At 66.4% G+C, this 57,671-nt stretch carries 42 protein-coding genes (2 of these 42 only partly in view); 18 read left to right on the top strand and 24 right to left on the bottom strand.

What is annotated here, in order from left to right:
• Together FHS47_RS15625 and FHS47_RS15620 are read right to left on the bottom strand one after the other, a co-directional pair.
• Positions 1–94, bottom strand: the start of a protein-coding gene (locus FHS47_RS15625) for a L,D-transpeptidase (RefSeq protein ID WP_167029912.1). It extends 944 nt beyond the left edge of the window; the window shows 94 of its 1,038 coding nt (coding positions 1–94); the start codon lies at positions 92–94; its stop codon lies beyond the left edge, outside the window.
• An 87-nt stretch (positions 95–181) separates the two neighbouring features.
• Positions 182–1,399 (bottom strand): NAD(P)/FAD-dependent oxidoreductase, encoded by a 1,218-nt coding sequence (locus FHS47_RS15620; protein ID WP_208382059.1) that lies wholly within the window; start codon positions 1,397–1,399, stop codon positions 182–184.
• Between the two features lie 95 nt (positions 1,400–1,494).
• Between FHS47_RS15620 and FHS47_RS15615 the strand changes: the two genes are divergently transcribed.
• Together FHS47_RS15615 and FHS47_RS15610 are read left to right on the top strand one after the other, a co-directional pair.
• Positions 1,495–2,154 (top strand): glutathione S-transferase family protein, encoded by a 660-nt coding sequence (locus tag FHS47_RS15615; RefSeq protein ID WP_167029908.1) that lies wholly within the window; start codon positions 1,495–1,497, stop codon positions 2,152–2,154.
• A gap of 16 nt (positions 2,155–2,170) precedes the next feature.
• A complete protein-coding gene (locus FHS47_RS15610; protein WP_167029906.1) occupies positions 2,171–2,881 on the top strand; it encodes a DUF899 family protein in 711 nt (236 codons plus the stop codon).
• Between the two features lie 15 nt (positions 2,882–2,896).
• Here FHS47_RS15610 and FHS47_RS19615 read toward each other — a convergent pair whose 3' ends face one another.
• The 4 genes from FHS47_RS19615 to FHS47_RS15595 form a co-directional block, all read right to left on the bottom strand.
• On the bottom strand, positions 2,897–3,739 hold the full coding sequence (locus FHS47_RS19615; RefSeq protein ID WP_343203532.1) for a methyl-accepting chemotaxis protein: 843 nt from the start codon (positions 3,737–3,739) through the stop codon (positions 2,897–2,899).
• The gene (locus FHS47_RS19610; RefSeq protein WP_208382057.1) at positions 3,712–4,461 is read right to left on the bottom strand and encodes a Tar ligand binding domain-containing protein; all 750 of its coding nucleotides are present in this window, start codon (positions 4,459–4,461) and stop codon (positions 3,712–3,714) included. Before FHS47_RS19610 ends, FHS47_RS19615 begins: the two co-directional genes overlap by 28 nt.
• Before the next feature lie 119 nt (positions 4,462–4,580).
• Positions 4,581–4,847 carry a DksA/TraR family C4-type zinc finger protein gene (locus tag FHS47_RS15600; RefSeq protein WP_167029904.1) on the bottom strand — a complete coding sequence of 89 codons (267 nt, stop codon included), beginning with the start codon at positions 4,845–4,847 and terminating at the stop codon, positions 4,581–4,583.
• Between the two features lie 76 nt (positions 4,848–4,923).
• Entirely contained in the window at positions 4,924–6,384 is a 1,461-nt protein-coding gene (locus FHS47_RS15595) for an alpha-L-fucosidase (protein WP_208382056.1), read from the bottom strand.
• A 149-nt stretch (positions 6,385–6,533) separates the two neighbouring features.
• Here FHS47_RS15595 and FHS47_RS15590 point away from each other — a divergent pair, with 149 nt between their 5' ends.
• Positions 6,534–8,087, top strand: a complete 1,554-nt coding sequence (locus FHS47_RS15590; protein ID WP_167029902.1) for a DHA2 family efflux MFS transporter permease subunit — start codon at positions 6,534–6,536, stop codon at positions 8,085–8,087.
• A gap of 3 nt (positions 8,088–8,090) precedes the next feature.
• Here the strand turns inward: FHS47_RS15590 and FHS47_RS15585 are convergent, their stop codons facing one another.
• The 4 genes from FHS47_RS15585 to FHS47_RS15570 all read right to left on the bottom strand — a co-directional run bounded on the left by FHS47_RS15585 (position 8,091) and on the right by FHS47_RS15570 (position 13,805).
• Positions 8,091–8,939: a copper resistance protein B gene (locus tag FHS47_RS15585; RefSeq protein WP_208382055.1), complete on the bottom strand. Its 849-nt coding sequence runs from the start codon at positions 8,937–8,939 to the stop codon at positions 8,091–8,093.
• Positions 8,936–10,624 carry a copper resistance system multicopper oxidase gene (locus FHS47_RS15580; protein ID WP_167029898.1) on the bottom strand — a complete coding sequence of 563 codons (1,689 nt, stop codon included), beginning with the start codon at positions 10,622–10,624 and terminating at the stop codon, positions 8,936–8,938. The genes FHS47_RS15585 and FHS47_RS15580 overlap by 4 nt, the downstream gene beginning before the upstream one ends.
• A gap of 109 nt (positions 10,625–10,733) precedes the next feature.
• The gene (locus FHS47_RS15575; protein WP_167029896.1) at positions 10,734–12,698 is read right to left on the bottom strand and encodes a S8 family serine peptidase; all 1,965 of its coding nucleotides are present in this window, start codon (positions 12,696–12,698) and stop codon (positions 10,734–10,736) included.
• A 141-nt stretch (positions 12,699–12,839) separates the two neighbouring features.
• Complete coding sequence (locus FHS47_RS15570; protein ID WP_167029894.1) at positions 12,840–13,805, bottom strand: fimbrial protein; 966 nt, start codon at positions 13,803–13,805, stop codon at positions 12,840–12,842.
• A gap of 134 nt (positions 13,806–13,939) precedes the next feature.
• Between FHS47_RS15570 and ligD the strand changes: the two genes are divergently transcribed.
• From ligD to FHS47_RS15550, 4 genes are all read left to right on the top strand, one after another.
• Entirely contained in the window at positions 13,940–16,507 is a 2,568-nt protein-coding gene (ligD, locus tag FHS47_RS15565; protein WP_167029891.1) for a DNA ligase D, read from the top strand.
• Between the two features lie 71 nt (positions 16,508–16,578).
• The gene (locus tag FHS47_RS15560) at positions 16,579–17,508 is read left to right on the top strand and encodes an acyltransferase (protein ID WP_167029889.1); all 930 of its coding nucleotides are present in this window, start codon (positions 16,579–16,581) and stop codon (positions 17,506–17,508) included.
• Between the two features lie 467 nt (positions 17,509–17,975).
• Positions 17,976–21,437, top strand: a complete 3,462-nt coding sequence (locus FHS47_RS15555) for a YadA-like family protein (protein ID WP_167029887.1) — start codon at positions 17,976–17,978, stop codon at positions 21,435–21,437.
• Between the two features lie 38 nt (positions 21,438–21,475).
• Positions 21,476–22,288 carry an OmpA family protein gene (locus FHS47_RS15550; RefSeq protein ID WP_167029884.1) on the top strand — a complete coding sequence of 271 codons (813 nt, stop codon included), beginning with the start codon at positions 21,476–21,478 and terminating at the stop codon, positions 22,286–22,288.
• Between the two features lie 34 nt (positions 22,289–22,322).
• On the opposite strand, the gene bla is transcribed toward FHS47_RS15550, so the two are convergent.
• From bla to FHS47_RS15530, 4 genes are all read right to left on the bottom strand, one after another.
• On the bottom strand, positions 22,323–23,114 hold the full coding sequence (gene bla / locus FHS47_RS15545) for a subclass B3 metallo-beta-lactamase (protein ID WP_167029882.1): 792 nt from the start codon (positions 23,112–23,114) through the stop codon (positions 22,323–22,325).
• Positions 23,115–23,183: 69 nt separating this feature from the next.
• A complete protein-coding gene (locus FHS47_RS15540; RefSeq protein WP_167029879.1) occupies positions 23,184–24,275 on the bottom strand; it encodes a PepSY-associated TM helix domain-containing protein in 1,092 nt (363 codons plus the stop codon).
• Position 24,276: 1 nt separating this feature from the next.
• The gene (locus tag FHS47_RS15535; RefSeq protein ID WP_167029877.1) at positions 24,277–26,487 is read right to left on the bottom strand and encodes a TonB-dependent siderophore receptor; all 2,211 of its coding nucleotides are present in this window, start codon (positions 26,485–26,487) and stop codon (positions 24,277–24,279) included.
• 94 nt (positions 26,488–26,581) lie between these two features.
• Positions 26,582–27,229, bottom strand: a complete 648-nt coding sequence (locus tag FHS47_RS15530; protein ID WP_208382054.1) for an HD domain-containing protein — start codon at positions 27,227–27,229, stop codon at positions 26,582–26,584.
• A 99-nt stretch (positions 27,230–27,328) separates the two neighbouring features.
• Here FHS47_RS15530 and FHS47_RS15525 point away from each other — a divergent pair, with 99 nt between their 5' ends.
• Both FHS47_RS15525 and FHS47_RS15520 read left to right on the top strand, forming a co-directional pair.
• Positions 27,329–28,303 (top strand): helix-turn-helix domain-containing protein, encoded by a 975-nt coding sequence (locus FHS47_RS15525; RefSeq protein WP_167029875.1) that lies wholly within the window; start codon positions 27,329–27,331, stop codon positions 28,301–28,303.
• A 68-nt stretch (positions 28,304–28,371) separates the two neighbouring features.
• On the top strand, positions 28,372–28,869 hold the full coding sequence (locus FHS47_RS15520; protein ID WP_167029872.1) for a DUF1269 domain-containing protein: 498 nt from the start codon (positions 28,372–28,374) through the stop codon (positions 28,867–28,869).
• A 12-nt stretch (positions 28,870–28,881) separates the two neighbouring features.
• Here the strand turns inward: FHS47_RS15520 and FHS47_RS15515 are convergent, their stop codons facing one another.
• Complete coding sequence (locus FHS47_RS15515; protein WP_167029868.1) at positions 28,882–29,502, bottom strand: response regulator transcription factor; 621 nt, start codon at positions 29,500–29,502, stop codon at positions 28,882–28,884.
• Positions 29,503–29,600: 98 nt separating this feature from the next.
• Here FHS47_RS15515 and FHS47_RS15510 point away from each other — a divergent pair, with 98 nt between their 5' ends.
• Together FHS47_RS15510 and FHS47_RS15505 are read left to right on the top strand one after the other, a co-directional pair.
• Complete coding sequence (locus FHS47_RS15510) at positions 29,601–30,428, top strand: DUF72 domain-containing protein (RefSeq protein WP_167029864.1); 828 nt, start codon at positions 29,601–29,603, stop codon at positions 30,426–30,428.
• A gap of 28 nt (positions 30,429–30,456) precedes the next feature.
• Positions 30,457–31,104 (top strand): DUF6348 family protein, encoded by a 648-nt coding sequence (locus FHS47_RS15505; RefSeq protein ID WP_167029861.1) that lies wholly within the window; start codon positions 30,457–30,459, stop codon positions 31,102–31,104.
• Between the two features lie 116 nt (positions 31,105–31,220).
• Here the strand turns inward: FHS47_RS15505 and FHS47_RS15500 are convergent, their stop codons facing one another.
• Positions 31,221–31,640, bottom strand: coding sequence for a putative toxin-antitoxin system toxin component, PIN family (locus tag FHS47_RS15500; protein WP_167029858.1), 420 nt, complete (start codon positions 31,638–31,640; stop codon positions 31,221–31,223).
• Positions 31,641–31,644: 4 nt separating this feature from the next.
• Positions 31,645–32,640, bottom strand: coding sequence for an LLM class flavin-dependent oxidoreductase (locus FHS47_RS15495; RefSeq protein WP_167029855.1), 996 nt, complete (start codon positions 32,638–32,640; stop codon positions 31,645–31,647).
• Positions 32,641–32,807: 167 nt separating this feature from the next.
• Between FHS47_RS15495 and FHS47_RS15490 the strand changes: the two genes are divergently transcribed.
• Positions 32,808–33,509, top strand: coding sequence for a pirin family protein (locus FHS47_RS15490; protein WP_167029852.1), 702 nt, complete (start codon positions 32,808–32,810; stop codon positions 33,507–33,509).
• A gap of 35 nt (positions 33,510–33,544) precedes the next feature.
• The gene (locus FHS47_RS15485; protein ID WP_167029849.1) at positions 33,545–34,978 is read left to right on the top strand and encodes a nicotinate phosphoribosyltransferase; all 1,434 of its coding nucleotides are present in this window, start codon (positions 33,545–33,547) and stop codon (positions 34,976–34,978) included.
• A 109-nt stretch (positions 34,979–35,087) separates the two neighbouring features.
• On the opposite strand, the gene FHS47_RS15480 is transcribed toward FHS47_RS15485, so the two are convergent.
• Entirely contained in the window at positions 35,088–37,034 is a 1,947-nt protein-coding gene (locus FHS47_RS15480; protein WP_167029846.1) for an alkaline phosphatase family protein, read from the bottom strand.
• A 183-nt stretch (positions 37,035–37,217) separates the two neighbouring features.
• On the opposite strand from FHS47_RS15480, the gene mprF reads away from it, so the two are divergent.
• From mprF to FHS47_RS15465, 3 genes are all read left to right on the top strand, one after another.
• On the top strand, positions 37,218–39,848 hold the full coding sequence (mprF, locus tag FHS47_RS15475) for a bifunctional lysylphosphatidylglycerol flippase/synthetase MprF (protein WP_208382053.1): 2,631 nt from the start codon (positions 37,218–37,220) through the stop codon (positions 39,846–39,848).
• A gap of 29 nt (positions 39,849–39,877) precedes the next feature.
• On the top strand, positions 39,878–40,651 hold the full coding sequence (locus FHS47_RS15470; protein ID WP_208382052.1) for an AcvB/VirJ family lysyl-phosphatidylglycerol hydrolase: 774 nt from the start codon (positions 39,878–39,880) through the stop codon (positions 40,649–40,651).
• A gap of 125 nt (positions 40,652–40,776) precedes the next feature.
• Positions 40,777–40,953 (top strand): hypothetical protein, encoded by a 177-nt coding sequence (locus FHS47_RS15465; protein ID WP_167029840.1) that lies wholly within the window; start codon positions 40,777–40,779, stop codon positions 40,951–40,953.
• Between the two features lie 323 nt (positions 40,954–41,276).
• Here FHS47_RS15465 and FHS47_RS15460 read toward each other — a convergent pair whose 3' ends face one another.
• From FHS47_RS15460 to FHS47_RS15450, 3 genes are all read right to left on the bottom strand, one after another.
• Entirely contained in the window at positions 41,277–42,707 is a 1,431-nt protein-coding gene (locus FHS47_RS15460; protein WP_167029837.1) for an alpha/beta hydrolase, read from the bottom strand.
• A 172-nt stretch (positions 42,708–42,879) separates the two neighbouring features.
• On the bottom strand, positions 42,880–43,653 hold the full coding sequence (locus FHS47_RS15455) for a transporter (RefSeq protein ID WP_167029834.1): 774 nt from the start codon (positions 43,651–43,653) through the stop codon (positions 42,880–42,882).
• 228 nt (positions 43,654–43,881) lie between these two features.
• Positions 43,882–46,086: a glycoside hydrolase family 3 C-terminal domain-containing protein gene (locus FHS47_RS15450; protein WP_167029831.1), complete on the bottom strand. Its 2,205-nt coding sequence runs from the start codon at positions 46,084–46,086 to the stop codon at positions 43,882–43,884.
• Positions 46,087–46,235: 149 nt separating this feature from the next.
• On the opposite strand from FHS47_RS15450, the gene FHS47_RS15445 reads away from it, so the two are divergent.
• Complete coding sequence (locus FHS47_RS15445; RefSeq protein WP_167029828.1) at positions 46,236–50,519, top strand: DEAD/DEAH box helicase; 4,284 nt, start codon at positions 46,236–46,238, stop codon at positions 50,517–50,519.
• A gap of 139 nt (positions 50,520–50,658) precedes the next feature.
• On the opposite strand, the gene FHS47_RS15440 is transcribed toward FHS47_RS15445, so the two are convergent.
• From FHS47_RS15440 to glk, 3 genes are all read right to left on the bottom strand, one after another.
• Positions 50,659–52,935, bottom strand: coding sequence for a family 20 glycosylhydrolase (locus tag FHS47_RS15440; RefSeq protein ID WP_167029825.1), 2,277 nt, complete (start codon positions 52,933–52,935; stop codon positions 50,659–50,661).
• Positions 52,936–53,090: 155 nt separating this feature from the next.
• Complete coding sequence (locus tag FHS47_RS15435) at positions 53,091–55,823, bottom strand: TonB-dependent receptor (protein ID WP_167029822.1); 2,733 nt, start codon at positions 55,821–55,823, stop codon at positions 53,091–53,093.
• Between the two features lie 85 nt (positions 55,824–55,908).
• A complete protein-coding gene (gene glk, locus FHS47_RS15430; RefSeq protein WP_167029819.1) occupies positions 55,909–56,934 on the bottom strand; it encodes a glucokinase in 1,026 nt (341 codons plus the stop codon).
• 347 nt (positions 56,935–57,281) lie between these two features.
• On the opposite strand from glk, the gene FHS47_RS15425 reads away from it, so the two are divergent.
• Positions 57,282–57,671, top strand: the start of a protein-coding gene (locus FHS47_RS15425; protein ID WP_167029816.1) for a sugar MFS transporter. 900 nt of this gene lie beyond the right edge of the window; only the first 390 of its 1,290 coding nucleotides appear in the window; it begins with the start codon at positions 57,282–57,284; its stop codon lies beyond the right edge, outside the window.

The raw sequence follows: 57,671 nt of genomic DNA, 5'->3' as shown, positions 1-57,671 counted from the left end.
AGACCTTCGCGCCCCAGACGGGCATGCTCGCGGCGGCCGGCATGGCCAGCGCCATGGATACGGATAATGCGATGCCGATGCACAGGCGTTTCATGAGCGCTCCTTTTCGCCGATGCAGAGAGGTTAGCGGCCGGATGTTCGCTTGCGCCAGGACACGATAGCCGTCGTTTGGTCGATATTCCTACGGAATGACGGCATCCACATCGGCACGTTCCCGGCCGGCGACTGCATCGGACGGCAGAAGCAGCTCTCCGGTAAGAATGCTGGACATGGGACGGCGGGCACCGGGCAGGCGTGCCACGGGATCGAACAGCAAGTCGCGGCACCAGCCGAGCGCCGCGTGATCGGACTGGAACAACGGCGTCAGCCATCGGCTCATGCGCTGATACATGCGTACATGACGATGGCGCACGCGAACATAGGTGTCCAGGGCTTCGTCCAGGTTCTGCCGCGCGACCAGCGCATCCGATAGGGCCATGGCGTCGAGCAGGGCCATGTTCACGCCCTGGCCGAGCTGGGGGCTCATGGCGTGCGCCGCATCCCCGACCACCACCATGCGTCCATGCCGCGGACGCGCAAGCACGACGTCGCGATATCGCGCCTTGTGCAGTGCCTCCGCACGGTCCAGATGCGCCACGTGTGCTTCGAGTTCCGGCCAGATTGTCGCGACCTGCATCTTCAGGGCCGCCACGCCCGCATCGTCGAAGCGGCTCACCGTCTCGCCCGGAAGGCTGTAGTAGAAGGTCACCCAGCGCCCGTCATGACCAGGACGGGTGCCGACCGGAAGCATGCCGATCATCGAGCGCGTGCCGGCATAGCGTTGCAGCAGGTGCGTGGGCGACGGCCAGTCGTCGATGCGCAGGAGGCACCAGACCGCGCCCCAGGGGTAGAGGCGTTCGCGCCGCACCTGCGTGCCGCAGGCGGCGCGCAACGCCGAATGGGCACCGTCGGCCGCCACCACGAGGTCGAACGGTCCATGGCTCTCGCCTTGGGCGTCGGTGAGGGTATGCGTGCGGTCGTCGTAATCGACGATCTTCGTGCCTGTCCGCACCTGCGCGGCGCCAGCGTGAGCAGTGCGGAGCATCTCGAACAACGCACCCCGCGTCATGCCGACGCCATGGCATCCGGGCCGCCGGTCGGCGTAGCGCATCGCCATCACCCGCCGGCCGCGCAACGTGGTGCCGTGCAATTCGTCGATGCGCTGGCCGATGGCCGCCGCGCGGCCGGCGAGCCCCATGCGAGCGAGCACGCCGAGCCCCGTCGGCTGGAGCAGGAAGCCTGCGCCAACCGGCCCCAGGGTGGGGCTTCGTTCGAAGACGGTGACGTCGTGACCCTGCTCGGACAGAAGGATGGCCGTGGCCTGCCCGGCCGTTCCGTAGCCCACGATCGCGACCTTCATTCGCCTTTCCCCCGGATGACGCCCGATCATAGCGTGTCGATTTCCGGAGTACTCGTTCGACGCATGGTCAGGCCCTCCACGAACCGGTGACAGCGATGCCCCTGAAACTCTATGCCCATCCCTTCTCGTCCTACTGCCAGAAGGCGCTGATCGCGCTCTACGAAAACGGCACGCCGTTCGAGTGGAAAATGCTTTCGCCGGAGCATCCCGAGATTTACGCGGAGTTCGCCGAGCTTTGGCCGCTGAAACGGTTCCCGGTGCTGGTCGACGGAAAGCGGACCATCACCGAGGCCACCTGTATCGTCGAATACCTGGACCTCTACCACCCGGGCCCCACGCCGATGCTCCCGCGGGACCCGAAGGAAGCCCTGGAAGTCCGCGGCATGGATCGCTTCTTCGACAACTACATCTCCACGCCTCAGCAGAAGATCGTGTTCAACGCGATACGTCCCGAAGGCCTGCGCGATCCGCATGGCGTAGGCGAAGCGCGGGAAATGCTGGAGCTCGCCTATGCCTGGCTCGACAGGCACATGGAGGACCGCGAATGGGCAGCGCTGGACCGCTTCACCCTGGCCGACTGCGGCGCCGCGCCCTTTCTGTTCTATGCCGACTGGACGCATGCGATCGACGCGCGCTTCCGCCACCTGCACGCGTACCGCCGGCGACTGCTTGCCTGGCCTTCGTTCGCACGCGCCGTCGACGAAGCCCGCCCCTACCGTTCGTTCTTCCCCCTCGGCGCCCCCGATCGCGACTGACCGCAGGAGACATGCCATGACGAGCCCTTCCCTTGTACCAGCCGCCGAACTGGCGGCCCGCAGCACGCTTCGCATGCCGAACGAGAGCACCGCATACCGCGAGGCCCGTACCGCCCTTCTAGCGGAAGAAATCGAGCTTCGCCGCCACATCGAGCGCGTGGCCGCGATGCGCCGAGCCCTTCCGCCCGGCGGCGAAGTGCGCGGCGACTATCGCTTCGTCGGTGTCGACGGCCCCGTGGATTTCGCCGGCCTGTTCGGCGACCAGCCCAGCCTGGTCACCTACAGCTGGATGTTCGGACCGCAGCGCGACCGCCCCTGTCCCATGTGCACCTCGTTGCTGAGCGCGTGGGATGGCGAGGCCCGCGACATCGAGCAGAACACGGCGCTGGCGGTGATCTCCCGCTCGCCCATCGAACGCATGGTCGCGTTCGCGAGAGAACGCGGCTGGCGACACCTGAAGCTGTACTCGGATGCGAACGGCAACTTCAGCCGCGATTACTTCGCCATCGGCGAGAACGGCGGGGACGAGCCCGCCTTCAACGTGTTCACGCGGCGCGACGGCACGATCCGGCACTTCTGGTCCGGCGAGATGGACGGCAACACCATGGACCCGGGCCAGGATCCCCGCGGCGCGCCCGACCTGATGCCCCTGTGGACGGTCATCGACTGCCTTCCGCAGGGACGCTCGCCCGACTGGTATCCGAGCCTCGACTACCCGAAGGGCTGAGCGTCCCCGCCCGACTCATTGATCGGCGAGGGTGAAGTAGGCCACCTCCCGGCGCAGGATGCCGGCGCTCTCGCGCATGGCACGGCTGGCGGCCGCGGCATGTTCGACGAGGGCGGCATTTTCGCGCGCGGCGTCGTCGATGCCGCGGATGGCGTCATCGACGCGCGCGATGCCGTCGGTCTGGCTGCTCGTGGCGTCAGCGAGCGACGCGACTGTCGTCGCCAGCACACCCACGCGTTCGCCGATGCCGGTGAGCACTTCGCCCGCGCGGTTGACCGAGGCCACACCCGCCTGCACGGCCTCGTCGCTCGCGCCGATCAGCCCGCGGATGTCGCGCGCGGCGGTGCCGCAACGCTGCGCCAGTTCGCGCACTTCATGCGCCACCACGGCGAAGCCGCGACCGTGCTCCCCGGCGCGCGCCGCCTCGACGGCAGCGTTGAGCGCCAGCAGATTCGTCTGGAACGCCACCTGATCGACGAGGTCGAGCATCTCGGTCGTGCGCTGGCTCGTTTCCTGGATCGCGCGCATGTTGCCGATCGCATCGGTGGCCACGCGTCGGCCTTCGTCCGTCATCGCACGCGCTTCGCGCACGGCGCCGTTCGCGGCGGCCGCCCGGTCGAGGCCACCGGCGACGGCGTCGGCCATATCGCGCATGGACAACGTGGTGCGCTCCACGTGGGCGGCCTGCAAGCGCGTGCGCTCGCTGAGCGCATCGTTGCCGCGCGCCAGACCCGCGGCAGCTTCGGCCACGTGGTCCGCGCGGTCGCGCACCTGGACCACGACGTTGCCGAGCTGCGCGTCCATCTCCGCGAGCGACGCGAGCAGACGGCCTATCTCATCCTCGCGGCCAACATCGATACGGGACCCGAGGCGGCCGCCGGCGATGGCCGCCGCGACGTCCGCGGCTGACGCAGGCGGCGGCCCAACGACCGGATGATCGCGATATCGATGGCGCTCGCAAGCAGCAGCGCGATACCGAGGAGGACGGACGAATAGATTTCTCCCCGCTCGATGTCCGCGTGCTGCGCCTCCGCCACGGCTTTGCCGCCGTCCACGGCGAGACCGAAGAGGTTCGAGAAGTCGCTCTTCAGCGGCACGACGGCCGCTTGCACGTCGTTGGATAGCTGGAGTTGCGCGAGGTCGTACTGCTCGGCCTTCAGGAGCTCGATGACGGCATCGACGGCCTTGTCCGCGTCCTTCCGGTGCGCCGCCGCGAGCGCCACCAGTTTGCCCTGCTCCCTGCCGAGGCCGCTGGCCTCCAGGGCCGTCCACTGGCGCTCGATGGATTTGCGATCGGCCTGGATCGACGTCACGGCATCGTCGGCTGCGGACGGCAACCGGGTCAGAGTGGCGTGGACCAGTGCGTCGAGCAGGTCGTTGTAGTCGTTCTGGATGTGGCCGAGCGCGGCCACGGGCGAGAGTGTGTCGCCGACGACCGATTGCAGGCGCGCATCGGCTGCCCGGAGCTGGAGCCCGCCCACGATCCACAGGGCGAGCAGCAGCAGAACCGTGCCGGCAAGGCGAAGCGTCAGCCGGGCGCGGAGCGTCAGCGTGCGGAGGGGAACTCGGGGGAAACGCATGGATGGGCTCGAGGGGACTGGGGATGCTCCCGCTGTCGGCCGCAAACTGGGCAACTTTAGGCCCAAATCACAAGATTACTCTTTTATTTTCAATAGGTTACATATTGATGACATCCCTGTCAGCGCAACTGGCTGTCCTTGCTGCCCCGTCGGTTGTAGCCGCTGAAGCTGGCTTCCTCGCGATCCGCCAGCTCCTGGCAGGCCACGCACAGACGCACGCCCGGCACGGCTTTGCGCCGTGCCTCGGGGATCGGCTTGTCGCACTCCTCGCAGCGCTCCAGGCTGGGCCCTTTCGCCATGCGGCTGCGCGCACGCTTCACCGCGTCTTCCACGGTAGCGTCGATCTGGTCCTGTACGGCGGTGTCGCCCGCCCATCCGGTTGCCATGGCCTTTACCTCCCGGCGCTCGGCGTCTGAACGGTAAAGATGGTGGCAAGCCCATGGTTTTAAAGGCGTGAACGGGTCAGCGGGGCTCGTCGTAGATGCCGAATTCCGTGATGCCGGGCTGCCTGCCTTTCACGCTGAGGCGGACGCGCCTGGCCGAGGTACGCGCGATTTCATGGAACTGGTACGGCGCGGGTGTCGTGCCGGCGACAAGCTCGGTCCAGGCACCGTCCCGCTCCACTTCCACCTTGTACGAGGCGATGCGGCTCGCGTCGCCGTAGCCTTCCGCGTGCAGCGGCTCCACGATGGAAAGCGTGTTGAACGATACGGGCTCGTCGAAGCGCACCTCGATCCAGGCGTCTTCCTTGCCGCGGTCGGCAAGCCAGTAGCTGCGGAAATTGTCGTCGAACGCCTGGTCCGGGCCCACCGCCTCGTCGCTCGCGCTCGCCCAGGCGGGCCTGCCGGCGGCAAGATCGGGTGTGGTGATCGTGACGGATCGACCGATCTTCGGTGCCGGCCCCGTGTTCTTCCAGAGCCTGCCGATCTCGGCGAGGCGCGCTACCGCGTTGTCGTCGAAGCGGCCGTCCCGATTCGGCGCCACGTTGAGGATGAGGTTGCAATGGTTCTCGTTGAACGGCACGAGCCATTCCTCGACGATCGTCTTCGCCGACGCGAGTTCCGATGTCGGATAGGCCTTCTTCCAGAACCAGTCGCTTTGCAGCGTGGTGCCCGATTGCGAGGGCACGGGGCTGTCCGGCGGGATCTTCTGGCCGGCGTGCTGTTCGTACTGCTTGATGTCGGTGTAGTAGAGCGCCGTGCCCGGATAGCTGCCCGCGTTGTGGTCGGTGAGCAGGCAGTCCGGCTGCAACGATTTCACGAGGTCGTAGATTTCCCGGTACGGCAACTCCGCATAGGAGATACGCGACCACGAGGCATTCCAGCCGTCCAGGATCAGGGCCGTGAGCGGCCCGTAGTTCGTGAGCAGCTCGGTGAGCTGCGCCTTGATGAGCGCGATCTTCTCCGGCGTGACGGTGCGCGCGCGGATGTCCTGGCGCAGGTCGAGAATGGAAAAGTAAAGGCAGACCTTGAGCCCTGCCTTGCGGAACGAATCCACGTAACGCCGCACGACGTCGTGCGGAAACGACGACTGCATGACATTCGCGCTTCCGGTCTTCGTGGGCCAGAGGCAGAAGCCGTCATGATGCTTGGTGGTCAGGCAGGCATAGCCCATGTTCGCGGACTTCGCCGCCTGTGCCCATTGATCGGTATCGAGATGTTTCGGATCGAAGAGCTTCGGCGACAAGGTCGGATCGCCCCATTCGCGCTCCTCGAACGTGGCCATGTTCAAGTGGATGAACATGCCGAAGCGAAGGTCGAGGAACGCTTGCTGCAAGGATTGCAGCCGGGCCGGATCCACGGCCACGTGCTGTCTGGCCTTCACGGCGGACGGTGCCGCGGCCGAAACGCGCAGAGCGCTGCCCATGCCGCCAGCGAATGCACCCGCCACTGCCAGCGTCTTCGCGAAATCACGTCGATTCAATGCCCCACCCTCCCGAGTCGTCAACCTTCGACTGTCCCCGCGATGGCACGCGCTGTCAATCCGCAGGATCGGATGTCACGTCCGTGCGCCATCACGCCATGGCCGCCATGTGCAAGGCATGCCGGCCCGCGACGCGTTAGGCTCCCTCCATGGAAACGACCACTCCCTCCCTACCCGATGCGATCGCCGACGACGAGTCCGTCGCGTGCAGCGAGGCCGCGCGCCGCTGGACGCTGATCGCAGCCATCGTGGGCTCGGGCATGGCGTTCGTGGACGGCACCATCGTCAACGTGGCGCTGCCGGCCATCCAGCAGGCGCTGGATGCGACGACCGCGGACGCGCAGTGGGTCATGGAGGCGTATGCGCTGCTGCTATCGGCGCTGATCCTCGTGGGTGGCGTTCTCGGCGACCGCTTCGGTCGTCGCCGCGTGTTCGTCGTCGGCACGGTGGTGTTCACCCTGGCTTCGCTCGCCTGCGCGGCATCGCCCACTATCGGCGCACTCATCGGGGCGCGCGCGATCCAGGGTTTCGGTGCCGCGCTGCTCGTGCCCGGCAGCCTTGCGCTCATCAGCAGCGCCTATCCGAAAGAGCGGCGTGGCGCCGCGATAGGCACCTGGTCCGCCTTCAGCGGCATCACGGCGGCGGCCGGGCCGGTCATCGGCGGGTACCTTGTCGAGCATGTGTCCTGGCACTGGGCATTCCTCATCAACCTGCCCCTGGGTATTGCCCTGGTCGCGCTGTGCTTCTGGCGCGTGCCCGAAAGCCACGGCGCACATGCCGGAAAACTGGACATTGCCGGTGCGCTACTGGCGACGACCGGTCTGGCTGGCGTCGTGTTCGCCCTTATCGAGGCGCCGTCGAAGGGCTGGACGTCCGCACCGGTGCTCGCCGCTGCCGCAATCGGCATCGCTTCGCTGGCGGCGTTCCTGCATGTGGAGCGGGGCGCATCCGCACCGATGCTGCCCTTGTCGCTGTTTCGCAATCGGGACTTCGCCGCGGCGAACGCGCTGACGCTGCTGCTCTATGCGGCCCTCGGCGGCAGCCTCTTTTTCATCCCGCTCAACTTCATCCAGGTGCAGGGTTATGGCGCGACCGGCGCGGGCGCCTCGTTGCTTCCTTTCATCGTGATCATGTTTTCGCTGTCGCGCTGGACAGGACAGCTCGTCGACCGCGTGGGTGCCAGGCTGCCGCTGGTCGTGGGCCCGTCGATCGCCGCGGCCGGCTTTGTCCTTTACGCGGTGCCCGGCGTCGGCGACAGCTACTGGACCACGTTCTTCCCGGCGAGCTGCGTGCTCGGGTTCGGGATGAGCATTGTGGTGGCGCCGCTCACCACCACCGTCATGAACGCGTTGTCGCCCTCGCTGGCCGGCACGGCATCCGGCGTGAACAACGCCGTGGCGCGCACCGCCGGCCTGCTTGCCATCGCCGTCTTCGGCGCCATTCTCGCGCACGTGTTCGACAGCACCCTCGATGCCCGCCTCGCCACCCTCGACCTGCCCGGCGACCTGACGGCGCAGATGATCGAGCAGAAAGCGAAGATGGCCGGCATCCAGGTGGCCGACGTGACGGCCCGCCGCGCGATCGACGACGCCTTCGTGGCCGGCTTCCGCGCCGTCATGCTCGTGTCGGCGGCTCTTGCCGCGCTGTCGGCCATCGTCACCGCGTTCGCCTTGCGCGGTGGCGACGGCGGCGCGAAGCGGTGAGGGTCAGAGCCAGATGCGAATGCCAGCCACCCAGCGTCGATCGGTGACGCGGCGCCCGTCGGCCCGGGCCAGGTCGGCCGTGCCGCCGGTGAGATGCTCCCAGGCGATGCCGACGTAAGGCGCGACGCTGCGGCGGATCTCGTAGCGCAGGCGCAGGCCGCCCTCGACGCGCGAGACGCCGGCTCGGATACCCCTGGCGGGATCGTCCTTACCGTACGCCTGGGCCTCCAGCTCCGGTTGCAGCACGAGACGTTGCGTAAGCAGCAGTTCGTATTCCACGCGCACGCGCGCCGCCGTGCGGCCCTGCGAGCCGGCGTAGGCGGTGGCTTCCACCTCGAACCAGTACGGTGCCAGCCCTTGCACGCCGACCGCGGCCCAGGTGCGTTTCGGCCCCTGGCCGATATCGCGCCGCACACCGATCTGCGTGTCCCAGAACGGGGCCACCGCATGGCTCCAGAAAAGCTCCGCGTCGCCGTCGTGCGGACGTCCGCCCTCCCGCTCGCCTTCGCTTCGCAGCCACACCTTGTCCGTGTCGTTGCCGTACCAGCCCTCGGCTTCCCACGACTGGCCATGGCCGCCCTTGCCCGCGAAAGACTCCAGGCGGTCGAGCAGCAACATGCCCGAAGGCGCCGTATCGTCCATGTCCATCATGTGCATGTCGTGCATGGACGACGGCGGCACGCCGTCGGACCAATCGCCGCTGCGGGCCTGTTCCGGCGCATCGCCGCCCTGCATCGGCCCCATCGTCATGCCGTCGCCGTGGTGGCTGCCCATGTCGTGCTGCATGTGCGCGTCCTGTGCGGCGGCAAGGCCCGGCAGCAGCGCGAACAGAAGGAGTGCGGGCGCTCTCACGACACCACCACTTCGCGGAACATGCCCGCTTCCATGTGGTACAGCATGTGGCAATGGAAGGCCCAGCGCCCGGGATTGTCGGCGGTTACCGCGTAACTCACCTGCTGCGCGGGCTGCACGTTCACGGTGTGCTTGCGCACCTGGAAGCTACCGTCGGGCGCTTCCACCTCGCTCCACATGCCATGCAGATGGATGGGGTGGTTCATCATGGTGTCGTTGACAAGGCGGATGCGCAGGCGCTCGTCCCGACGGAAGTGCACGGGTTTCGCCTGCGAGAATTTCAGGCCGTCGAACGACCAGGCGAAACGCTCCATGTTGCCCGTCAGGTGCAGCTCGATGGTTCGGCCGGGTTCCCGCGGATCGAGTGGGCCCCCTTCGGTGCGAAGGTCGGCATACGTGAGCACGCGATGCGTGCGCTCGCGCAGGCCGGCGCCCGGGTCGTTCAGCGACGTGCGCGGCATGTCCACGCGCATGTCCACGCCCGGGCCGTATTCCGTGCGCGCGTGGCTGGCCATCGTCATGCCGCCGCCGGAAGCGGCGTCGTCACCCATGGCCCCCATCATGTCGCGCATCGCGAGGCGCGGCGGCGGATCGAGGGGCGGCACGGCTGCCGACATACCGGAGCGCGGCGCCAGCGTGGCCCGCGCATAGCCGGAGCGATCGATGGACTGCGCAAAGATCGTATAGGCGCGATCGTCGCGCGGTTCGACCAGCACGTCGTAAGTCTCGGCGGCGGACATGCGCAGCTCGTCGACCTCCACCGGCACCACGTCCTGCCCATCGGCGGCGATCACGCGCATGCGCAATCCGGGAATGCGCAGGTCGAAGATGGAGTTCGACGAGCCGTTGATGAGGCGAAGGCGAACGCGTTCGCCGGGACGGAACAACCCGGTCCAATTGCCGGCTGGCGTGACCCCGTTGACAAGATAGGTATACGTCGCCGCCGAGACGTCGGCGAGGTCACTGCGATCCATGCGCATGTCGTTCCACATGCGCCGCATCGCCATCGCGTCGGCGAACCCCTTGGCGCGTGCATCGCGCAGGAACTCGGCGAAGGTGGGGCGGCCCCTCTTGTACAGACCGCCGCGTGCGCGCAGGTTCGCGTAGATGCGCTCCGGATCCTCGTCGCTCCAGTCGCTGAAGAGGATGACGTGCTCACGATCGGCAGCATGGCGTTCGCCGTCCTTCGGCTCAATGACGATCGCACCGTAGAGCCCGCTTTGTTCCTGGAAGCGGCTGTGCGCGTGGTACCAGTACGTGCCCGCCTGGCGCACCGGGAACCGGTAGGTGAACGACCCGCCGGCCGGTATGCCGTCGAAGCTGAGGCCGGGTACGCCGTCCTGGTTCGCGGGAACGATAAGTCCGTGCCAATGGATCGACGATGCCACGTCCAGTTCGTTGCGCACTGTCACACTGGCGAGCTGGCCTTCCTTGAGGCGAAGGACCGGGCCCGGGACACCACCGTCGACCGTCACCGCGCTGCGCGCGCGGCCGGTGAAGTCGACCGCCGCACGACGAATGCCAAGACCGATATCCGGGCCCGACACCTCGTGCATCGAACGCGTGGCCTCGGTGGCGATGGCCGGCCGCACCACACCGAAGCCGACGCCCACGCCGGCGACGGCCAGGCCCTGAACGAAGCGCCGACGAGGCAGATTGACGGAAAGCGGGTCGAAGGGGTGCATCGTGCGTGTATCCGAGTGTCCAGGCACGAGCGTAGGAGCCTGCGCCGCGCACGACAACTCTGGACAAGGCTCCGCAAAGGCGGGTGGCATGCCACCCGCCTCGCCGCACTCAGTGGGCGATGCTTCCCGCGCAGTCGTCGATGTCCACGAAGGCCTTCTTCAGATCCGGTTGGGTGCCAGTCGTACTCGAGTCGCCCCCGGCCAGGTGCGTGCCGCTCGCATTAAGCAGGGAACGAACGCCGGTGGAGGAAAGCGCGAGATTCCTGGCGCGCGCATAACCCAGCAGGCTCGCCGCGGCGCCCGCGACGATGGCGCCTGCCGCGGGAGTGCCCGCGTGAGTGGCGGTATAACCCGCCATGTCGGACCCTTCGGCGTCCTGCGATTTTCCTGCCGTGGTGAATACGTCGCCGCAACTCCAACTGGCGCTGTCGATGCGCGCGCCGAAGTTGCTGGAAGGCGAGCGCCTCGCGTCCATCGCGCAAAGGCCCGCGACCAGAATGGCCCCGGAATCCCGGCGTCTCCTGTCGAACCGGCCGCCCAGGCCCGGATGGTCGAGGTCGATGCCGCTGTCTCCCGCGCTTTCGACGACGACGATGCCGCGATCGGTCAGGTCCTTGATGGCATCGAACCAGGCGGGCATGAATTCGACGGGAAGCATGCAGTTTGTGGCGCAGCCGGCGATTGGCCCCGAAGCGGCGGCGAACGCCGTTACCAGTACGTCGCCGGGCTTCAGGTACTCGCGGAGTTCGACGAAGTTGCCGACGTCGGACGAGGCATGGGCAAGCGCGGCGCGGCTGACGATGCCCTTGATGCCGAAGCCGTTGTCGATCGCGGCGAGAATGCCGGCGGTGGCCGTGTTGTTGTGATCGATACGGTAATCGCCAAAGTTGCGCACCGAGCGGGGAAGGTCGGGATGGGTCGGGTCCCAGGCACCGGGCTCCATGGTGACCATGGTGACTCCCTCGCCGTTGCCCCCAGGCAGCCGGGCGGCGTAGTGGGTGTCGATGCCACCGAGCATGTAGATGCCGTTACTGGCATCCGCGGGATAGAGATAGAACTGCCGGAACGTGTGATCGTGCAGGACTCCGGCCGGCCGCGGCTCGAGCGACCTTCCCGAACGGCCCGCAGCGGTATCGGGCATGCCCGGCACCACCGGCGAGAGATCGGGGTACGCGAGTTCGACATCGCTCCGCTGCGCGAGGGCGGCCACGACACGATTCACGTATTGCCAGTCGGTCTGCTGGTCGTCCGGAATGGCGACGCGGAAGTAACGCCGGAGGCCATGCGGATCGAGCGGGTTGCCCGCCGACGCCGTGCGGAAGAGCGGGCCAATGTCCAGGTGCCGCAGCATCGGATCTGACGCCGCCTCGTCCTCGAAGCGAAGCTGCCGCCCCCGCCGTTCCGCCGCGCTTTCGCGAACCTTGAACACGACACTCGCATACGAACCGCCCGCCACGGCGAGGAATTCCGAACCACCGGCATGCACCGAAGCGCGCACCGTTTCCGATGCACGCGAAGCCAGGAAAGGACACATCATTTCCTGTGGTTTGACGCGGGCGTCGGCCAGTTCGACCACGGCCTGCACGTGCCCGTCGTAGCCTGCACCGGCCAGCGTGCCGGTGTGGAGTTCGCCCCCGCTCGTGACCGGGCCGGTGACAACCAGTTCCACCTTGGCGCCCCCGAGGTGGGAGTGGTAGAGGTGCCCGACGTATGTGGATTCCGGCGCTGAAAAATAGGAGCCACCGCCGTAGTCGAACGAAATGCGAATGCCTATCCCGGGCACGTTGGTCTCGTAAATGCCGCCTCCGATGTCGCTGGGCGTCTTGAAAAGGTTGAGGATCGAGGTACGGGTGGGGAACGGACAACGGATGGCGTACGACAGACGGGGCGTGGACCTGCGCTCTGCCAGCACAGTGCCGGGTTCAGCGTCGGCGGGCACCGTGACCAGTCCGAACGACACTTTTTGCGGTGCGCCCTGCGATGGATGGAACAGACATCCTTTGGCATACACGGGGCTGGTGAGCAGGAAGAGCGGAAGCAACAGGGAAGAGCGTCTTGCGCGGCGGATTCGCATCGTCGTGGCCTTGTTCAGTGGGGCCGCTCACTGTGCCGCCAGGCGATCGGACGCCCTGTCGGCCTTTGCCCCAATGCGCGACGGGGCATGGCACAAAGGACCTTCGAAACGCCATGACCAGTATCGTCGGCACGGCGCGCCTCAGCGGTAGGCAACGTTCACCGTGATGTGCGCATTGGCCGAGCCTGGCGTCAGCGAGCGGCCCGTGGTGCGGTAGCGCGCACGAAACCCGCACACGTCGCAGTGAGGCCACACGCGCAGTTCCAACGGGCGGGGATCATTGGGAACGAGATGCGTGTCGAGATGGGCCGCGCGGAGTTCGACGGCCACCCCGCGCGCGGCGCCCGTACCGGCACCATCGAGCTTGAAGAGGCCGGGATCCGCGTCGTCGGGGGTGCCGGCGAAGGTCATGAGGAGGTGCGTGGCGCCAATGCATCCGGTGACGACGAGCTCCTGCGTGGCCCACCGGCTGCGCCCTTCTTTAGCGAGGGTGCCGCCGTCGACCTGGCCGAGGTCGAACAGCAGGCTGCGGGCAAGGAATGTACAGGTGGGGCGCTGAGGTTCGATGCGGGTATCGGCCAGGTCCAACGTGACCAAGGGGCGGTTGTCGTAGCCCGCGCTGGCGATCCGGCCGGGGGTGACGGTTCCCCCGGCGTCGATGGGCCCCGTCTTGACCAACTCCACCGAGAACGAGGCATTGAGCATGGCGAGGTCGGGCTTCGGCCCCAGCGGCGGGGCCTGGTAGGTGTCGGTGAACGGGAGCAGGTATTCGCCCACGTGATAGCGAAAGCGGATGCGCAGCCCCACGCCGGGAACGTTGGTGGCGTACACACCGCTGCCCAGGGCCGCTCCGGCGAAGGCGCCCAGGGTGAACGTGCGCGTGTATTTCGCGCAGAACTGGTACTGGGACGACGACCAGGGTTCGCTACGGCGCGTGGCCAACACCTGGCCCACCGGCGCATCGGTGGGTGCCTGGACGACGCCGAACGCAACGCGCTGTGGTCCGCCCTGCGCTGCCGGAAGCTTGCAGAGCGCGAGGGCGGAAGAGGGCGCGGACACCGCGAGAAGAAAGAGGGCCAAGGCCAGTGGACGACGGTATAGGAACATGGGCGCTTCCTGCGCGCGGGATTCCAGTTTGCCCGACGGGCCGCCGGCACCCCATACGATCCGTCTTAAAGTGCGATGACAGCCGACGCCAGCAGTCCACGGCGCGTTCACTCCGGGTCGCCAACCATCCCCGCATGAGCCTTCAGGACTATCGCCGTAAGCGAAATTTCGCCAGGACGCGCGAACCGGCGCCCGACGACTCCGTGCGCGAAGGCGGCCGCGCCATTTTCGTCGTGCAGTTGCACCACGCGTCGCGGCGCCATTTCGATTTCCGCCTGCAGGTCGGCGACGTGTTGCGCAGTTGGGCGGTTCCGAAGGGCCCCAGTTACGATCCGAAGGTGAAGCGGCTGGCGGTGGAGGTCGAGGACCATCCCGTGTCCTACGCCGATTTCGAAGGCGATATCGAAGAAGGCTATGGAAAGGGCCACGTGGATCTGTTCGACCGCGGCGTGTGGGCCACGCGTGGCGACCCCGAGGCGCAGATCCGCAAGGGGCACCTGGAATTCGAACTGTTTGGGAAGCGCCTGAAAGGGCGCTGGCACCTCGTCAGGGGGGGACGCAAGGAACGCCAGCCCACGTGGTTCCTGATCAAGGCCGAGGACGCTTACGCCGGCGACGTGGAAGCCGACGACCTGCTCGACGCGAAGATGCGCGAGAGCACGCGCCGCGCCGCGACCACTCCGAATCTCCGGGCCGCCGCGAAGAAGTCGACCTCCCGCAAGAAGGCGCCCCCCAAGACACGGCGGGTGCCGCTGGCCACGTTGACCAAGGCCGCCGCCGCGCTGAAAGGCGCGCGCAAGGCGAAACCGGACAACGGGTTCTTTCCGCCCCAGCTGGCACGCCTGCGCGACACGCCGCCACAAGGCGACGGCTGGGTGCACGAGGTGAAATGGGACGGCTATCGCATCCTTACCGGCATCGCCGGCGGCAAGGCGCTGCTGTGGTCGCGCAATGCCCTGCCATGGAACGAGCGCGCTCCGGAGATCGCGCAGGCGGTGGAGGCGCTGGGCCTGGACAGCGCGCGCCTCGATGGTGAACTGATCGCCCTCGATGCGGAGGGTCGCAGCGACTTCAATGCCCTGCAACGCACGCTCTCCGGCGAAGCGCAGGCACCCCTGGTGTACATGCTGTTCGACATTCCCTATCTGCAAGGGTACGACCTCTCCCGCACTGCGCTCGTGGAGCGAAAGGCGTTGCTCGAACGCCTGCTGGCGCACGCGCCACCGCACCTCTCGTACAGCTCGCACCAGGTGGGCCATGGGGACGAGGTATTCGCCATGGCGATGGAGCAGAAACTCGAAGGCATCATCTCCAAGCGCGCAGAGGGCGCTTATCACAGCGGCCGCGGCGACGACTGGCAGAAGATCAAGCGGCTGGAAAGCGACGAGTTCGCGGTGGTCGGCTACACCCCGGCGAAGGGCTCGCGCCTCTCCTTCGGCTCCCTCCTGCTGGCCAAACCCGGCAAGGCCGGCCGCTGGACCTATGTGGGGCGCGTCGGTACCGGCTTCACCGACGAGATGCTGCGCGAACTGGCGAAAACGCTGGCCAAGGGCGGCACGAAGAAACCCCCAGTGCACATCGATGCGGTGGACCCGATGCTGCGCGGCGCACTGTGGGTGCCGCCGACCGTCGTGGCCGAGGTGTATTACCGGGGCATCGGCAACAAGGATCTGCTGCGGCAGCCCAGCCTGAAGACGCTGCGCGTGGACAAGTCGCCTGCCGACCTGCGCGATTCCGACCGCGCGCCCGCCGCACCCCCCGCGAAGAAACCGCGGGGCACGCGAAAAGCTTCGTCGAAAGCCGGCGCCAAGGCCGTCACGGCCGATGCGATCGTCATCACGCATCCCGACCGCGTGGTCTTTCCGGACGACGGCATCACCAAGCAGGAGGTCGTGGATTACTACCGGGCCGTGATGCCGTGGATGCTCCCGGCCATCGCCGACCGGCCCACCTCGACCATTCGCTGTCCCGGAGGCATTGGCGCGCCCTGTTTCTTCCAGAAGCATGTCATGGCCGGCCTCGAACACGTGGGCACCGCGAAACTGAAGGAAGAGACCGGCGCCCAAGCGGTATACCTTTATCCGCGCGACGAGGCAGGCCTGATCGAACTGGTGCAGTTCGGAGCCGTGGAATTCCATCCCTGGGGTTCGCACGTGGATGCACCGGATATCGCGGATCGCGTGGTGTTCGACCTCGACCCGGGCGACGACGTGGCGTGGCCGCGGGTGGTGGCCGCCGCACGCATGGTCCGTGGCTTTCTGGACCAGTTGGGTCTCGTGTCCTTCGTACGCACAACGGGTGGCAAGGGGTTGCATGTGGTCGTGCCGCTGAACCCCGGTGCCGACTGGGACACCGTGAAGACCTTCGCCCGTGGCTTCGCCGAGGCGATGGCCGCGCTGCATCCGCTGGAATTCGTCGCGACCGCCACGAAGCGCTTCCGCCGCGGCAAGATCTACGTGGATTACCTGCGCAACGGGCGCGGAGCCACGGCCGTGGCTTCCTATTCGCTACGCTCGCGCCCCGGCGCGCCGGTGGCCGTCCCGTTGCGCTGGGAAGAGCTGGGGAAGGTGAAGTCCGGCAACGCCTTCGATCTGCACAGCGTGCCGAAGCGCCTCGCCCGCCTGAAGAAGGATCCGTGGGACGGCATCGACAAGGTGAAACAGAACCTGGCATCGGTGAACGCGAAACTACGAAAACTCTGAAACGCGACCACCTGGCGAAGATACACAGGCTTCGCCTGTACACTGGGCGCTTCGCCGACCGGCCTGAAACCATGCTCGCTTCCCTGCCCACCTTCCTGCGCGTCCCCCTCGTCTGCGTCCTGCTCCTGGTCAGCACCTTGCTGCACGTGCTGCCGTTGTTCGCGCTGGCCCTGCTGCGGCTGATCCTCCCGATCGCCCCGGTGCAGCGGGCGATCGGTGCGCTGCTGGTGCGGATCGCGGAAAGCTGGCTCGGCATCAACGGCAGGATGTTCGACCTCTTCACCCGCACGCGCTGGGTCGTCGAGGGCGTCGAAGGTCTGGATCTGCACGAAAACTTTCTCGTCGTCTGCAACCACCAGAGTTGGGTCGACATCCCCGCCCTGCAGAAGGTGTTCAATCGGCGCATTCCATTCATGCGCTTCTTCCTGAAGAGCGAGCTGATCTGGGTGCCCTTGCTGGGGCCGGCCTGGTGGGCGCTGGACTTCCCCTTCATGAAACGGCACTCGCGCCAGGAACTGGAAGCGCGGCCGGAATTGCGCGGCAAGGACCGCGAGGCGACGCGCCGGGCCTGCGAAAAGTTCCGGCATCTCCCGGTATCGATCATGAACTTCACCGAGGGCACGCGCTTCACCCAGGCGAAGCACGACGCGCAGAAGTCGCCTTACACGCACCTGCTGCGACCGAAGGCCGGCGGCGTGGCGTTCGTGATCGATGCCATGGGCGACGCGATCCGGGACGTCCTCGACGTGACCATCGTGTACCCGGACGGCCCGGGCACCGCGATGGACATGCTGGCCGGGCGGATCCGCGAGGTGCGCATCCATGCGCGCCGACTTCCCATCACGTCATCGTTGCGCGGCGACTATGACAACGACCCCCAGTTCCGCGAGCGGTTCCAGGCCTGGGTGAACGAACTCTGGGCCGAGAAGGATGCGCGCATCGCGACCATGCTGGCGTCGGAAACGCGAACCCAGGCCCGTGGCGCCGTCACATTGCCGTGACATTCGTGAAGTCAGTCACACTTGTTCAAACACACATTATCGTTGTCATTCTTCCCTTGCTATAACCCATGAGCGCCTTCGCGCGCGCAGGCACGTCAACGAACGCACTCACCGGCATGCTTTGACCAGGGGAAGCAGTACGCATGGACACGTATCCATCGGACCCGCCCGGACGATCGGGCACATTCGCGGTGACAACACCATGCGCTCGGTCGAGGCGACGCATATCGTTCCTCGATCCCCCGCCCTGCGTCGGCTCCAGCCCCTGATCGCAACCTCCCACGCCTCATCCAGCTCACGCGGCTGATGCCTCGCTGCGCCTGACGATCGCGTAAGCGCCACCCCGGAACGACATTCCACGGCTTTCATCCGCCGCGTGGCTTCGCTGCGCGCGTGCGGTGCTGCGCCCGTCTGCCGCTTCGGTTGAACCATCCCGTGCATCTCCCCCTCAGCAACAGGAAGAAGGTATGAACAAGATCTACAGCAAGATCTGGAGCCGCGCACTGAACCAGCTGGTCGTGGCCTCGGAATTCGCCGGCCGCCCACGCGGTGGCGCCACCGGACAGACGGGACGCCGTCGTCGCCAGCGCACGTTCGTGCTAGGAGTGCTGGCTGCCATGGGCGGATTTTCGTGGACGATCGCAGCGCACGCGCAGACGGCCAATTGCCTTCCGGCTCCTTACAACGCTTATAGCGGCACGGTGTCGTGCGTGGGCTACAACGCGCAAGCTTCCGGCGGCAACGGCGCCATGGCGCTCGGCGCGTCGTCGACCGCCAGCGCCGGCGGAACCGTCGCCGTCGGCTACTTCGCGAATGCCAGCAACGTCAATGCCATTGCCACCGGTTTCAACTCCCGCGCTACCGGGGTCAATGCCATCAACATCGGTGCGACCACCGGCAGCACCACCGGCGCGCTGGCCGACAGCGCCATCGCCATTGGAACGGACGTGACGGCGAACACCCAAGGCTCGATAGCCATGGGCGTCCAATCGCGAGCCGACACGGGTACCGCGATCGCCATCGGCGCTAGCGCTATCGGGTCCGGCCAGGGTGCGACCGGCATCGGCCTCGGCACCCAAAGCATCGGCACGCACGCCACTGCCGTGGGCTGGCAAGCCTACGCGACCGGCCTCAACGCGCTTTACCTGGGCGCACGCACAACGGGCGGCGCCACGTCGGAATCGGCTGTCGCTGTCGGCACGGATGTGACCGCATCGGGCCTCTACTCGATTGGCATGGGATTGCGAGCGCACGCGAGCGGTCCCAACACGGTGTCGATCGGCCGCGACTCGGCTGCCTACGGAAACAATTCCCTGGCGCAGGGTACACAGGCTGTCGCCGGTTCCAGCACCGACGGCACGATCAACAACGACATCGCCATCGGTAATACCGCCACGTCGACGGCCGGTAACGGCATCGCCATCGGCATGAGCGCCAGCTCGACAGGCGGCCGCAACACGGCCGTGGGCTACGGCGCCACAGCCAGCGGTGCCAGCGGCGCGACCGCACTCGGCATGAGCGCGCAAGCGACTTCCACCAACGGCACGGCGCTCGGTTCCGCCTCGCAGGCACTGGCGGCCTCGACAGTAGCGATCGGCGACACCAATACCGTCGCAGCCGCGGCAGGTGCCGGCTCGATGGCCGGGGGTCACAACTCGCAGGTACTCGGCGGCCTCGGCGCGATCGCCCTGGGCGAGCAGCAAACGGCCAGCGGCAACGGCGCGGTGGCGATCGGCGATCCGAATACCGCCATCGGCGACGGCGCCGTGGCGATGGGTTCCAACAACGTCGCGGCGGGCGATGCCGCGGGAACGACGGCGGCCAACGGTGCGGTCGCCATCGGCAACACCAATCAGGCGATCGGCCAGGGTTCGGTGGCACTGGGCAATGCCAGCAGGGCGCTGGCTGCGGGCTCGCTGGCCTTCGGCGATGGCGCCACGGCAAACAATGCAAGCGACGTGGCACTGGGCTCCGGCTCGACCACCGAAGCGGCGGTAGGTACCACGGGCGTCACCATCAACGGCACCGCCTACACCTTCGCGGGAACGGCACCGGGAAGCACGGTAAGCGTCGGTACCGGCGGTGCGGAGCGCACCCTCACCCACCTGGCCGCAGGCCGCATCGATGGCGGCAGCACCGATGCCATCAATGGATCTCAGCTGTTCGCGACCAACCAGGCGCTGGGGACGTTGAGCACAGGTGTGACCAACCTGGGCGATACGGTGACGAACCTCGGAAACACCATCGCCACGACAATCGGTGGCGGCACGACCTACGATCCGGGCACCGGCAACATCAGCACCAGCGTCACCTACGGCGGTAACACCTACAGTTCGCTGCAGCAGATCTTCAACCAGATCGGCGGCGACCTGGCCGCGAGCGCCGTGCATTACTACAGCGTCAACGACAACGGCGTGCAGGGTGGCAACTACGCCAACGATGGCGCGACCGGCCTCAACGCCATGGCAGCGGGCATAGGCGCCACTGCCGCCGCCGACAATGGCACAGCGTTGGGCCAGGGTACCGGGGTGTCCGTGCAGGGCGGCGTGGCGCTGGGTTCCGGCGCGGTGTCGGATCGCGCGATCGCACCATCATCCGGCTCGATCCTGGTAGGCACCAACGTCATTCCGTTCAACACCACCGATCGCAACCTGCTCGGTTCCGTCTCCTTGGGTAACGCCACGGACTTCCGCCAGATCACCAACGTGGCGGATGGCACGGAAGACCAGGACGCGGTGACGCTGCGTCAGTTGAAGGGTGCGATGAGCTCGTTCTCGGTCACGCCGATCCAGTACTTCCATGCCAATTCCACCGCCACCGACTCGGCGGCCATCGGTGCGGAATCGGTGGCGATCGGTCCGCAGACCACCGTGAACGGCGACAACGGTATCGGCATGGGTAACGGCGCCATCGTGCAACAGACTGCGCCGGGCGGCACGGCCATCGGTCAGAACGCGACAGTAAACCTCGCCGACGGCATCGCTCTGGGCACCAACGCCACCTCCAACGGCATCCAGGCGATCGCGTTGGGCACCGGCGCGGAGGCGGCCTTCGCGGGCAGCGTGGCGCTGGGTTCGGGTTCGAGCACGGATGCGGCCATCGGTACCGCCAGCGCCATGCTGGCCGGTGTGACCTACACCTTCGCTGGCGCAGCGCCGGGTTCCACCGTGAGCGTGGGCGCCCTGGGCGCGGAACGCACCATCACCAACGTGGCGGCGGGACGCATCAGCCAGACCAGCACCGATGCCATCAACGGGTCGCAGCTGTATGCCACGAACACCGCGGTAGACGCGCTGTATACCGCGTTCACTAACCTCAGCAACACGGTGAACAACCTGCCACCGCCGGGAAATGGCGGCACCACCGTCAACAATACCTACCAGAGCAGCGTGGACAACACGTCCTCCGCTTCCGCCGGCGGCAACAACAGCACGGCCATCGGCGCGGGATCCAGCGCCAGCGGCGACAACAGCGTGGCGATCGGCGCGGGGTCGGTCGCGGCGGGAAACAACACGGTGTCCGTGGGTTCGTCCGGCCATGAGCGTACGGTCACCAACGTGGCCGCCGGCGTGAACGGCACCGACGCGGTGAACGTGAGCCAGCTCGACCAGGCCATCGAGAGCGCGAAGAACTGGTCGAAGAGCTACGTGGACCAGCGCTTCCAGTCGGTGGACCACGATCTCAACCGCATCGGCAACCGTGCCAATGCGGGCGTGGCTTCGGCCATGGCGATGGCCAGTCTGCCGCAGGCCTACCAGCCGAACCAGAACTCGGCGGCCGTGGCGGTCGGCAGCTTCCACGGGGAAACCGGCGTCGCGGTGGGCATGTCCACCATCACCGAGAGCGGGCACTACGTGTTCAAGCTCAACGCCACCACGAACTCGCGCGGCGATGCCGGCGCGGGCGTGGGCGCGGCGGTGGTGTGGTGAGGGGCGTGACGATGAACAACATCCGAGGAGTCAAGAACATGCGTGCATCATTCAAGGGAATCGCCGCGCTGTCTCTCGCGCTGGCTTTGGCGGGCTGCGGCAACTACAGCCACGAGGTGGCGAAGGACGGCCGCTCCGCAGGGCAGCTGGCATGGCCTTCGCCGACGAACATGCCCTCGATGCACAAGGGCGGCACCTTTCCGAACCTGGACAATCTGCGCCAGGTGCGCTCCGGCCTCGACAAGCACCAGATCGCCGAACTGATCGGTTACCCGCACTTCGAGGAAGGCGTGTGGGGCGTGCGCGAATGGAACTACGTGCTCAACTTCCGCAAACCCGGCAGCGACGAGGTCACGGTGTGCCAGTACAAGATCCTCTTCGACGAGGACAAGTTGGCGCGCAGCTTCTACTGGACGCCGGAAGCGTGCTCGGCCTTCATGGAAGCGCCGACGCCGGCACCCGTCGCGGCTGCACCTGCCCCGTCGCCGCAACGCATCACCCTATCGGCGGATGCCCTGTTCGCCTTCGACAGGGCCGATCTGACCGACGGTGGCAAGGAAGCGGTGACGAACCTGGGCGCGAAGTTGCGTGAGCATATCGCCCAGACCCAAAGCATCCGTGTCACCGGCTACACCGACCGCCTCGGTAGCGACGCGTACAACCAGCAGCTCTCCGAACGCCGCGCCCGAGCGGTCATGGAAGCACTGGTAAGCGATGGCGTCCCCCGCACGAAGATCCTCGCGGAAGGCCTCGGCAAGAAGGACCCGGTAAAAGACTGCCCCGACGGCCCACGCAAGGCGGTGGTAGCCTGCCTGGCGCCCAACCGCCGAGTTGAAGTTCGCGTCGACTGACGTCGCGACCGGTAGGAGCGCGCAGGGCGCGCTCCTACCGCTTTTCTTCCGCCAGTTCCTCGGCGAGGCCTTCCCGGCCCGCTTCCGCATACGTCTTGCAGGTCTTGCCTTCGGCCTGCTCGGGATGGGGCGTGATGAGAACATCGCAGGGCAGCGCCGCCACACGGTCGAAGGTCTTGCGGAAGGCAGCCACGAAGTCCGGGTGGTCACTGTAGCGGTAAGTGCCGGCCGCGATCGCGGAGAGGCTATCCACGTAAGCGATCGACTTGCAGCGCGGGCCTTCGCACGACTCCCACGTCCACGCGGTGCCACCTGCGGTGTGCCCGGGCGTGATGTGTGCCGTCAGCCGAAGCGGCCCGACCTTCACGACGGTGCCATCGGCAATGTCGCCAATGGCATTCACCTTGGGATACAGGGGCACATCGCCATGCTGCGGGTCGCTCGGATCGTCGCCGCCCAGGCGAAGCTCCTTCGCACCTGCGACGGTGGCACGCACCGTTGCTCCGCTGTCTTTCGCGAGGCCGGCGATGCCGCCGGCATGATCGGAATGGGCATGCGAATTGAAAATGACCTTAATGTCTTCGACACGGAAGCCGAGCTTCCGGATGTTGGCTTCGATCTGGGGCACGTTCTCTTCGAGCGGCACATCGATCAGCACGTGACCTTGCGGAGAGGTCACGAGAATCGACGAAACGCCCTTTGTGCCCACGTAATACGTGTTGCCATAGATGACGTGCGGTTCGGTGGGCTGCGTCCAAGTTGCCTTATCGACAGCGGCGGCGGGCAGGGCGGCACAAGCGGCGAGGGCGAGCAGAGTCCGACGCATACGGTTTCTCCTTGGAAGGGCGGTCGAGGGTAACCGGCACACCGAGCCCGTCAAAGGACGCGTTTGTGGCTATTGCATGGCAGTCGACGAACGTCTGCGCGTGCGCGCTCGCCAGAACAGGAAGCCGGTGACCAGCAGGAAGGCAGGCAGCACGCCGGTCACACAGGCCGCGATGCGCCACGCCAAGCCACCCACCGCCGCGGAGTGGATCGGAAACAGCGCGTTGGCGAGGCGGCTGCCTGGGCCGAGCTTCGTCGCGTCGTCGCCGCCGATGACGGTGGCCGTCGCGGGATCGATCCACAACGAACTGCGGCCGGCGAGGTTCCATTCGCCGGGGCGGCGGATGCGCAGCACGAGTGTGCCGCTGCCCTTCGCAGGCAAGGTCAGGCGTGTCAGTTCGGCGTCGGGTGCGGCGGCATGTGCGGCGAGGAGCACCGCGGGCCAGTCGACCGCCGCTTGCGTCGCCGGCGTCTTCGGCGGGCGAGCTGGCGGCGCTTCGCCGAACGCGGCGGCGAGGCCGCTGCGTACCGCGCCGCGATACGCCATGGTCGTGCCGGTGCCGATCATCACGACGAGCAAGGGCAGGGCGGCCACGCCGATGAAACGATGCAGGCTCGCCCAGCGCAGTACGGGCGGATTCGCGTGCGGTTTCAGGTGTTTCAGTGCGCGCTGGCGGCCCGGCCAGTACAACCACACGCCGGAGAGGAGCATGAAAAGTCCTGCGCATGCCACCAAGCCGAGCACGGTTTCGCCCACGGCGCCCGAAAGGAGGTGCGTGTGCCAGTCGAGCAGGGTAAGCAACACGTCGCCGGACTTGCTCCGATGGACGAGCAGGCGACCGGTCTGCGCATCGAAGTAGCTGCGATCGCCGCCGCGTTCCAGGGCTTCCCAGACCGGCAGTTCGGCATCGGGGAACGAGAAGCCGCGCGCCTTCGCGCCGTCGGCCGAGGCGACAATCGCCTGCAACGCCCGGCCCTGCGTGGCCAGATCCGGCAGCGGGCGAGCCGCCAGTTCCGGATGCGCCGCGCGGAACAGCGGCGCCTCCCAGAGCAGCACGCTGCCGGTAAGGGCCACCAGCGCAAGCACGATACCCAGGCTGAGGCCGAGCCAAAGGTGCAGCGTCTTGAGTGCGGTACGTACGCGGCGCGGCCGTGGGCTCATGTCAGAAGTCCACGGAGGCCTGGACGAACCAGGTGCGGGGCATGCCCACGTAGATGCCGTCGTTGTTGTCGGTTGAACGGGTGAAATACCGCTGGTCGGCGAGGTTCTTCACGCCCACGCCGAGGCGCAGGTTCGACAGGGAGGGGCCGAAGGCGTATTCGGCACGGGCATTCCACGTGGTCCACCCCGGAATGTCGCCGAGATCGCCTTCGGGCGAGGGCTCGGTCACGTACTCCGTGGGGCGCGCGGGATCGAAGCTCGGCGAGCCAGGCGAATGCTGGCGCGACTGGGAAAACGCATCGAGGTTGAAGGTCCACGCCGCCACGCCATAACGCAGGCCGAGATTGGCCGTTCGCCGGGAATAGAACGGAAGGTCGCGGCCTTCGAACGAGCCATGGCGGTAGAACGCGTGGGTGTAGGTGGCGGTGCCCCAGAGCGTGAAACCCTGCAGTGCGTCGCTGAACGCCCCGAGGTCCACATGCGCCGCCGATTCCACACCCTTGTGCGTCGTGGCGCCGAGCGTCGTCCAGCCGTCGTACGAGTCGGGCACGCCCGGCAGTTTGCCTACCAGCTGCAATTCGTGGTCGAAGTTGATCCGGAACAGCGTGACTTCGCCGCCCCAGGCTTTCGTGTCGTAACGTGTGCCGATCTCATAGGTGCGCGCCGTCTCCGGCTTCAGCCCGGCGGCAAACTGGTTGGTCGAATCCTTCTGCCCGATCTGGAAATATTGCAGCGAACCGAACGAGGTTTCCGCATTCGCATAGAGCCTCAGCGCGTCCGTGACGTGGTAGATCACGTTGAGCGACGGCAGCGGTTTCGAATACGACTTCTGGCGCTCCGTCGGTCCCTTCACCACCACCGTCTTGCCGGGATGCGCCTGCCATTCGCTGTCGATCCGCTCGTAGCGGATGCCGGGCGTGATGGTCCAGTTGCCCGCATTGATGGTGTCGTCCACGTAGACCGCATGCGCCTCGTTGCTTCCGGTGTTGTTGCCCGACAGGACATACGGCCCGTCGTACGGGAAGCTGTCGTAAGGCGTGTAGGGCAGGTTGGACACGAACTTGTTGTTGCGCAGCGTGCGCTCGTGCATCGCCTCGCTGGTATAGCGGTAGCCCACGCCGATCTCGTGGGTCACCTGCCCCCAGTCGAACAGCTGCGAGTAGCGCGGTTCGATGGCGAAAACGTGATAGTTGCGCGGATAGGCATTCAACTGGTGCGTGTAGCTGCCGTTCGCGCCTTGCGTGATCGTTTCGATGTGGCTTCCGCGGAAGCTGTCCGAGTAATACGACTGCACTTCGAAGCTGCGGCGATCGTCCACATGGCTGTACTTCAGCACGTAGTCGGTGCGACGGCCGTGGAAGTCGTCGAACGGGCGGCGCGACTGGAACGGATCGGCGTCGTAGTCGGCCTGGGTCAGACCGCCGGGCATGCCGGCTTGCCCGTCGTAGTGGTGAATGCTGCCGGTGAGCGTGTCTTCGCTGGTGATGGCGTACTTCGCCTTGAGCATCACATCATCGATGCTCTCGTTGTCTTCGTGCTCGCGGAAGCCGGGGCCGTGCAGACCGTTGTAGAGGAGCGCCACGCCGAGGCCGTTGCTCGCGGTGCCCCCGAGGAACGCGTTCGTGTTGGTGCGAATGCCGCCATGCTCGGCTCCCTGGAACTGCACGCCGGCGCTACCACCGAAGGTTTCCGGAATCTCGCGCGTCACGAAGTTGATGATGCCGCCCACGTTCTGCGGCCCATAGCGCACAGAACCGCCGCCGCGTACCACGTCCACGGCCTCGATGTTGCCGAGGCCCACCGGCGCCATGGAAACCTGCGGTTGCCCGTACGGCGCCACGGCGATGGGCACGCCATCGAGCAGGATGGTGGAACGCGGCGAGAGGCGCGATGTGAGCCCACGCACGCCCACGTTCAGGGAGACGTCGCTGCCGCCCGTACCGTTGCTCTCCTGCACCTGCACGCCCGGAATGCGGCGCAGGGCGTCGCGGAGGTTGGTGGCGCCGGCCTCGCGCAGTTCCTCGCGGCGCACCACTGTGCGGGCGCCCGGATGGTCCACCACGGTGTTCCTGGCGGCGTCGCCGAGCCAGTCACCGACCACCTTCACCCCTTCGAGCTCCGCGGTGCGCGGCGGCGCGTCCTGTCCGAAGGCTGGCCCCATGGAAACGATGCCGGCGATAGCCAGGGCGAGAGCGGTGGGACGGGAACACATTGGATAGCGGCCTTGAACCTGGGCAAAGGCCGCTATCGTAAGTGCGAATGATTATCAGATCAAATACGTCATGCCTTCACGCGGGAAGGCCGCGTCAGGTCGGCCAGTGGTTGTGCAGAATGCACTGCACGAAGTCGGTGCGCCTGAACTGCGGGTCCTTGTGCGCCATCACGTCCGCCTTGACGTTGCCGAAAGTGGTCGCCGGCTTGTTGCGAATACCGTCGTAGAAAGCTCCGACGATGTCCTGCTTGAAGGAAGGGCCGCGCGGGTGCGCCTGTGCGACCTTCTCGCGATCGGCGTCCTGGACGTCCTCGAAACCCAGGCCGAGCACGTCCATCTCCACCCCCGCCGTCAGAAGCGCGATTTCCGGCTTCATGTACTGGGGAATGTTCGGCGTGGTGTGCAGGGCGATGGCCGTCCATACCGTGTCCACCTCCGCCTCGGATATCCCCTTGCGGCGCAGGAAATCCCGTGCCGTATCGGCGCCGTCCACTTCAAAGCGCCTGTCCTTGCTCGAATGCGCCGGAGTGAGGCCCATGTCGTGGAACATCGCCGCGGCATAGAGGAGCTCGGGGTCGTATCCGAGCCCTTTGGACTGGCCGGTCAAGGCGGCGAAAAAGTAAACGCGACGGGAGTGGTGGTACAGGAGGTCGCTTTCGGTATCCCTGACGAGTTCGGTGATTTCTCGGGCAAGGGCGCTGTCGGGAATGGCGATGCCGGCGACTTGTTCGATGATGTTCATGGTGGTGACCGTGCGGTGACGTTGGGTGCTGCCATTGAATCCCGCCTGCCCTATGGCGTTATTTGACGCAAAGTATCAATTACTGCCATCTTGCGCGACATGCGGACGCCTCTGTCCACCGTTGCCATCCTTGCCCCGCCCGGCGTCCAGATGCTGGACGTATCCGGCCCTGCGGATGTCTTCGCCGAAGCCAACCGGCAGAGCGGCCGCGAGGTCTACCGCGTCGTGACCGTCGGCACGGCGCCATTGGCGATCATGGCGTCCTCCGGTATGCGCTTCCTTCCCGACACCACGATCCGCCAGGAATTCGAGCGACTGGATACCCTGCTGGTGGCCGGTTCCCCCACCCTGGCCGACGCGGCGGTGGACCTCGGCGTCGTCGCCTGGCTGCAGCGTCAGGCCGCGCGGTCGCGCCGCTACGGATCCATATGCAGCGGCGCGCTGCTCTTCGCACGCACCGGACTCCTGGATGGACGCCGTGTCACCACACATTGGAAAGTGGCGGAGCTGCTCGCGGAACGGCATCCCTCCCTGCATGTGGAAGCCGATGCCTTCGTGGTGCGCGATGGCGCCGTCTGCACCGCTGCCGGAGTCACTGCCGGCATGGACCTGGCCATCGCACTTGTGGAGGAGGACCTCGGACGCGACATCGCGAAGGCGGTGGCTGCGGAGTTGGTGGTTTTCTACCGGCGTCCCGGCGGGCAGATGCAGTTCAGCCGGCATGGCGAGTCCGCGCCGGCCGGACGGAGCGCGCTCCAGGAGCTGCAGCGGTACGTGGCCTCGCATCCGGGGGAAAACCATTCGGTGGCGACGATGGCCGCGCGGGTCGGCCTGAGCCCCCGTCATTTCGCCCGAATCTTCCGCCAGGACGTGGGCATGACGCCCGCCGAATTCGTCGAGGCCATGCGCGTGGATGCGGCCCGCCGGCTGCTGGAAGAGGACCATGAAACGCCGAAGCGTGTGGCCGACCGCCTTGGCTATGCGAACGCCAATGGATTGCGCCGCGCGTTCCTGCGCCGCTTCGGTGTCACACCGGCGGATTACCGCAAGCGGCATTCGCACGCGCGCTTGTGACCAGGCATTCACTCCGGTTCGACCGCGCGCGGGAAACCATGGGGTTTGAACCTGTCGAAGGAACCGCGATGAAAACCCGCCGCGTCTACAGCACGGCCGACATGGCCCAGGCCCGCCGCGCCCTGACCGCCGCCCGCGAGGCGGGCGTACCCGACGAAGACCTGTCGCTGGTCGCCCGGCACGACATCGAGCTGGAGGCCATTCCCGAGGACCGCAAGGACGACCACAGCGATTTCATGCCCGCCGCCGTCCGCGGCGTGGCCCAGGGGGGCGCCACCGGCCTGTTGGCGGGCCTCGTTGCCATGGCCATTCCTCCGCTCGGCATCACCATCGCCGGCGCTCTTGGCGTCGCTGCGGCCGGTGCCGCCGTGGGCGCCTGGTCGAGTGCCCTCATGGGCGCCGCCGTGCCCGACCCGGTGCGGCGCAAGTTCGAAGGCGAGATCGAAGCCGGCCGGATCCTCGTGGTGGTGGATGTAGAAGACGACGATGCGGATCGTGCCGGGGCAGCCATTGTGGCCGTCGGGGCCACGCCGCTTCCGTTCGACAAGCCGACGGCGCTGTCGTGAGGTTGCTTCCTCCTACAATTCGATGATGCCGCGACGCAGGGCGATGGCGACCGCGTGGGTGCGATCGTTGGCCTGCAGTTTCGCCAGGATGCTTTTCATGTGCGCCTTCACCGTTTCCTCGGCGATGCCCAGGGCGCCTGCCACGTCGCGATTGGCCTCGCCGCGCGCTACATGGGTCAGCACCTGCGTCTCGCGCGGCGTGAGTTCATCGTCGTCGGCGTGGCCGGCCATCTCCTGGGCGATCTCTTCGGGTATGCGCTTCTTGCCTTCCATGATCTGGTGGATCGTGGCCAGCATGTCCTTGCGCAGCTCGCTTTTCAGGAGATAACCCTGTGCTCCCGCGCGAAAGGCACGCAGGGCCTGGACATCGCCCCGGTAGGTGGTAAGCACCAGAATCCTCGCCTCGGGAAACTCGGAGCGTATGGCCTCGATCGCGGCAATGCCCCCCATGCCCGGCATTTGCAGGTCCATGAGAGTAAGGTCGGGCAGGCGCTCGCGATAGCGTTCGATGGCTTCCTCGCCGGTGCTCGCTTCGCCCACCAGTTCGAGACCTTCGTACCCCTCGATCACCGCGGCAATGCCTTCTCTCAGCAAGGGGTGGTCGTCGACGGTCAGGATTCGGATGGGCGGCATGATCACTGCGCGTGAAACTCGGAATGGGAAGTATCGCGCAAACCTTGGGCGGCCGCCTTGTACACACTATCCACCTGACCCCTGCGAGCATCGCGACCATGGCGACGAAACGCGTTCGAAACCACGAGGCTGCCGGGCACATCCGCACCGGCATGGGCGGCTGGGTATTCCCGCCATGGCGCGGCGTTTTCTATCCGGAAGGGCTGGTACAGAAGCGCGAGCTGGAATACGCGAGCCGGCAGGTCGGTGCCATCGAGATCAACGGCACGTATTACCGCGCGCCCGACGCGTCCACGTACGAGAAATGGGCGGCACAGACCCCGGAAGGCTTCGTCTTCTCGGTGAAGGCACCCCGCCTCATCGTGCAGGCGCGATCGCTGGCCGGCACCGGGCCGCGCGTGCACAGCTTCCTCGACGGCGCGGTGGCGTTGGGCGACCGCCTGGGCCCTCTGCTGTGGCAATTCATGCCCACGCGCAAGTTCGATCCGGACGACGCGGCGGCCTTCCTCGACCTGTTGCCCGAGAAACATGGCGGCATGGCCCTGCGCCACGCGGTGGAAGTACGGCACGAGAGTTTCATGGACGAGCGATGGCTGGAACTTGCCAGGGCGCGCGGCGTGGCGACGGTATTCACCGATTCGCCAAAATACCCCTCCCTCGCCGACCTCACCGGACCTTTCGTCTATGCCCGCCTGATGCGCAGCGAGTCCGACGAGGCCACTGGCTATCCGGCTTCCCAGCTGAAGACATGGGCGGCGCGCGCCCATACCTGGGCGGAAGGCGGCGATCCCGCCGACCTGCCGCACACCGGCGGCGTGTCCCGGGACGGCGAAGCGAAGGACGTCTTCATCTATTTCATCTCCGCGGCGAAGGAACGAAACCCCGCCGCCGCGGTCGCACTCGCCAAGCTGGTTGGCAGCGCATAATCCCAAGTTCCCCACGATCGGAAGCTCCATGGAACGTCTCATCGAGAACTACCTCATCGACCTTTTCGCCGACAACAACGTGGCCCTCGAACCCGATGAGGGCTGGCTGCTGACAGAGGGCGAAGACTTTCCGGCCATCCGCGGCATCTGGCACGCGGGGAAGGACGGCGGCATGGGCCGTCTGGACATCGATGTGGTGCTCGACGAGGAACGCACCATCGAGGAAAGCTTCGGTGGCATCGGCGCAGGCAAGGAAGGGTGTCGCGATGCCCTGGACAGTTTCGCGCGTAACGACTTCCACGTGGTGCTCGCCGCGTGCTGGCATGTCGTGAACGGCCGCAAGCTCGTGGTGCGCGAACTGACGGCCGGCGGGCGCCCGTTCACCGCATACATCGGCGACTTCACGCTGCGCGGCGAGAAGGACGCACCGATGGAAATCCCCGAGGATGGCCTTTCCGCACTCGAGGCAGCCATCGCCACGGCACCGCTCACCGCCGACGTGCACTGGATTCGTGTGTTCTACGGCAACGTGGGCAACGGCACGACGCAGATCGAGGTGCTCCTGGACAACGAGCCGTGGGCCGCGGGGCACAAGGCCATCGCGTCGGTGGAGTGGCCGCAGCACGAGCGCTACTACAGCTTGCGCAATTTCATTGCGCTGGTGCCGGCGGACTGAACAGCGACGATAACTGTGGGAGCCGCTTCAGCGGCGATCCCGCGGCAGCGGACACGCCGCGGTGAGCACCCATCGCCGCTGAAGCGGCTCCCACACAAAGCGCAGCGTGATGCCTCTTACGTGACTTTTGCCCAATCCTCGGGCTTCATGATCGCGAACAGCCCTTCGCGCTGTGTGCGTCGACCGAGCCGAAGCACCTCCGCGTCGCGGGAAAACAGCACTGCCGCGCCCGACGCGGCCGCGAGTTCCAGGAACTTCTGGTCGTCGCGATCGCGGCAGCGCGGGGGTTTCGCCGCGGGCTCGGTAGCCGGCAACACGGCCACCAGCGCATCGAACCGCGCGCTCGCTTCCGCGCGCCGCACATCGTCCAGCTTCAACAGCGGGTAGCCCAGCACCTTCAGCCATTCGTCGCGGCAGTCCGCGCGCGTCACCGCCTGCACCTCGCCCGAGGCCATCGCCGCCACCAGCGCCGCGGTGCGCGGGTCGGAGAAAACGAAGGCGTCGAGGCAGACGTTGGTGTCGAGAACCACCCGCATCGTGTCAGGCAGCCAGCTTCGCGTGCTGTTCGGCGACGAGGGTATAGGAGCGCTTGCGTGCTTCGTGATCGAAGACCTGCGCAGTTATGATGAGTTCGTCGGCGACCGTGCGTTCGATGAAGGCGGCCAGACCTTCGCGCACCGTATCCGCCGAACCGACCACGGCGCACGAGAGCGCATGGTCCACCTGCGCCTTCTCCATCGGCGTCCATACGCCGTCCATCGAGTTCACGGGCGGCGGCAACTGGCCGGGGGCGCCACGCCGCAGGTTCCAGAAGGCCTGCTGCTGCGAGGTGAAAAGGCGTCGCGCCTCTTCGTCGGTGTCGGCGGCGACCACGTTGATGCCGAGCATCGCATACGGCTTCGCAAGCACGTCCGACGGCCGGAACATCGTGCGGTAGACCTCGAGCGCCTTCATCATGAGATCGGGCGCGAAGTGGGAGGCAAAGGCGAACGGCAGGCCCAGTTCCGCCGCGAGCCGCGCACTGAAAAGGCTGGAGCCAAGCAGCCAGAGGGGCACGTTGGTGTCCATGCCGGGCACCGCGCGAACCGTCTGACCGGGTTGTTGGGGTCCCAGGTAGAGTTGCAGTTCCTGCACGTCGTCGGGGAAGCGGTCGTCGCTGGGCCCAAGGTCGCGCCGGAGCGCGCGCGCGGTGGCGTAGTCGGTACCCGGGGCGCGGCCCAGGCCCAGGTCGATGCGGCCCGGGTACAGCGAAGCCAGCGTGCCAAACTGCTCGGCGATCACCAGCGGGGCGTGGTTGGGCAACATGATGCCGCCGGAGCCCACGCGGATCGTCTTCGTGGCTTCCGCGATGTAACCGATCACGACGGCCGTGGCCGCGCTGGCGATACCCGTCATGTTGTGGTGCTCGGCCAGCCAGTAGCGGTGGAAGCCCAGCGCCTCGGTATGCATGGCCAGATCGCGCGAATTGCGCAGGGCGTCGCCGGGCGTGGCGCCGCGTACGACGGGGGACAGGTCGAGCACCGAGAATGGAATCATCCGGAAGCACCTTCGATGGGGGTGGCGGAAAACCGCCGATCCGTCCCACATGGGATCGGTGCGTGGAGGAAACAATGCGTTCCGGCGAACGATGCTCCACGGACGAACGAGAGGAGGAAAATACACCCATCCACTCATCCAGTCCGGTAACTCCGGGGGAGCAACACATGATCGACGTCCGCCGTTTCGAGAGCCTGGGCGGTGCCAACCACGGTTGGCTCGATGCCAAGCACCACTTTTCGTTTGCCTCCTACCACGACCCGAAGCGCATGGGCTGGGGCGCGCTGCGCGTCTGGAACGACGACACCATCGCCGCCGGTACCGGCTTCCCGCCGCACCCGCACTCGGACATGGAGATCATCACCTACGTTCGCGAAGGCGCGATCACCCACGAGGACAGCCTGGGCAACAAGGGCCGCACCGAGGCGGGCGACGTGCAGGTGATGAGCGCCGGTACCGGCATCCGTCACGCCGAGTACAACGCCGAGCCGGAAGCGACGCGGATCTTCCAGATCTGGATCATTCCGGACGGCGAACGCAAGGCACCGTCGTGGGGCACCCGCCCGTTTCCGAAGGGCGAGCGTTCCGGCCGTTTCGTGACCCTCGCCAGCGGCATCGCCGGCGACGACGACGCCCTGCCGATCCGTACCGATGCACGCGTGCTCGGCGCCAGCGTGAAGGCCGGTGAGACCGTGGAATACACGCTCGCCCCGGGTCGCTACGCGTACATGGTGCCGGCCGCGGGTTCGGTCGAAGTGAACGGCATCGCGCTCGGCAAGGGCGACGGTGCGGCGATCCGCGACGAAACGACGCTGCGCGTCACCGCCGCTACCGACGCCGAACTGGTGCTGGTCGACACCGCCGCCTGATGGCGCGGCGGTAAGCCGGGGGTATGCTGTGGGTCATGACGACCCACGGCACTCCCCTCGACAATCCCATCCTCGACACCGACAGCTACAAGGCCAGTCATTGGCTGCAGTACCCGCCCGGCACCGATGCCACGTTCTTCTACGTGGAATCGCGTGGCGGCACCTACGAAAGCACCGTGTTCTTCGGCCTGCAGGCAATCCTGAAGTCGCGCCTCGGCCAGCCCGTCACCCACGCGCACGTGGACGAGGCGCGCGACTTCTTCGCGGCACATGGCGAGCCGTTCAACGAAGAGGGCTGGCGGCACATCGTCGAAGCCCACGGCGGACGCCTGCCCGTGCGCATCCGTGCCGTTCCCGAGGGAAGCGTGGTGCCCACGCACCAGGCGCTGGTGACCATCGAATCGACCGATCCCGCGGCCTACTGGCTTCCTTCCTATCTGGAAACGCTCCTGCTCCGGCTCTGGTACCCCGTGACGGTATCCAGCATCAGCTGGCAGGCGCGACGCACGATACTCCACTATCTCGAGCGCTCGTCCGACGACCCCGCCGGGCAGATCCCGTTCAAGCTGCACGACTTCGGTGCGCGTGGTGTGTCCAGCGCGGAGTCGGCCGGCCTCGGCGGCATGGCCCACCTGGTGAACTTCCTGGGCACCGATACGGTGTCGGGCGTGCTTGCCGCCCGCGCCTATTACGGCGAGCCGATGGCAGGCTTCTCCATACCCGCGGCCGAGCACAGCACCATCACCAGCTGGGGCAGGGAGCACGAGGTGGATGCCTACCGCAACATGCTGAAGCGGTTCGCCCGACCGGGTTCTCTGGTCGCGGTGGTATCGGACAGTTACGACATCTTCCACGCCATTTCCGAGCACTGGGGCAAGACGCTTCGCGACGAAGTCATCGCGTCCGGCGCCACGGTGGTGGTTCGCCCGGATTCCGGCGATCCCGTGGAGGTGGTGCACCGTTGCGTGAGCCTGCTCAACGACGCCTTCGGCAGTACGGTGAACGGCAAGGGCTACCGCGTGCTCAACCATGTGCGGGTGATCCAGGGCGACGGGGTCAACCCGGAAAGCATCCGCGCCATCCTCGAGCGCATCACCTGCGCCGGCTACTCGGCAGACAACCTCGCGTTCGGCATGGGCGGCGCGTTACTTCAGAAACTCACGCGAGACACGCAGAAGTTCGCGCTGAAATGCTCCGCGGCACGCATCGACGGGCATTGGCGCGACGTCTGGAAGGACCCGGTGACGGATCAGGGCAAGCTGTCCAAGCGGGGCCGCATGACCTTGCTGCGCCACCGCGAGTACGGCAGCTACCGCACCGTGCCTCTCCCCGACGACGCCGTGTCGCTGCCGGCCGAAGCGATCGACCCGGGCTGGGAAGAAGCGATGGTCACGGTGTGGGAAAACGGCGAGCTGATACGCGACTGGACGTTCGCGGAAGTGAGAGAACGGGCGGCGGCAGGACGCTGACGCATCGCCTTGATTCCTTGATGCTGTAGGAGCCGCTATAGCGGCGAGGAAACCTCGCGACACACTCGCAAGATTTCCCTCGCCGCTATAGCGGCTCCTACAGAAGTTCTCAGGGCGACGGGGCCTTGCGCTTCATCAAGCCATGCGTGAACAGGTACGCCGCCGTCTGGTAGTACGTGATGGCGTCCTTCGAATCCACCGGGTCCGGATGATCCACCGGCGTGGCATCGCCGGTGCTGCGTTCGGGCACCATCTGTTTCACCGGCATGCGTGGCACCAGCGACGTGAGGCGGTCGCCGTGGAGGTAACCCAGCTCCTGGTACGTGCTCAGGAACGCGCGCTCGCGACCCGGCTCGAGCCGGAACAGGTCGTAACCATAGAAGCGCGAGGTATAGCTGAAACCGAGCATGCCCAGCAGCGTCGGCGGGATATCGATCTGGCTCATCAGGCGATCCACGCGCCCGGGCTGCACGTGCTTCGGCGAATAGATGAAGAGCGGGATGTGGTAGCGGTCTACCGGAAGGCTCGTCTTGCCCGCGCTGGTGGCGCAGTGATCGGCGGTGATTACGAAGATCGTGTCGTCGAACCACGGCTTCGTGGACGCGCGCTTCAGGAAATCCGCGATCGCCCAGTCGGTGTATTGCACGGCGGCACGGCGCGAGCCCTGGGGCAGCTTGACGCGTCCCTCCGGGAACGTGAAAGGCCGGTGGTTCGAGGTGGTCATCACGTGGCCGAAGTACGGCTTGCCCTTCGCATAAGCGGCATCCATTCGCTTCATGACCAGCGTGAACAAGTCTTCATCGGCCACACCCCACACGTTCTCCGCATGGATGTCCTTGTCGGCAATGGCGTTGCGGTCGACCGCCGTGTAGCCGTTGCTTGCGAAGAAGTGATTCATGTTGTCGAAGTAACCGTAGCCTCCGTAGAGGAACTCGGACTCGTAACCCTTCGCGTTGAACACGTCGGCGAGCGACCAGAGGTTCTCGTTGTTCGGACGCTTCACGATCGATTCGCCGGGCGTCGGCGGTACCGACAGGGCCAACGCTTCCAGGCCGCGCACGGTGCGCGTGCCGTTTGCGTAAAGCTCGGTGAAGAACAGGCTCTTCGCCGCCAGTGCGTCGAGGTTCGGCATCAGATGTTTGTGCTTGCTGACGTCGAGCCCTTCCACGTAGTCGCCGGACAGGCTCTCGACACTGATCAGCACCACATTGAGCTTTTTCTCGGGGCGGTCTGCCACGATGTTGCGCGTGATGTCCTGCGGGTCGTTGCTGGTGAACGTGGCGTCGGGCGTCTTCAGCAGGCCGCGCAGGTTCGCGAACGCCTGGTCGTCGGGCAGGGTGGGGTAGTACTTCGCGTAGTCGAGTTCGTTCTCGCGGAAGGCAGCGAAAAACTGGTAGATGCCGTTACCGGCCAGTTCGTTCACGTAGTTGTTGCTTGAACGGTCTTTCATCGCACCGGTGACGGCGAAGCTTACCGCCACGGTAAGCACGAGCCAGCCCCCGACCACGGCGGTGCGTCCCAGGAAGCGCGAGCCCTCGTCGCGCGGCGCCAGCACGCGACGGCTCAGCACCATGACGACAAAGGCGGCGGCCAGCAGCAGCGCCGTCCACGTGGCGATCGGGTAGGACTCGCGGATGTTGCCCACCACCTCATGCGTATAGACCAGGTAGTCCACGGCGATGAAGTTGAAGCGCGCGCTGAACTCCCCCCAGAACACGAGTTCCGCTGCGCCGAGGTAGAGCACCGCGAACGCCAGCACGGCGCACAGCGCGAACACGCCACGGTGGCCCCAGCGCGAAAGGTACGCCCGGCGGGGCAGCAGCCACAGCACCAGCACCAGTGGCCAGGCGAAATAGATGAAGGTGACCACGTCGTAGCCGAATCCGACCGCGAACAGGTACAGCCACGAGCCGATATCGGCGGGCACCTCATGGCGCGTCTTGATCAGCAGGATCAGACGGACGAGAAAGGCGACGCCGACGAAGACGGCGCCGAACCAGAGCAGGGGCCTGAAGCGCTGACGGAGGGTGCGCGGGGCCGGATAGGCGGAAGACATGGAACCTCGCTGGCGGACCGGCGCAGAAAGGAGCGCGGCAGGTTCGCAGGGTATGAAGAACCGCTTACACTGGGCTTTCCTTTTGCTTAGCTCAACCTTTCGTCCGGCAGGGCACGCTCTGGCGGGGGAAATTTGTCGCCTGCCGCACGCGTGCGTGCTGTGGCAACCTACACGACCTTACGATTGATCGGAGCCACGGCGCACGTGGAGCACGAAAACCTGACGGAGCTCCCGTCGACCGACCCATCCAGCCCGCGGCAAGCCCTGTACGCGACCCTGCTCCGGCGGGTCGGCGGGCCCCTGCTTTCCGTGCTGCTGCTCGGCCTCGCCCTATGGGCCCTGCATGCCATGGCCAGCGAGGTCACGTATCGACAAATTGCCGGATATGTCCACTCGCTGCCCCGCGCCGACATCGTCCTGGCCGTGGTGCTCACGGCCGCCGGCTTCGCGGTGATGACGCTTTACGACTGGTTCGGGCTGGCCAGCGTCGGCAAGCGCCTGCCCGCACCGCGCGTCGCCTTCATCTCCTTCATCAGCTACGCCTTCTCCAATGCCCTTGGCATGTCGCTGCTGGTGTCGGGCTCCATCCGCTACCGCTTCTACGTCCAGGCCGGATTGACCACGGGCGAGGTGGCGCGCGTGGTGCTCTACACCACCCTGAGCTTCTGGCTCGGGCTGGCCGCACTGACCGGGGCCACGCTGCTGCTGGTGCCCATTCCGCCCGACGTGCCCTTGTCCGGGTTGCGCATTCCGCTGGCGATCCTCCTGCTCCTCGTTCCCCTGGCCTGGTTCGCCATCGCCGTGGCAGTGCGACGTCCGGTGCGGATCTGGCGCTGGTCGGTGAACACGCCGACACCCGCCGTGGCGGCGCGGCAGATCCTGATCGGCGCGTTCGACTGGGGTCTGGCCGCGAGCGTGCTCTACGTGCTCATGCCGGAAGCGATCGCGGGGGGCTTTGGCCATTTCCTGGCGATCTTCGTGCTGGCCCAGATGGCGGGCCTGATCAGCCACGTGCCCGGCGGCCTGGGCGTCTTCGAAGCCGTGATGCTCGCGGGCTTCGGGGCCACCGGCAACCAGGGGCTGGAGGCCCCGATCCTCGGTTCGCTGGCCGCGTTCCGCCTCGTCTACTACCTGCTGCCGCTGGGCGTGGCCACGGTGCTGGTGATCTGGCGCGAGGTGCGCGCCCTGCGCCATGCCGCGCTCATCACCCCGTGGTTCAGCAGCCTGCTGCCGCCCTTCTTCGCCGGGCTGACCCTGGTCAGCGGCGCGGTGCTGCTCTTCTCCGGCGCCACCCTGGCGATCCCCGGCCGCATGGAGATCCTGCGCGGCTTCGTGCCCCTGCCGCTGGTGGAGGTGTCGCACTTCCTTTCCAGCGTGGTCGGCATGCTGCTGCTCATCCTCGCCCGCGGATTGCAGCGGCGGCTCGACGCCGCATACGTACTCACGCTGGTGCTCCTGATCCTCGGCGCGATCTTCTCGCTGCTCAAAGGCATCGATTACGAAGAAGCGACGCTGCTCTCCTTGCTGGCCCTGGCCCTGGCGCCCGCCCACCGTCATTTCTACCGGCGGGCATCGCTGTTCCGGGCCACGTTCTCGCCGGGTTGGGTGCTGGCCATTGCCTCCGTGCTGGCGTGCGCCACCTGGCTGGTGTTCTTCAGCTTCAAGCACGTCGAATACAGCAACAACCTCTGGTGGGAGTTCAGCTTCCACCATGGCGGCGCGCCGCGCGCCCTGCGCGCGCTGGTCGGCGCCACGGCCGTGGTGATGCTGTTCGCGCTGGCCAACCTCATCCGCCCGGCGCGGCCCCGCCGCGCCCTTCCCGGCGAGGCGGAACTGGCACGCGCCATGCCGCTGGTGAAGGGTTTCGATTCCGCCCAGGCCCATCTCGCCCTCGTGGGCGACAAGATGCTGATGTTCGCGCCGGACGACCGTGCCTTCATCATGTACGACGTGGAGGGCCGGAGCTGGGTGGCCATGGGTGATCCGGTAGGCACCGACGAAGACGCGCGCCGGGAACTGGTGTGGGCCTTCCGCGAGAACTGCGAGCGCGCCGGCGGCTGGCCGCTGTTCTACCAGGTGCGCCCGCGCGATCTGGACCTCTACCTGGAAGTGGGCATGAACCTGCTCAAGATCGGCGAGGAAGCTCGCGTTCGCCTTGCCGACTTCAACCTCGACGGCAAGTCGAAAAAGACCCTGCGCGGCACGGTCAACAAACTCTCCCGCGAGGGCCTGCGCATGGAGATCGTGCCGATCGAAGGCGTGCCTGCCCTGCTGCCCAAACTTAAAACGATTTCAGACGCCTGGCTGCGCGACAAGAAGGTGCGCGAGAAGCGCTTCTCGCTTGGCCTGTTCGACGAACGCTACCTGGTCCGCACGCCCATGGCGGTGGTGTGGCAAGGCGAGGAACCGGTAGCCTTCGCGAACGTCTTCGTCACCGCGACGAAGGAAGAAGCCTCCGTCGACCTCATGCGCCACCTTCCCGAAGGCCCGTCCGGCATCATGGATTTCCTCTTCATCGAGCTGATGGTCTGGGCGAAAGCCGAAGGCTATCGCTGGTTCAACCTGGGCATGGCCCCGCTGTCGGGCCTGCAGAACCGGCGTACGGCGCCACTGTGGAGCCGGTTCGGCGCCATCGTGTTCGGCCGTGGCGAGCGCTTCTACAACTTCCGCGGCCTGCATCGGTACAAGGAAAAATTCGACCCGGAATGGGAACCGCGTTACATCGCGGTGCCCGGCGGCATCGCCCTGCCGCTGGCGCTGGCGAACGTCGCCAGCCTGATCTCCGGCGGTCTCGGCGGCGTGGTGCGCCGATGAAGCCCTTTGCGAGAAAAATTTTCCGTTCCGTGCTGTTCTCGATCCTGGGACTGCTCGTGCTGGGATTGCTCGCATGGCATCCCTGGACGCACGCGTCGATGGAGAAGTCCACGGTCGAACTGCCTGCCCTCAGGCCGGCGCCCACGGGTGAGGAAGATCTCCTCGTCGTCATCTACTCCGGCGACGGAGGATGGTGGGATCTCGACCAGCGTCTCGGGGCCGTGTTCACCGAACGAGGTATCCCGGTCGCCGGCGTCAGCACGTTCAAGTATTTCTGGCGATACCGTTCGCCTGAAGAATCCGCGCACGACCTCGACGGCCTGCTCGACCGCTACACACGGCAGTGGAACAAGTCGCGGGTATTGCTGATCGGTTATTCGTTCGGCGCCGACGTGCTTCCGACGATCGTGGGCAAGCTGCGACCGGACAACCGGGCGCGGCTCAGCCAGCTCGTGCTTCTGTCGGCGAGCCGCGACGTGAACTTCGAGATCGAGCTCGAGGGCTACATGCAGCAGGGCTGGTGGACCACCCACACGCACAACCTCCTGCAATGGCTGAATCCGGTGGTACACAGCGATGCCATGCCCCCGATCGCCGCGCTGGGCGGCAAACCGCCCATGGCCTGCTATTACGGCGCGGAGGACGCGGACGAAAGCGGCTGCACCGATCCGAAGCTGCCGCCTTTCGTTGAGGTGTTCCGCAAACCCGGTTCTCATCACTTCGATGAGAATTACGAAGGTCTCGCCACCGAACTGATCCAGCGCATGCCCGGAAAGGCCGCGCCGCCCTCCACGCCGCCTTAACCGTTTTCTCGCCGTGACAGATGTGAAGAGCTGTCACGGAACGTTCACCCCCGTGCCACCGAAAATTTCCCTTCCCGCGCCCACTCTGTGGGTTCGCGGAGGGACGGATGCGGCAGGAGAAAACGATGCAACGAGAACCAGGCAAACGCGATTACGGCTCTTCCGACTGCGCCCAGTTGCGCAGCCTCGCAAGCAGGGGCGTGTTCGTGCCCCAGCCCAGCAAGCCGCCGCGGCAGGAACATGCCGATCACTCCCGCTCCGGCGCGCGTCGTGGGCAGCGCTCGGCCCGCGCTCCCGCCTGAGCCCGGCCTTCATCCTCGATGAAGGTAAATCCGAACCAAATTTAAGATTTCTCCTATATCCGTCAGCGGCCGACCTACGGAAGATGAGGTCCATGCCCGCCCGTCACCTGGGCGTGGCTAAAAAATCGCCGATGACCGATCCGACGGCAGGAAGCCGTCCGTCCCTAGTTACAGGATCGATCCCCCCTTCATCGGCGGTGACGCCGCGCCGGCTTCGCCGGGCCGCGTTGGTGGCCCAGGCCACTGGACCCAGGGACGGTCGCCATGGCCCTCCGCGTGAGCGAGAGGGCCATGTTTTTTTGTACCGTTCGACGAGCCCTCACCTAGTTACCGGCAGTGAAGGCGACTCCAGGCAATTTCCCCAGGCAATCGCCGTTGAGCGACGCGCTTGGGTCATGAAGGAAAGCCAGGGTCATCTGCCCGCCACAACGGTTGAACATGGCGCCGTGCGACTGACCGGGGACCTGTGCAAATCGCGCATTGGGCATGGTTCGAAGCAGCCGACGTCCCCACGCCGGAGGCGTGACGGGATCGAACTCTCCGGCAAGGATAAGGGCCGGTACGTCGCTCTTCAGCGCTTCGTTAGCCTTCGCGTCGGCAGGCGCGACCCGCCACGCGGCACACATCTCCGGGTCGACAGTGCGATTGTCCATTCCCCCAAGACCCAATTCCTTGGACATTTGCGAGTCCATCCGCGAACGCGACTCAAAGGGCATCTCTTCGCTGCACCAGATCGACAGGCGCAGCCCCCAGTTGAAGCTCGATGGGACCTGCTGTGTCAGCGGCAGCAATCCGGCCAGCTTCCCCCTGCTCGCGTCGTTGATGACTTGCGGCAGGGCCGGAATCGCAGCGGGCTGCTGAAGTCCCGTGCCTATGGCTTCAACTATGTCGCGACCGCGCAATATGCCATTCGGTGCCGCAACCCCGTTACGGTCGGCATCGGCAATGAGTGTGGCGAAGCGGGCGCGCAGGTCGGGGTATCGGACGCCGCACTCCGGGTCGTTGGCGCAACCGTCCAGCAACGCGTCGATGGCACGTCTCAGTGACGAGCCCGCTGCTTCGTCGTAATTCACGTCTACCGGCAACACCGAGTCGAGCACGACGCTGCGAATGCCTTCGGGATGCCGTTGCAGCACCGTCTGAGCAAGGCGCGTGCCGTACGAATAGCCAATCAGGTTCCATTGCTCGATGCCCAAAAGCCGACGGAGATCGTCAAGATCATCGGCAGCTTCGGCCGAGGTGTAGCCATCGAGGTCAACCCCTGAAGCTACAAGCGTCGCGCGGCAACGCGCAGCAGCGGCGGCCTGCGCGGCAGCGGTCGCGCGTTGCGCGCGAAGCACGTTGATTTCAGGACAAGCCAGGGAGGGACTAGCAAACTTGTTGCCTCGACCTTCGAGCAGAATCTGGTCGCGTTCCAGCAGGAACGGATTCCCCTTACCTGTCGTTCGCCCGTCGATGCTGCTCAAGCCCGGGCCGCCAGGCAGATAGACGACAGGGTCCGGCGCAGGGGTGGAGGCGGTGCTGCGAAAGATCATGACGGGCAGTCTGATGAGACGACTGCGCGCGTTCTGCCGGTTCTCCGGCACGTACAGGAGGCCGCAGTCGATCCGTTCGCCAGGTAGTACGGCAATGGCGCATTCGGCTTTTTCAAAGCGCGGGCTGACACCCCCTGCGAAAACCGCCTGCGTCTGCAGCGCCGTTGATGCGACGATGGCCTTAATGAACAGACCAAGTGCCATTTTACGAATCGTCACGGTACGTCCTCACGCGTAGGCCGCATTGCCTGGGGCCTTGGTTGGCAACCTTCTCGTGAGAGTAATTTACGGTCCGTCGGCAGCCCCCATGCTCAAAGTCACTAATAGGTCGTTGGTCATCGGGACGCTGGGGCGGCCACCGTATGCCCCGCTTCGTTCCCGCCGCGAACTGCTACTGTTTTTGCCCGAAGAACATCGAGATGCCCAGGCCCGCCAGCATCGAGGGGCCGTGACGCCCGATGCGGTGGAGGGCGTAGGCGTCCAGTTGCACGTGGTCGCCGATGTCATAAGCGATGCCACCGCCTGCCTGGAGTTCGTTGCCGTCCTCGGCGTCGTGGATCGCATCCGTCTCGACGTAGGCCAGCAGATTCGATCCGAATTTTCGGCCGAAGGTTGGCGCCAGCGTCCAGGTGTTCCGGTCCTTGAGGCGATCGAGGTTGGCGAAGAGCGTGATCTGCTTCGCGTCGTCGGGCTTCCATTGCATGGTGCTTCCGAGGCTCACCTCGCGGGCGCCGTTCCCGAAATCGTCGTCGCCGTTGGCGAAGGTGACCTTGCCCAGCGCGGCCCAGGTGAAGGGCCCCGCATCGGCCGAGCCGCCCGATGCCCACTTCATGCCGACGCTCGTGTCGCCGTGGCCTGTCGCATGCCGCCGGGAGCCCGAGCCACGTTCTTCGAGCCGGTTCCAGGCAGAGCCGGCCACCTGCCATTCCAGTGCGCTACCGAGGCCGATGCGAATGAGGCTGTCAGCTGTGTAGGTCCGGTCGAGGTAACCGTCCTGGCGTTGGCGTTCGTAGGTGGGAAAGCCTTGCTCCAGCGCCACCGTGCCGACAGGCAGCACCGTGGTCGCGAATCCGGCACCGGGACGGTCGAAGTCAGGTGGGTCCGCGAAAGCCGGTGCGGCGAAAAGCAAGGCGGCAGAGGCGGCAAGGGAGGTTCGTAAGGTCATGCGCGCATTGTGCGCGCGCCGTGTCGCGGCACCGTGCACGCTCGCCAGCATGCCCGCTGCCGCGGGATCGCCGGCATAGCCGGCTCCCACACAAGGCCTCCCGCCTCACAAGCCAAGCAAGCTTTGTGTGGGAGCCGCTTCAGCGGCGATGGGTGCTCGCGGCAAGCTTGCCCGCCGCGGGATCGCCGGTATAGCCGGCTCCCCACACAAAGCGCCGGCGCTGCCGTGTCAGGGGGCTTTTACGACGGGGAAGCTTTCTCCCAGCGTCACGGTTTTTTCCCCGGCAACGTCCGTGGCCGAGCGCGCCAGCTTCACAGAATAGCTTCCTGCCGCGACGTGCCAGCGGCCGGCCTTGTCGTCGTAACGCGCGAGCGCCAGGGGTTCGAGCGGAATGTCCACGCGATGGCTGGCGCCCGGCTTCAGGGCCACCTTCGCCCAGCCCGCAAGGCGGCGCGTGGCGGCGCCGGGGGCCGTGACATAGATCTGCGGGACGTCGGCGCCAGCCACTTTCCCGGTGTTCTTCACCGTGACATGGGCCACCGGGTTGCCCTTCGCGTCCGTGTCCACGGCGAAGTCGCTGTACGCGAAGCTCGTGTAGCCAAGGCCGTAGCCGAACGGGAACAAGGGCTCGCGTTTCGTCTTCTCGAACCAGCGGTAGCCCACGTCCGCGCCTTCGATGTTGTAGTCGACGTTGTCGGCCGGCTTCGCCTTCGAATTCAGCCCCGCCCCTTGGATGGTCGGACGCGGCAGCTGCGCCTCGTCCTTCGGCCAGCTCAAGGGCAGGCGGCCGGAGGGTGCGGCGACACCGTACAGGAGACGCGCGATGGCCTCGCCGCCGCCCGAACCCGGATACCAGGCTTCCATCACCGCGCCTACGCGATCCAGCCAGGGCATCCTCACTGGACCGTTGGTTTCCAGCACCACAACGGTTTTCGGATTGGCCTTCGCCACCGCTTCCACGAGCGCGTCCTGATTGTCGGGCAGCGCAAGGTCGGGCGTGTCGAACGACTCCGCCGCCCACTTCGTGACGAAGACCACGGCGACATCGGCACCGGCCGCGGCCTTCGCGGCAGCGGCAGGGTCCGTACCGGGATCGAAGCTCACCTTACCCCCGAACTTGCGCATGAACTCAAGCGGCGCGGAGGCGTGGTATCGCACCGGGCCCGGCCAGCCCGTCGGTTCGAGGCCCGGCACCGGATCGCCAGCCACATCCGCGACGGCCGACGAGCCGCCGCCGGCGAGCACGCCCTTGTCCGCGTGGCCCCCGATGATCGCCACCGACTGGCCCTTGCGCGTCAGCGGCAGCAGGCCGCCCTCGTTGCGCAGCAATACCGCGCCCGCCTCGAGCGTGTCGCGCGCCACGATGCGGTCTGCTTCGTACGCGACGGGATCGCGCTTCGCGTCATCCAGCACGCCATGGGCGAACAAGGTACGCATGATGCGTTTCACCATGTCGTCCAGGCGCGCCTTGGGGAACTCGCCGGAGGCGAGGGCCGCGCGCAGCGGTTTGTCGAAGTACACCTCCTTGTCGAAGGTTTCGCCGGCGGATTCCTGGTCGAGCCCCGCGAGAGCGGCCTTCGCACCGCTGTGCACGCCACCCCAGTCGGACATGACGTAGCCCTTGAAGCCCCACTCCTGCTTCAGCACCTTGTTGAGCAGCCAGTCGTGCTCGCCGGCATACGTGCCGTTGATCCGGTTGTACGAGGACATGACCGAACCGGGATCGCCCTTCGCGATGGCGAGCTGGAAGGCAAGGAGGTCGGACTCGCGCAGTGCGACGGGGTCGATGTCGGAGCTCAACGTGTTGCGGCCGGATTCGAGGTCGTTGATGGCGAAGTGCTTCACCGTCGCCACAATGTGGCGTTCCTGGATGCCCTTCACGGCCGCGCCGACGATGGTGCCGGCCAGCACGGGGTCTTCGCCCGCGTATTCGAAATTGCGGCCGTTGCGTGGATCGCGCGTGAGATTGACGCCACCGGACAGCAGGATGTCGTAGCCCTTGCCACGCGCCTCGCCACCGATCATGCGGCCGCCCGCATGCGCGACGGACGGATCGAAGCTGGCTGCCGTGGCCAGGCCCGCGGGCAGCGAGATGGCGCCCTTATGGTCGGCACCGTCCCGTGTGACGCCGAGTCCGGCATCCGTCTCGTTGAGGAAAGGCAGGCCGAGACGCGGAATGGCCGGAATGAAGCCCGCGCCGTTCAACGCACCAGGCGGGTTGGGCCCCTTCTCCTTCACCTGCCCGAAGTCGGCGCGGATCATGCGGAATTTTTCATCGTCGGTCATGGCCGCGACGATCAGTTCCGCACGCCGGTCTGGCGACAGCGAGCGGTTCGTCCAGGGACGCTCCGCGGGCCCTGCCGCATGAACGGAACCGGCAAGTCCAGCGGCAAGGGCGAGGGCTAGGGCGCTACGACGGGCAATATCGGACATGGTGATGGTTCGTCGCGGGGAGAGAGGTGCCCACCATCGCCAAGTCATGCGGTTATCGCAACCCGCGAGACGGGGAGGGAGTACCCTCGCCGCTTGCCTACAGCGCTGCCAGCCCCCACTTAAGTGATTCAATGAATTCACAAAAGTCGATGCCACTCGCCGCCTTCCATCCCGCCGTGGCCGCCTGGTTCGCAGCCGCTTTTCCCGGGCCCACCGAAGCCCAGGTGGCCGCGTGGCCGGCGATCCGCTCGGGCCGGCACACGCTGGTGGCGGCGCCGACGGGCTCGGGCAAGACGCTGACCGCGTTCCTTTCCGCGATCGACGCGCTCGTGCGCGAAGGCGTGGAGCAGGGCGGTCTGCGCGATCGCACCACCATCCTCTACGTGTCGCCGCTGAAAGCCCTGTCGAACGACATCCGGATAAACCTCGAGGCACCGCTGGCCGGCATCCGCGAGGAACTGCGTCAGCGGGGCCTGCCGGATCTCGAGATCCGCACCGCCGTCCGTACCGGCGACACGCCGGCCGCCGACCGCGAACGCATGAAACGGCGGCCGCCGCATATCCTGGTGACCACGCCCGAATCGCTCTACGTGCTGCTGGGCTCGGAATCGGGTCGGGCCATCCTGCGCGACATCCGCGAAGTGATCGTCGACGAAATCCACGCCGTCGCCGCAAGCAAGCGCGGCAGCCACCTTGCGATATCGCTGGAGCGGCTGGAATCGATCGCCCAGCGGCGCATCACCCGCATCGGCCTTTCCGCCACGCAGAAGCCCATCAAAAAGGTGGCCGCCTTCCTCACCGGCAGCGAACGCGAAGACTGCGCCATCGTGGACATCGGCCACACGCGCCGTCGCGACCTCGCGCTCGAAGTGCCGCCGGTGCCGCTCGAACCCGTGATGTCGAACGACATGTGGGAGCTGGTCTACAACCGGCTCGGCAACCTCGTGGAGCAGCACCGCACCACCCTCGTATTCGTGAACACGCGACGCATGGCCGAGCGCGTGGCACGGCACCTTTCCGAGCGTCTGGGCAACGACGCTGTGGCCGCCCACCACGGCAGCCTGTCGCGCGAGCAGCGTCTCGACGCCGAGCAACGCCTGAAGCGCGGGGAATTGCGCGTGCTGGTCGCCACGGCGTCGCTGGAACTGGGTATCGACATCGGCGACGTCGACCTCGTGTGCCAGATCGCCTCGCCGCGTTCGATCTCCGCATTCCTGCAACGCGCCGGCCGTGCGGGACACTCGGTGGGCGGCACGCCCAAGGCACGGCTCTTCCCGATCTCGCGCGACGACCTCGTGGAATGCGCCGCCCTGCTCGACTGCGTGCGCCGTGGCGAGCTCGATACGCTGACGATTCCCGAAGCGCCGCTGGACGTGCTGGCGCAGCAGATCGTCGCCGAGGTGTCCTGCCAGGAATGGGACGAAGACGCATTGTTCGATCTCGTGCGACGCGCCTATCCGTTCCGGGCACTGAAGCGCGAGACCTTCGACGAAACGGTGCGCATGCTCGCGGAGGGCTTCACCACGCGCGTCGGACCACGCGGTTCGTACATCCATCGCGACGCGGTGAACCGGCGCCTGCGCGAGCGGCGCGGCGCACGCCTGACGGCCGTGAGCTCGGGCGGCACCATTCCCGACACCGGCGACTACAACGTGCTGCTCGAGCCGCAGGCGACCATCGTCGGCACGGTCAACGAAGACTTCGCCGTGGAAAGCCTGGCCGGCGACATCTTCCAGCTCGGCAATCGGTCGTATCGCATCCTTCGCGTGGAAGCGGGTCGCCTGCGCGTGGAAGATGCGCAGGGTGCGCCGCCGAACATCCCCTTCTGGCTGGGCGAAGCGCCGGGCCGCTCGAACGAGCTGTCGATGGGTGTCTCCCGCCTGCGCTCGGAGATCTCCGCCGTCTTCGACGAAGGTGGACGCGAGGCCGCGCTGGCGTACCTGGTCGACGAATTGTCCCTGGTGAAGGCGGCCGCGGAACAGATCGTCGACTACCTGTTCCGCGCGCGTGCCGCGCTGGGGGCTCTGCCCACCCGCGAGACGCTGGTGATGGAGCGTTTCTTCGACGAGTCAGGCGGTACCCAGCTGATCATCCATACCCCCTTCGGCAGCCGTATCAACCGTGCCTGGGGGCTCGCGCTGCGGAAGCGCTTCTGCCGCAAGTTCAATTTCGAGTTGCAGGCCGCGGCCACCGAAGATGCGATCGTGCTCTCGCTTTCCACCAGCCACAGCTTTCCGCTGGACGAGGTGGCGAGATACCTGCATTCCAACTCCGCCGAGCACGTACTCATCCAGGCGTTGCTCGACGCGCCGCTGTTCGGCGTGCGCTGGCGCTGGAACGCCACCACGTCGCTTGCCTTGCCGCGCTTCAACGGCGGCAAGAAGGTGGCGCCGCAGTTGCAGCGCATGAAGAGCGAGGATCTCCTGGCCACGGTGTTCCCCGATCAGGTGGCCTGCGCGGAGAACCTCGTGGGTGAACGCGAGGTGCCGGACCACCCGCTGGTGAAGCAGACCCTCGACGACTGCCTGCACGAGGCCATGGACTGCGAAGGCCTGCTCGATGTGCTGCGCGGGCTCGAGTCGGGCACCATCGCGATGGTGGCGCGCGACCTCGCAACGCCGTCGCCACTTGCCTCGGAAATCCTCAACGCGGCGCCCTACGCCTTCCTCGACGACGCGCCCCTGGAAGAACGTCGCACCCAGGCCGTGCAGTCGCGTCGGTGGAACGAGGCGGAGAATCCGGACGACCTCGGCCGCCTCGATGCGGAAGCCATCGAGGCCGTGCGCGCCGAGGCTTGGCCCGAGGCGCGCAGTGCCGATGAAATGCACGAGGCGCTGGTCCAGTTGGGCGCCGTCACCCTCGACGAAGTGCAGGCCAATCCCGGTTGGGCGAAGCTGCTTGCCGCCCTGGCGAGCGACGCGCGTGCCACGCTGCTTGGCAACCGCGAAGCGCCGCTGTGGGTCGCCGCGGAACGGCTGCCTGCCTGGCGCGCCCTGCGGCCCGGCCTGCCGATGACGCCAGCCATTGCGGCGCCGGCGGAATTCGAAGCACAGGCCTGGACGGCGGAGTCGGCTCTACTCGACATCGTTCGAGGGCGGCTGGGTGGCCTGGGGCCGGTGCCTTCCGCCATGCTCGCCTCGTCGCTGGGCGTGACGCAGGCCGACATGGACCTGGCGCTGACCTCGCTCGAAAGCGAAGGCTATGTCATGCGCGGCGCGTTCTCCCCGGGGGCGACGGACACCGAATGGTGCGAACGACATCTGCTGGCCCGTATCCATAGGTACACCATCGGCAGGCTGCGGCGCGAGATCGAGCCCGTGGCACGTCGCGACTTCTATCGCTTCCTGCTCGACTGGCAGCACGTGACGCGTGCGACGCAGGTATCCGGCCCCGATGCGCTGGCGGGAGTGATCGGCCAGCTCGAAGGCTACGAGGCCGCGGCCGGCGCGTGGGAATCGGAACTGCTTCCGGCACGTGTGAACGACTACGGCATCGGCTGGCTGGACGACCTCTGCCGCGCCGGCCGCGTGGTATGGAGCCGTCTGCGCCTCGGCACCGGCAGTGGAGGCCCTGTGCGTTCCACGCCGATCGTGCTGCTGCCGCGGCGGCAGCTGCCCATCTGGTCCGCGGCCGCCCCCGTCGCGGGCGACGAAGTATCGCTGTCTTCGCGCGCACAGGCGGTAGCGGATGCATTGCGCGACGACGGCGCCTCGTTCTTCGACGAGCTCGCGTCCGCGACGCGCCTGCTGCGCACGGAACTGGAGGACGCCCTCGGGGAACTGGTCGCGGCGGGACGCGTCACGGCGGACAGCTTCGCGGGTCTGCGCGCCTTGCTGCTGCCTGCCTCCAAGCGGAACGGCAGCCGGCACCGCCGTACCCGGCGGCACATGCTCAGCGGTATCGAGGACGCCGGTCGATGGTCGCTCGCACGGCGGCCGAGCGAGCAGCGCAACGACGCCGACGGGCTGGAGCACATCGCACGCACGCTCCTGCGCCGCTACGGCGTCGTGAGCTGGCGCATCCTGGAACGGGAAGCCGCATGGCTGCCGCCGTGGCGGGACCTGCGCCGCGTGTACCACCGTCTCGAGGCACGCGGCGAGATCCGCGGCGGCCGCTTCGTCGACGGTCTCGTGGGCGAACAGTTCGCGTTGCCGGAGGCGCTGCCGGCCTTGCGGCAGATTCGCCACCGCGCGCATGACGGCGAGATCGTCTGCATCGCCGGCACCGATCCGCTCAACCTGGTCGGCACCGTCTTCGCCGGTACCAAGGTGCCGGCGACGCTAGGCAACCGCATCGCCATCCGCGATGGCGTGCCGCTGGCGGCAATGGTGGCGGGCAAGTTCGTAACGCTGATGCCGCTGGAAGGCGACGAGGAGCGGGAGGCGCGAAGCGCGCTGCAGCGCAAGGCGGACATGCGCTCCCACGCGGTGTAGGGGATGTTGTGGGAGCCGGCTGTGCCGGCGATCCCGCGCGGCAGCGGGCACGCTTGCCGCGAGCACCCATCGCCGCTGAAGCGGCTCCCACAGAAAGCGGCAGCGGACAAACCCGTCGCCGCCGCACCCTAAAAGCGCCTCAGCGCAGCTGCACGTCGCCAAGTACCCAGAGCTTCGGCCCTGGCTTGCCGGTGATCACGAAGCAGAGATCGTGCGTGCCCTCGCGCTTGGGCAGGATGCCATTGAGCGTGGCGCGGCCGTCCTTCGCCTTCGCGAGCGGGATCGTCGTGAGCTTCGGGCCGTCGCAGGTGTCCTGGTGCACTTCCAGCTCGCCGGCCGCGGTGCGCGCCTTGCGCGACACGATGCCCTTCACGTCCTTCCACAACGCGTAGTTGTACGGCAGCCGGTCGACGGTCACGGCGATGCCGTAGCGGCCATCGAGCTTCACTCCCTTCCACATCCAGCAGGTGTCCATGATGTCCACCTTGTACACCGGGCGCTGGCCGTCCACTGCGTTGGGCGATTCCAGTCTGAGCACGAGCTTGTCGCCGCACATGTCCAGTTCGTCACTGGTACGGCGCAACAGCGATGTCGCATCGATGGTGCGGTCGCGCGGGCCCGCAAGACCGAACTGACCGTCGAACGCGTTGGCGCGCACCGTGGTGGGCAGCGGCACGTCGAAGGGCCCCGTGTAGGCCGTGGATTGCGGCGTCGGCGCGGAACCGTCGGTGGTGTAACGCAGGGTGCCGTAGCCGGTCTGGTTGGACAGCGTGACCTTTGCGTTGCCGTCCGTGCTGGGTTCGTCCGCGATGGCGACGGCGAACGCGCCGTCGGAAGGCACGATGCCCGCCGCACGATAGCGCGCCATCTGTACGGGCAAGCGGGCGATGAAGCCGTTCCAGTCGGCCCTGGACGACCAGGTGCGTTCTGCCAACGCGGCCACCCGCGGGAAGGTGGCGTGCTGGATGCGATACCAGTTCGGCAGGTATTCGGTGAACAGCGTGACCTCGGCGCCCAGCACATGCTTCGCCTTGTCGGCGGCGATGGCCGGCGGCACCGGGTCGAAGTCGTAGATCGTCTTCAATGTCTGCCCCGAAGGGCGGCCAGGCGGCTCGTCGGGCAACGTGGATTGCAGACGGTCCAGATAAAGCGTGGGCGAGGGCGCAAGCACGACGTCATGGCCCGCATTCGCGGCCTTGATGGCGCCTTCGGTACCGCGCCACGACATGACGGTGGCGCTGGGTGGCACCTTGCCATCCAGGATCTCGTCCCAGCCGATCAGGCGGCGCCCGTGCTTGTCGAGGTAGTCGCCGATGCGGGCGATAAACCAGCCCTGCATCTTTTCTTCATCGTCGATGCCGAGCGACTTCATCTTCGCCTGCACCGTCTTCGAGCGCTCCCATTCATCCTTCGCAGCCTCGTCGCCGCCCACGTGGATATACGTGGAGGGAAAGATGGCCATCACTTCGTCGAGCACGTCCTGCAGGAAGGTGAAAGTGCCATCGTCGACGTTGTAGAGCGCGGTATTCACGCCCCAATCGGAAGAAACCGCGAGCTTTTTGCCGCCCGCACCGAATTTCGGATACGACGCCACCGCGGCCTGCGCATGCCCCGGCATCTCGATTTCCGGTACCACCGTGATGTGACGCTCGGCCGCGTAAGCCACGATCTGCTTGGCTTGCTCCTGGGTATAGAAACCGCAATACGGTTCGTCGGCGCCACCGGTGAGCGCCACGTCCGGGCCGACCGCCTTGCGGCACGCGCCAACGTCGGTGAGCTTCGGGTACTTCTCGATCTGCAGGCGCCAACCCTGGTCGTCGGTGAGGTGCCAGTGGAACGTGTTGAGCTTGTGCATGGCCATCTGATCGAGCAGATGCTCGATCTCGCTGACGGACTGGAAATGCCGGCTCGAGTCGAGCATGAGGCCACGCCATTCGAAGCGCGGCGCATCGACGATGTGCACACCCGGCACGCCATTGCGCGTGTTGGGATCGGTCAGCAGCTGCCAGTAGGTTACCGCGCCGTAGAACAGGCCGGTTTCATCGTTCGCGGCGATCCGCACGCCGGTGTTGCCGACATCCAGGGTATACGCTTCACGACCCTTGACCGCGGCCTCCGTCGCCAGCGCGATGCTGCCGCTTCCCGGACCGCCTTCGACGATATCGAGGGTGAGACCCCGCACCTGGCGAATCCATCCTTGCAACTGCCCTGCCACGCGCCGGGCCTGGGCATCGCCCGGTACCACGACGATCTTCGTGGCCGCCGCGATCTGGAAATGGCCCGGCGTGCGCTGCACCTGCGCGGGCATGGGGATGAGGGAAAGTGGCGCGTTGTCGACAGTGCCCGTGGTTTGCTTCGGCGAAGTGGCGCAGGCGCCGAGGCTGGCGGCCACGGCGAGAAGGAGGAATCGACGCATCCAGGGTTCCTGTCGTATCGGTGATCGTTCGATTGTGCCGCTTTCCCCGCGGGAAAAAAAACGGGCCCGGTCGAGGAATTGACGGGCCCGAGGGGAATGGAGCTTCGAGGGTTCGCGTTTGCGGCCTTCCGTGGCCGCGCATCCGTGACGCTTTATCAGAGGTCGAAGTGCACCGATGCCATGTAGCGACGGCCGGTGGTGTACTTGGCGACCGGCATGGCGGTCGTGCCGAGGTACTGCTTGTACTTCTCGTTGGTGAGGTTCATGCCCGCGAGGGTGAACGACACCTGCTGGTTGAGTTTCCAGCCGAGCGTGGCACCAAGGTCGGCGTAGTCGGCGGTGGTGGCCGGAGGCGCACCGGCGATGTAGCCGCCGGCGAGGTACTTGCCGCGCCAGTTGTACGTGATGCGGGCGCTGAACGGACCCATTTCGTAGTACGGGCTGACCGAGTACGAGTTCTTGGAGTTGTACGGCAGCGAACCGCCGGAATCGAGCGTGCCCTTGGCATAGGTGTAGTTTGCCGTCACGCCGAAGCCAGTGTCCCAGAACGCCTGCTGGTAGCTCAGGCTTCCGCCGCGCACCTTGCCCGAACCGGTATCGCGCGGACGGCTGATGCTGTACGTGCAGAAGCCGTCCGGCGTGCAGAGGCCCTGCGCGACCTGGCGCGCGAACGTGGTCGGATCGTTGAACAGGCCTGAGTTGAACTGCGTCTCCGGCGCCGAATCGACGAAGGTGTAGTTCTGGATTTTCTTGTAGAAGCCCGTGAGGGCGAGATACGACTGCGGCGCGAAGTACCACTCGGCAGACAGCGAGTAGTTCTTCGATTCATACGGCTTCAGGTTCGGATTGCCACCGGAGCCGGTCAGCACCGAGTCGTTGAGGAACAGGTTGTTCACCTGCATGTTGTACGGCGGACGCGCGATCACTTTGGCCGCGGCCAGGCGCAGCACCACGTCTTCGGCCAGGTCGTAGGCCACGTTCAGGCTGGGCAGCCAGTTTTTCGTGGTCTTCGACGAGGTCTGCCAGGAACCGGCCGGGGCCGGAAGCACCGGCGCGCCGCTGTAGTTGAAGCCGGTACCGTCGGTCTTGGTATCGACGTAGCGAACGCCCACGTTGCCGTGGAAGTCGCCGCCGGCGAAGTTCGCCTGCAGGTACGCGGCATTGGTCTTCTCGACCAGCTTGTAGGTGCCGTTGAGGTACGTGCCCGGATCTTCGTTACCGCCGTTGGTGTTGCGAACCCATGCGTACTGCGCATTGCGATCCGGCATAACGTGGCTCGACGAACCGTCGAGCGCGCCGTCGAAGGCGTCGAGCGTGTCGGTGAAGCCGCCGAAGCCGAGGTCGGCGAGGTTCGTCGGTGCATTGCCGCCATAGACATGCGCCTGCATGCCTTCTTCGTGACGGTTCCAGCGATAACCAAAGGCCAGTTCGTTGAAGAACGAGTCGAAGTACTTCGAGAAGTCGAGCTGCGCATAGGTGTCGCGTGCGCGTGCCGAATAGTCGCCGTAGTTGCCCGGCCAGCCGCCGAGGCCGTCCACGTCGCCCATATGCCAGTTGGCCGGATCGCGCGCAGCCGCCGGGTTATCGAAGGCAAAGCCCTTGTTGATGTCCCAGGTGTAGCCGCCGGCATACACCGGCTCCATCACCGCCTGCGAGATGTTGTTGTTCACCGCCTTGCTGTAACCGGCGGCGCCGCCGAGCTTCCAACCGTCACCGCGGAAGGTGGTCTTGAAGTCGTGGGCAACGGTGCGAACCACGGACTTGCGGATGTTGCTGTCGAACGTGCCCTGCGCGATGGCCGGGCAGCCCACCGTGTCGTTGCCGCAGACGTGTCCGCCCGTGACCACGCCGTTCGGACCCTGGTTGAAGCTGGTGACGTTGCCGGGCGTGGCGCCGGTGAAGGGGTACAGCGACTGGTTCCAGTTGTCGAAGTTCTCGCGGACGAACAGGTTGTTGATGTCGATGTCCCAGTTGCTCGTCGGGTGGATCTGGAAGCCGAGCGTCGCCGTGTCGCGCTTGCGCTTCTGCTGGAACCATGCCGAGTTCACTTCATCGGGCACCTTCGCGTTCGGGTCGAGCGAGCCGTCGGCGATGCCCGCGGCCACGGCGGGGCTCGAAGCCCACTTCGACACCGGGCTGTAGCTGAAGATTTCGAAGCCCTGGCGGTCGATCTTTTCCTCGTAGTGCTGGATCGATCCGATCACACCGAAGGTGTTGCTGTCGTTCTTCCAGCTATATAGCGCCGAGCCGTTCGGACGAGTGCCCGGCGTGGCCTGGTCGTTGTAGTTGAGACCGAACGAGCCGCGGATCGTATTCGCGGGCAGGTCGAGCGGCTGCAGCGTGTGCAGCAGCACCGTGCCGCCAAGGCTGCCTTCCGGCAGGCGCGCTTCGGGCGACTTGTACACCTCCAGGCGGCCGACGATCTCCGGCGCCAGCATGGTGAAATCGAAACCGCGGTTCGGCTGCGCACCGTACTGCCACGGCGTCTGCGAGATCGGCTGGCCGTTGAGGAAGGTGAGGTTGAGGCTGGGATCGGTACCGTCGATCGACACGCGATCGCCCTGGCCGAACTGACGGTCGATGGTGACGCCTGGGATCTGCGTCATCGCTTCGGCGACGTTGGTGTTCGGGAACTTGCCGATGTCTTCGGCGGTAACGGCTTCGACCACCGCGTCCGCGTTGCGCTTGGTGTCCAGCGATTTCTCGAGGCTGGCCCGGATGCCGGTGACGGTAATGCCCTCGAGTTGGGCCGCCTTGGCGGCGTCTTCCTTCTCCTGGGCGGTCTGCGGCCTGGCCGGTGCGGTCGTGTCCTGCGCGGCCACGGTCCCGGTGAAACAGCAGAGTCCGGCGATGATGCTCGCCGTCAGCAGGTTTCTACGATGCGACATGGTGTCCTCCCCTCAGAGGATGTGTATCGACGATGGGCCTCGCGGCCCGCTTTTTTGAACTAAGCCTGCGTTCCTTTCCCGCTCTTCAATGAGCGGTCGAACCGTGCAGGTAGAGACCGGCGGCACCGATCACACCCAACTGTCCGTGGTCCATCAGACGTACCGGCACTTGCTGGAGAAAGGCGCGCATGACGCCCTTGTTGAAAAACCTGTCGGAGAAGCTGCTGGCAAGCAGGCGTTCGCGAATCTGGGGAAGGATGCCCCCCGCCAGGAACACGCCGCCGCGCGCGCCGTAGAGCATGGCCAGGTCGCCCACGAAGCTGCCGAGCAGTCCGCAGAACACGTCCAGCGCCTCCGACGCCGCGGCATCGCTACCGGCAAGGGCGGCGCCTGTGACGGCGGCGGGTTCGGACAGCGTGGCGGCGGTGCCGCGCAGCGTGGAGATGGCCCGATAGAGGTTGACGAGGCCCGGCCCCGAAAGCGCCGTCTCGTAGGAAACATAATCGCGTTCGCGCGCCAGCTCGCCGAGGATCGCCACTTCGCGCGCGTTGCCCGGCGCGAGCGATATCTGCCCCGCCTCCGTCGGCAACACGGTGGCGTGCGGGCGGCCGGGCAGCAACACGGCCGAGCCCAGACCGGTGCCGGGGCCCATCACGAGGATCGGACCTTCGGCAGGCGGCGCATCCGTTTCGATGATCGGGGCCGTTTCATGGCGCTGGAGGAACTGGCAGGCGTAGGCCACGGCTTCGAAGTCGTTGACCACGGCGAGCCCGGACAGGCCCAGCGTGCGGCGGATGTCGCCGATGGATACCGGCCAGGGAAGGTTCTCGTTGACGATGGCGTCGCCGACCACGTAGCCCGCGCTGGCGACGGCGCAGTGCTCGATGATCACCTGGCCGTCCAGATGGCCAACGAAGTCTTGCAGCACCGCGGTGAGGCTCGGCCACTCGGCACAGGCATAGCGCTCGTAGCGGAGCACGTCGATGGCCGAGGAGCCGTCGGCGCGGCGAACAAGACCGATGCGGGCGTGCGTGCCGCCTACGTCGGCGGCGAGGAACGCCCCCGTCCGCGACGCATGCACGACTTCCCGCTGTTTGGCCGATTCCCCCACGCCCCACCCCTTGGAAACTTCGTGACAACCCCGTGATGGGGCGAGTCTTGGCCGCCAATGACAACGTTGTCAACAGGACAAATGGCTAGGACAGAACGCGATCCATAACGCGCCGCAGCAAGAAACGTTTTCGTCGGGACGGACGCATTGCGTTGCCAACCCTCTGTTGCAAAGAGAATTCGCCCTGGAAGGGGCCATGCCGACCCATTGACGCGGCGCGGCATCGAAAGTGCCCTCCGTGCCACAGGTCACGGCCCCTCGGCTCCACGCGATTGACAACGTTGGGCAGGGAAGCCGATAAAGGGCCGGATCGGGGCGCGTCGGGCCCCTGCGAGAGGGGAGCATCCATGTCGTCCACCACGGCCGCGGTTAACGAGACGCGCCATTCCAGTCTGGTCCCGATGATCGTCATCGGCGTCCTGTTCTTCATCTTCGGCTTCGTCACGTGGCTCAACGGGCCGTTGATCACCTTCGTCAAGCTGGCCTTCAACCTCGACGACGTGAACGCCTTCCTCGTGCCCATGGCGTTCTACCTGTCTTATTTCTTCCTCGCCCTGCCCTCCTCCTTCATCCTGAAGAAAACCGGCATGAAGAAGGGCATGGGGCTCGGCCTGTTCGTCATGGCGATCGGCGCGGTGATGTTCGGCCAGTTCGTCACGATGCGCGTGTATCCCGGCGCATTGACCGGGCTGTTCGTCATCGGGGCCGGCCTCTCGCTGTTGCAGACCGCGTCCAAT

It is taken from the genome of Luteibacter sp. SG786, assembly GCF_011759605.1.
Classification (GTDB): domain Bacteria; phylum Pseudomonadota; class Gammaproteobacteria; order Xanthomonadales; family Rhodanobacteraceae; genus Luteibacter.
This window is presented reverse-complemented; position numbering and strand designations above follow the sequence as displayed.

Coding starts and splice junctions, on each gene's coding strand:
- FHS47_RS15620 (WP_208382059.1), bottom strand. CDS start 1,399: ATGAAGGTCGCGATCGTGGGCTACGGAACGGCCGGGCAGGCCACGGCC.
- FHS47_RS15615 (WP_167029908.1), top strand. CDS start 1,495: ATGCCCCTGAAACTCTATGCCCATCCCTTCTCGTCCTACTGCCAGAAG.
- FHS47_RS15610 (WP_167029906.1), top strand. CDS start 2,171: ATGACGAGCCCTTCCCTTGTACCAGCCGCCGAACTGGCGGCCCGCAGC.
- FHS47_RS19610 (WP_208382057.1), bottom strand. CDS start 4,461: ATGCGTTTCCCCCGAGTTCCCCTCCGCACGCTGACGCTCCGCGCCCGG.
- FHS47_RS15600 (WP_167029904.1), bottom strand. CDS start 4,847: ATGGCAACCGGATGGGCGGGCGACACCGCCGTACAGGACCAGATCGAC.
- FHS47_RS15590 (WP_167029902.1), top strand. CDS start 6,534: ATGGAAACGACCACTCCCTCCCTACCCGATGCGATCGCCGACGACGAG.
- FHS47_RS15580 (WP_167029898.1), bottom strand. CDS start 10,624: ATGCACCCCTTCGACCCGCTTTCCGTCAATCTGCCTCGTCGGCGCTTC.
- FHS47_RS15575 (WP_167029896.1), bottom strand. CDS start 12,698: ATGCGAATCCGCCGCGCAAGACGCTCTTCCCTGTTGCTTCCGCTCTTC.
- FHS47_RS15570 (WP_167029894.1), bottom strand. CDS start 13,805: ATGTTCCTATACCGTCGTCCACTGGCCTTGGCCCTCTTTCTTCTCGCG.
- ligD (WP_167029891.1), top strand. CDS start 13,940: ATGAGCCTTCAGGACTATCGCCGTAAGCGAAATTTCGCCAGGACGCGC.
- FHS47_RS15560 (WP_167029889.1), top strand. CDS start 16,579: ATGCTCGCTTCCCTGCCCACCTTCCTGCGCGTCCCCCTCGTCTGCGTC.
- FHS47_RS15555 (WP_167029887.1), top strand. CDS start 17,976: ATGAACAAGATCTACAGCAAGATCTGGAGCCGCGCACTGAACCAGCTG.
- FHS47_RS15550 (WP_167029884.1), top strand. CDS start 21,476: ATGCGTGCATCATTCAAGGGAATCGCCGCGCTGTCTCTCGCGCTGGCT.
- bla (WP_167029882.1), bottom strand. CDS start 23,114: ATGCGTCGGACTCTGCTCGCCCTCGCCGCTTGTGCCGCCCTGCCCGCC.
- FHS47_RS15540 (WP_167029879.1), bottom strand. CDS start 24,275: ATGAGCCCACGGCCGCGCCGCGTACGTACCGCACTCAAGACGCTGCAC.
- FHS47_RS15535 (WP_167029877.1), bottom strand. CDS start 26,487: ATGTGTTCCCGTCCCACCGCTCTCGCCCTGGCTATCGCCGGCATCGTT.
- FHS47_RS15530 (WP_208382054.1), bottom strand. CDS start 27,229: ATGAACATCATCGAACAAGTCGCCGGCATCGCCATTCCCGACAGCGCC.
- FHS47_RS15525 (WP_167029875.1), top strand. CDS start 27,329: ATGCGGACGCCTCTGTCCACCGTTGCCATCCTTGCCCCGCCCGGCGTC.
- FHS47_RS15520 (WP_167029872.1), top strand. CDS start 28,372: ATGAAAACCCGCCGCGTCTACAGCACGGCCGACATGGCCCAGGCCCGC.
- FHS47_RS15515 (WP_167029868.1), bottom strand. CDS start 29,502: ATGCCGCCCATCCGAATCCTGACCGTCGACGACCACCCCTTGCTGAGA.
- FHS47_RS15510 (WP_167029864.1), top strand. CDS start 29,601: ATGGCGACGAAACGCGTTCGAAACCACGAGGCTGCCGGGCACATCCGC.
- FHS47_RS15505 (WP_167029861.1), top strand. CDS start 30,457: ATGGAACGTCTCATCGAGAACTACCTCATCGACCTTTTCGCCGACAAC.
- FHS47_RS15500 (WP_167029858.1), bottom strand. CDS start 31,640: ATGCGGGTGGTTCTCGACACCAACGTCTGCCTCGACGCCTTCGTTTTC.
- FHS47_RS15495 (WP_167029855.1), bottom strand. CDS start 32,640: ATGATTCCATTCTCGGTGCTCGACCTGTCCCCCGTCGTACGCGGCGCC.
- FHS47_RS15490 (WP_167029852.1), top strand. CDS start 32,808: ATGATCGACGTCCGCCGTTTCGAGAGCCTGGGCGGTGCCAACCACGGT.
- FHS47_RS15485 (WP_167029849.1), top strand. CDS start 33,545: ATGACGACCCACGGCACTCCCCTCGACAATCCCATCCTCGACACCGAC.
- FHS47_RS15480 (WP_167029846.1), bottom strand. CDS start 37,034: ATGTCTTCCGCCTATCCGGCCCCGCGCACCCTCCGTCAGCGCTTCAGG.
- FHS47_RS15465 (WP_167029840.1), top strand. CDS start 40,777: ATGCAACGAGAACCAGGCAAACGCGATTACGGCTCTTCCGACTGCGCC.
- FHS47_RS15455 (WP_167029834.1), bottom strand. CDS start 43,653: ATGACCTTACGAACCTCCCTTGCCGCCTCTGCCGCCTTGCTTTTCGCC.
- FHS47_RS15450 (WP_167029831.1), bottom strand. CDS start 46,086: ATGTCCGATATTGCCCGTCGTAGCGCCCTAGCCCTCGCCCTTGCCGCT.
- FHS47_RS15445 (WP_167029828.1), top strand. CDS start 46,236: ATGCCACTCGCCGCCTTCCATCCCGCCGTGGCCGCCTGGTTCGCAGCC.
- FHS47_RS15440 (WP_167029825.1), bottom strand. CDS start 52,935: ATGCGTCGATTCCTCCTTCTCGCCGTGGCCGCCAGCCTCGGCGCCTGC.
- FHS47_RS15435 (WP_167029822.1), bottom strand. CDS start 55,823: ATGTCGCATCGTAGAAACCTGCTGACGGCGAGCATCATCGCCGGACTC.